A 57,671-nucleotide genomic window follows, 5' to 3' on the forward strand; every position below is an offset into this window, starting at 1 on the left:
TACCTAAAGTCGAAAAGCCAACTATCCCGAGCATTTTCGAACACCACTTCTTGGACGATCTTATCTATCATAAGATTCCGCCGACAATGTTACAAAGCCGCATCGAAAATATGGTAAAAGACTGGGATAACGAGACCATATCCCAGTGTCTCTGCTATTTCCATACTCGGTATGATCGACTCATCCCCATCGATCTCTTCCCCCCAGCAACAATTTTCAATTTCAAAAAGAAAATTATTTCTTTACTCAAAGATAAAAAGGCTGCCTTAGAGGGGGAAGCTATCGAGGGAGGCCTTCCTTTTTTCTGTTCAGAAGAAAATTATCGCCGTCACTTAAAAAATGCGACAGTATTCCCTATATTTATATGGTACCATCCTGTTCCTAAAACACATCAGCAAACGATGTCAATGATGCAAGAACTCGGCATTCAGGGAGTCATAGGATCTAGCCACTGGGTGATAGTCATTGTAGATACAGCGACACGTTTTATTACTTACTTTGACAGCTTGTACAGCTACATAGCTTCTCCAGATGAGATGCTAGAGATACTCACACCTTTGGCTAAAGAATTGGATATTATCTACCCTGCCTCAGACGGTGCCGAGTTCTTTGCACGCATAGCTGCTAATGAAGTTATCCAAAGACATTCAGGGTCGAGTTGCGGCCCTTGGTGTTGTCAGTTCTTGCAATGGTACTTGGAAGATCCTTTTGTCAATCCTTCGGATCTTATTTCTAAAAACGTCGAAGAAAGTTACGAAAACTTAGCTTCTTTTGTGCAGTTTTGTAAGAAGGCTATGAGCCCGTTCTCAGATCTTTCCTGGCCTTCTATCGACGAATAGTTCTAGCCATAGTCCTTTCTTATTATAGATAAGTTTTAACGGGAGAAGCTGCTTCTCCTGTTAATATTTAAAAAATTAATTAAATCAACTATCGCAATAGTTTTTAATTATAGAAACCAACCTTTAATATATAATAGCAGATGATTTTTAATAAAAAGTTGTTTTTATGAAAATAAGCTATACTGCACCCCAACAAATTTCTGTTCCTTCCACCACATCTTCACAAACTACATATCCAAAAATTACCGCTGATACATCCTTTAAAAACGCTTCTTTATGCAGTAAAATTACTAAACTCATCTTAGCCATCCTCCTCGTTATCTTCACATGCGGATTCATCCTTTGTTCCTACCGATTCCGTGATCTCTTAGATATAAATCTCAAAACACCAGGGCATATAATCCTACAGTTAGAAAATCTCACAACAGATTCGCTTTCTACTTGGGACAATGAGCATCTATTCCAATTCTCGTGTTATATCCACACAACAAATAGAAACATCCTGCCTCTGGATATTTGTACTCCTATTACCAAATTCAATTTCCAAGAAGTTATCACTAACTTCTTGATTAACAGACAAATGATCGTACTCGGAGTTACTGATTTTACCTGTCCTCCTACCTGTACGCCAGAAAACTACCAACGTCTCTTAACAGACACCTCCGTCTTCCCTTTCATCTTATGGCATGATCCTTCTGCAAACACGCAAGAAGAGATGCTGCAGAAAATGGATAAAGTAATCCAGTCCGGACAAGTTGGAAATAGTCACTGGGTATTGATTATTGTAGACTTGCGCTATCGAAAACTTACATTCTTCGATAGCTTGTATAAATATGTAGCTGGTCCTGAGCAAATCCAACAACAATTACAGGAACTTGCAGGAACTCTTGGGTCTATTTACCCAGAAGGAGGGAATACCAACGCAGAAAACTCTCCTTTCGAAGTCTGTATCGGATCCACAATGAAAGTCCAAAACCTTGGAGAATTCAGTTGTGGAGCCTGGTGCTGTCAGTTCTTACAATGGTATATGGAGAACCCTGAATTCTCTCTAGAGGATAAGGTTTCTCAAAACCTGCTCCAAAGAAGGGCAGACCTCGCTGACTTCATTCAACAATCACAGCATCACATGGCTCAGTTCTCGTCTTTAAGCTGGCCATCCTAATCCATTACTGCAGCATCACAGAAAAAATCAGCGTTGCTGACGGAGGCATCTCAATATCTAAGCCCCAAGCAGCGCTGCTTTCATGATTACAAGAATCGACTTGTCCCGCAGAAGCTTTCTTTTCTTTTAGCTCGTCCGGAGTGAGAATCTTGGGTTCCCGAAATCCTTTTCCAGATCCTTCAAATCTTAGATCATCTGTATTCATAAGCAGATCGCACGATTCTAAAGCAGGTACTGGTAACAGATAATGTGGGAAATAGCCTACCCCGAAATGATGCACACAAAGGAGTGCATTCTTCGTATCGTCACTGGCAAAACGTAAATAGGCAACCACGCCGTTACGTACATCGCTGAAATCTACCCAACGAAAAGTCTGTGGTAAATGGTCTCCTTTCCACAATTGTGGAGTATTTACATATAGAGCATTAAGCTCTTGAGAGCATGTCTGCACTCCTTGGTGATAAGGGATATCCAATAACTCCCAATCCAATTCACGATTCATGGCCCACTCCCGTCCTTGACCGAACTCTCCCCCCATGAAGAGTAGCTTCTTCCCTGGTTGACAGATCTGATAGCCTAACAGTGCACGCAACTGAGCAAACTGCCTCCAAGCATCCCCCGGCATTTTTCCAATCAAACTCCGTTTCCCATGAACTACCTCGTCATGTGAAAACGATAGTAAAAATCTTTCACTAAAAGCGTACCATTGAGGGAAAACTAAATCGTTTTGATGATATGGGCGGTATGGAAAATCTTTTTCAAAATAATGCAAAGTATCATGCATCCACCCCATATTCCATTTGTAATCAAATCCTAATCCCCCGTCTTCCACGGATCCTGTAACCTTAGGGAAAGTTGTAGACTCTTCAGCAAAAGTCAACACGCCTGGGTACCTTTCATGAATTACTGTATTCAACTGTTGAAGAAACCGAATAGCATCTAGGTTTTCTCTACCACCATAGCGATTGGGAACCCACTCTCCAATAGACCTTCCATAATCCAAGTACAACATAGATGAAACAGCATCAACACGAATTCCATCTATATGCATTTTCTCTATCCAGAAAAGAGCACTCCCCAATAAAAAATTACAAACCTCCGGTTTAGCATAATCAAAGGTATATGTGTGCCAGTGAGGATGCAATGGACTAGGATTTCTAGTATACTCATATAGCGGAGTACCATCAAAATCACTCATAGCAAAAGAATCGATAGGAAAATGCCCAGGTACCCAATCTAAAATTACCCCAATACCATTCTGATGCAGAGTATCTATAAAATATTGTAAATCTTCAAAAGAGCCGTAACGGTTTGTGGGAGCATAATACCCTGTTGTTTGATAGCCCCAAGACTCATTTAAAGGGTGTTCTGTTACAGGCAGTAACTCTATATGCGTATAATGCATCTGCTTACAATAAAGAACTAACTGGTCCGCAAGCTCTCTATAATTCAAAAGCTTGCCTTCTTGCCATTTCCAGGACCCCGCATGTACCTCATAAATATTCATGGGTCCTTCGTTCCTTTCAACACGCCCTTCTAACCATTCTTGATCACGCCATTCATAAAGATCATCTATAACAACAGAAACGCTTTTTGGAGGAGGACCGAAAAAATTACCATAAGGATCTGATTTAATAAGAACCTGCCCAGATTCTGTAACCATTTCCCATTTGTAACAAGCACCAGCTGTCAGACCAGGGACAAATAATTCCCAAACTCCTTGATCTGAAACTTTATGAAGAGGGTTAACAAGCCCATGCCAACCATTAAAATCCCCAATAACAGAAACTCGCTGAGCATGAGGAGCCCAAACTACAAACCTCACTCCAGGAACCCCGCCAATTTCACAAGGAATAGCTCCCATACGCTCGTAGATATTCTGATGAACCCCTTCATGAAAAAGAAAAGAATCCATTTCTCCCCAAAGCAGAGGGAAAGCATAAGGATCATGCGCTAACAGACCATTTTGACGATAAACGCGATAATCTTGAGGAGAAATCCCTTTCATTACAGGAAGAGAAAAAATCCCCGAATGGTGAGGCTCTGCCTGATGGATCTTCCCTTGTATTTCAACAAAAACAGTCTTTGCTCCAGGACGAAAAAGAACAATCCGATCCTGATTCACACTCTCTGAAACAATTCCTAAAAGATCTTGTGGGCAACTCTGCTTCCCTGAAACGAGGAGCTCCACGTGCTGGGTATTTAAGAAAAAAGGATCCACAACATTTTCTGTGTTTATTTACAAAAACGGTCCCATAAATACGTATTTCCCGCTTTTATCTCTACTTTTTCTAAAAATTTTTTTATTTTACAAGAGAGAATCTTGCCTTCTTCTTCCATTCGGGAACGATATGAACGAACTCCTGGACTGGTTAATGCAATTTCTCCAGAAGAATGAGCTTGTAAAATTACCCTTCGAATGGTTTTTTTGGTCCATTCGAAAGAAATTTTCCCAATGTCAAGAGAGAAATTTACCCACCGACCACAGGGGAATTCAGGAGGAAGCACAGGTAATAGGGTAATGACCCCACTCCGCTCTTGAATGAACATCTTTTGCATACTCAGAGCGGCAGCTCTCAATAACGCAAAAGGAACTTCTCTCATCTCTTTTCTAGGACCTTCTGATATTATTCCCTGATATTCCTCATCATACAAACGAGGAAGTAATGTTTTCGATAACCCTGCGTAGACAAATTTTTCCAATAAGGAAGTCATGCTTTCTTTCTTGGATTTTGCTATCCATTCATCTAATGTTTCTAAAAGTGAAACAACCTCTGTCTTTTCTAAAGTTTGTAAAGACTGATTTTGCAGTAATACCCCATGACGAAATAGGAAGGGAAGAATCTCTTTGAGATTCTTCCGTCTCCGAATTTTTTCCAAATCTGCATGTTTATGTACGCCGAACGAAACATACTCTGTAGGATAAAAGGAAGCGGGAGGAAGATACGCCATAGAATGCGTACAAAATCCTTTTGGAGACAGGTAATACTTATATTGCTCTGTCATTACAGCAACCCCTCCCCGATTTAAATTTTGGAATACGACAAAACGTTTTAAGGGACCGTTAACAGAAACTCGCCCTTCATCCATCAGTTCGTGTGAAGAAGAGAATATTCGCCAGAGAGAGGGGAACACCTGAGCATACAAAGTTGAACCAGGAATAGGGATCTTAGCTCCAGGCTCCGTTATATAGGGTTTAAAACTTTGTGCTATCTTAATCATAAAACTCCCAGCGTCGTCGTATAACTTCCCCAACACCTTGTATGTAGTTATCTTCTTTTCAATAGGATGGAGAGCTCTTCCATGGTACCTTTTGGAAACGTTATTATCAATACAGCGCCCCTCTAAGCTCAGAATTAAAAGAAATCTTATCTAAACAGCACAAAAACGATTTCTTCTATTCTAAAAATGTTTATCTTTATAAAAAGGACACAACTATTTTCCCTTTAATCAAAAATATGTCCGCACTTTCTTCTTTTCATAAACAGCTATTAGAGCAGTTCACGATTTTTCTTTCTGTCGATAGAGGACTTTCCTCTTTATCCGTTCAAGCCTATTGCCAAGATATCTCTCTTTTCTTGCAACGCGTACCTATCAAAGATATGGGGATGATCAATCAAGAAAGTGTGTTTATTTTTGTAGAAAAATGTCATGAAGCAAAAGAGTCTGAGACTACTCTAGCTCGTCGATTGATTGCCTTAAAAGTTTTCTTTCATTTCCTAAAAGATGCCAACCTGATCCATCAGCCACTCTTCATAGAGCATCCGAAAATCTGGAAACGACTTCCTTCTATCCTTTCAACAGAAGAGGTCAACTCTCTGTTAAATCAGCCTCTCAACATCCCCCATTTAAATGGCTACATAGCAAGCAGGGATGCTGCCATCCTTTACACATTCTACGCGACAGGGATTCGTGTATCAGAGCTTTGCGATCTTTGTATTGGAGATATCAGTGATGATTTTATCCGCGTGACTGGAAAGGGAAGAAAGACTCGCCTCATCCCCATCAGCGCCAAAGCTAGATATGTTATTGATATCTATCTCTCTTCATTTAGAGAGCAATTACAAAAAAAGAATCCCTCTGAAGACCACTTATTTTTATCTATCAGAGGGAAAAAATTAGAACGTTCCTGTATCTGGAAACGTGTTACCTTTTACGCAAAATTTGTTACTACAAAACACATTTCCCCACATTCTTTACGACATGCGTTCGCTACCCATCTACTCAACAACCAAGCAGATCTTCGCATTATCCAAGAAATGCTTGGCCATTCTCGCATTTCTTCTACAGAAATTTACACACATGTGGCATCGGAGAGCGTCATTGAGAAATTTCACGCCTATCACCCTAGGGATCTCTAGGTTCTTCGACGAGATCTTCTTTTCTTTTTCTCAGGAACTTTTTTCTTACAAGAACATTCCGCGTTTTCTTCAACAGAATTTTCTACTGTTTCCTCATCAACGCCAGTTTCTGGATAGTAATATTCGTACTGATAAGGATAGTAGAAACTATAAGGAACTCTCTCCCCTTCTTGTTCTTCGAACTCCACTCCTGCAGTCAAAGTATTCTCAGAATACACTGCATCAGCCCCAAAAAGAGTAGAACTAAACAAAAGCATTCCCGACAGGATCGACAATCGTTTCATCAACTCTCCCCCACTTTTCTCTGATGTCGCAAAAGACTCCAAACACAGTTTCTAACCAACTATTATCTGAACATAAGAAGATTGCAGAGAGAAATGCCCAGGATAGGACTTGAACCTACATGCCGCGAAGCACTGGATCCTAAATCCAGCGTGTCTACCAATTTCACCACCTGGGCACAGACGACCGATAGAGGGTGCTATGGTATCGCCAATGGCTTATTTTATCAATAGGTTAATTCCCCCCTTCGAGGGCTTTCTTCTATATATGCAAAAAATATCTCTTTGCATGCTCCTATTTTTGATCAGATAAAAAAAAATACAATTCTATCTCTCCATTGTATCAACAACCCAACTTTTTCTTCCTAACATTCTTCTTCTCTCCACGATCAACTATTTAAAATACTAATTAATACATTAAATCTAAGACAGTAACAATTCCAAAAAATCTCTATAATCAAACTTGCATGAAAAATACTTTTTAGTTAAGGTCCCTCCTTTCCTAAAAGGCTTGTAATACATTTACTTCTGTAACTATGGATACCCCCACCCCCCTTTCCACTGTATCAACAAATGTTTCTCTTAAGGGCGATTTAGGGAACTTGTCCCAATCTTCTACTCAAGAGAAGGGGGTAATGAAAACTAGCACAGGAGAGGTTACTCTATCTCAGTCTATTGAAGAAGGGAATAACGAGGCCCTGATCTCTGCGTTAGGAATTGCTAATATTTGTACAGCTCAGGAAGAGCTTCCGGCTCCAATTTTCCAACATAACCTGGTTTTCCTTACTCCTGAGACGGTTGAACTAGAAATTCAAATTTCGGATCTGCTGCAAGCTTTGGAAGAAGCTCCTTCTTCCACTACCTCTTCACAAAAAGGAAGCGACTCCCTAGCCCGTGCCAAACCAGCAGCTAAAGTTTCTATATTTTCACTGCAAGCGAAAGAATCGTCACAATCGGATTCTTCTCAGGCTTCTCAACAGCCTGCTGCTTCTCAACAGCTAGCTCGACCATTCACTTTGCAGGATCAGCCTACTCGGTTTCCAACTCCGGAACGCAACGTTAGCAGAATTCCCTCGTCTGTTGTGCCTCACCGCCGAGCTAACCCAGCTTCTTCTGAGCATTCCTTTACTGGGACTTCCCGCTCTCATCAGACGAACCTTTCAACAGGAACGCTACTCTCCCCTTCTCAGAAAGAATGGGAACTCCCTTTGCAAATGGCCAGATCTTGTTCAACACAAAAAGAAAAACAAGAGGGACAACAGGAGAAAAACTCTCATCAAGAGCACAGCAATGAAGACTCTCATCAGGAAAAGAAGGAACATGAAGCTGATGCAAAGGTATTACCTAAGAAAAAACAGATAAAAGAAGGATCCTTGGGGCATGAGAATGACGAAATCTTTTCTGTGTCTCACCTTGCCTACAATTTGGGTTCTCATCCTTCCTTGGCCTTCGACCAAGAACCTTGCCAAAGTACCTTTCAAAAAAGGCCTCCTTCTCCTATGTCATTATTTTCTTCCCAAAATTCTGTGGAAGAAACTTCAAAGAAACCTGAAGTTGAGAACGTGTTTTTACGCTTCATGCGCCTAATGGCTAGAATTTTGGGCCAAGCAGAAGCGGAAGCACATGAGCTATATCTGCGTGTCAAAGAACGCACAGATAATGTTGACGCACTTACACTGCTATTATCAAACATCAACAATGAGAAAGGAGCTATTAACTGGAGTCAGAATGCAGAAATGCAGGCTCTCGTTGATCAAGCAAAAAAATTAGGCGTTGCGATTGGAGACTCTTATACCTGGTCTGAAGATGAAAAAAAACTTCTGAAAGAAAATATTCAAATGCGCAAGGAAAATATGGAAAAAATCACCCAGTTAGAGCGCACAGATATGCAACGTCATCTCCAAGAAGTTTCCCAATGCCACCAAGCACGATCTAACGTTTTGAAACTTCTCAAAGAACTCATGGATACCTTTATCTACAACATGCGTCCCTAATGCGTTATTTAGCCTATCTACTTGATAAAATTTCTCACTCTTATCCTGATATGTATCCCCTTCCAGAGGATATGGAGGCGTACTTTGCAAACTATATACCTAATAAAGATATTCCTCTGGATACCTACCAAAAAATCTTTAAGTTGTCTGCGGAAGATCTTGAACAAGTTTATAAGGAGGGATATAGCGCATATCTAAAAGGAGACTATGAAGAAAGCTCTACAGCATTCTATTGGCTAATTTTCTTTAATCCTTTTGTTTCTAAATTTTGGTTCTCGTTAGGAGCCTCCTTACATATGCGCCAAAAGTATCAAGAAGCACTGCATGCTTATGGCGTAGCAGCTTTACTGAGAGAGAAAGACCCCTATCCTCACTACTATGCCTATATCTGCTATACAATTCTTAATCGTCCTGAAGAGGCTGAAAAAGCTTTGGATCTTGCCTGGCAAAAAGCAAAAATCAGCCCTGCCTACAGGGCTTTAAAAGAAGAAATTTTAGCGATCAAATCCTCTGCTTAAAATCCAGCTCTTAAAGGTTCTACATTACTATGTCATCCTGGTTTGCCCAAGTAATAGATGTTTCTCTCTCTCAAACATCAGATCTGCTAGATGCTCCTCTAGTTTCCGAAGCAGAAAAGTTTCCCTATTCCTGTTCCTTATCCAAGGAAACTATCCCTTCTTATGCACAAAAAATCTTCGCTAATTTCTCCTTTAAAGCTAAAAACCCTTCTCCTTTTTCGTCTAAATTACAATCCACTAAACCTGAAGATCGCGTATTCCTGTTTGGAAGCTCACCTTCTTCTCAACTTTCCTCAACTATACGCACAACGACGTCCTCTCCTTGGAATCTTTTTTCTCAAGGGCATACCCCAGCATCTCTTCACCACTTTGCAACACACTCATTCTCGTCACAAAAATCTCAAGCTCAAAAGAATCCCTCTCCTTCTCCTACAAGCTTTCCTTCTTCAGAAGCTTCACAGCAAGAACCCCTATTTAATGAACCCCTTCCACAATTTCTTTCTTCTGATGAAAACCCTTCATCTATCATAGAAAAAATACCGTTCCAGGCAGGAACACACTCCTTAGAAGAAACTATTCCTTCACAACAATCAAGAAAAGAGGGGGAGGTATATCAAGAACAAAAACCTGTCCCACCGCGTACGATTTTCTCTTCTTCTGAATCTTCCTCTACTGAATACCAGGATTCTTCTGAGCACTCTTCACGAGAAGACCAAGATCCTCAGAAAATATTACATAAAATAGAAAAAAGAAAACGTCGAGCCACAGCTGTAGTCCCAGTCATATCTCCGCCTACTTTAGGAATCTTTTCTTTAAGCTATCTCCTTACTAAACAAGGGATTCTTGCCGATTTTTCTGCTTATTCTGCTTATAAAGAAAATCTAGAAACGACTCAAAAAGAACTCACCATGCTACACCAGCAGCGGATTGAACAAGTAGAAAAAATGATTGCTAAATCCAAGACCACACGATTTTGGGACTCTCTAGCAAGCATCATTGCAACTATCGCTCCTTGGCTAGAAACAGGAGTGGCTGTAACCATCATTGCTATGGGAGGAGGACTTCTCTCCTGGTGTGCCCTATTTGCTGCCTTAATTATGATCGTAATATCCCTCATTGAAGCTTTCGATGGCTGGAGAGCTATTGTCAAGCACCTCCCAGGAAACGATCTAGATAAAAAAATGCGTTATCTAGGGTATATTAAACTCGCCTTAACTTTCTTCAGCTGTATTCTCTCCCTCTCCTCACTCTATGTTGCTAAATTAGGAATAAGCCCATTGCTAGAAGGTGTTGTAAAATCTATCTCTCCAGCATTAACAGGGATGCTTGGATTAACACAAGGTATTGCTTTATCTCTACAAGCTAGCAGTCAAAAAATTCGCGCTCATTGTACCAAAATTGATTCCCGTATCGAATGCATAAATTGGGAACGCGATGAATATTTTTTACGGGCAGAACAGCTGCTAGATTCGATGCAAACCTCTTTTGAACAACTCTCAGAAACTTTACAATTACAAAGAGAAATCGACCAAACATTTATAGATTCTTTACGATAGTTATTCCACCTATGACTATAACAATAACTCAAGAAACATCTCTGATAGCAACAATAGAAACATCGCAGGAGAACATCAGCGAAGAGAGCTCCTCTTTGTCAGAAATGAGTGTCGAGCTGGTTAAACCTCAACAAGAGGCTCTATTACAAGAGCTATCTGGCCTCTGCCTATCTGTAATTGCAAAAACAGAAACCAGTCTTCCAGAATCTCCATCTCCTTCCCTCCCTTTTTTACAGAATGGTAATCAATTAGCCAAACAGGAGATAAAAAAATTCGCCTCATCTCAAGCACCAGAAACACAAACATCTTGTGAAGGCAAGGAGATGTCCTCTCTTCCGAACGTGAAATCATTGTCACAAACGACCTTCTCTCATGAAACCATCCCAGATTCTCCTATACAAGGACGTGTGCATATAGCTTCTCAACAAACGACTTCCCTACAAAGTACATTGCTTAACATTACGTTACCTAATCTTCGCCATATACAAACGTATCCAACAACTTCACAGAAAGAAGATTCTGCTTCTACTCTTTCTATTACTGTCTTCAATAAGGGAAACCATACTACTTCCTCTAAGAAAGCAAGTGCTTCACCATTGACTAGCTCTTCTGAGCTTTCTCCTTTACCACGAAAAGAATCTTCTTCTTCACGAACCCTTCTTAGCCCTATGGCCTTATTCGAAACCGCAACTCATCAAGGGATTTTCATTAGAGAAGGACACACTCAAGATGGAGAAGATCCGCTTCAAGAAGGCGACCATGATCACAATCATGACCAGGACCATTCGGACCAAGAACAAGAAAACGAAGAGCTCTCTATTGTAATAAAATCCCTTTCTAAGGCTAAAAAACATCAAGACCTCCCCTTTTGTCCCGAATTTTTACCCAAAGAAATTCAAAAATTTGCGCTTTCTGAGGCACAACTCAGTCAATTACTTCACATACGCCTCAATTACTTGGATATCTTACGTATCTGCGCAGAAATTATGAAGCTTATGCTTAACAGTCGAGAACAAGATCTTCTCGAAAGACGTTCGACTCGAGAGCATTTTATGCGAGAGGCCAAAAATATTGCAGATTCTTTTGCAAAACAATCTCAAATCACAAAGTGGCTAGGCATCACTACAGCAACTTTAGGTATTTTTGGAGCCATTTCTCCTATTATGGGAGAGGTCGGAGGAGAAGGTCTTCTCAATATAATTCGTAAAGCAACGGGAAGCTGGCAACAAGCTTCATCAAAAACTTTTTTTGAAGGCATGGGAAAAGTGTGCTCTTCTCTGTCAGAATTAGCGAAAGTCTCTTCGACTGTTTATGATCTTCGTTCGAATGCAGTTAGAACTATAGCAGAGAGCTACAAAGAAATATTCCGTTTAGAGCACGACGAAATGCTTCGCTCCATAGAAGAACTCAAAGATCACTGGAGAAACATGGACAGCTTCCTGTTACAAATCTTACAAACACAGCACGACGCTGTTCGTAGTCTCTACCAATAAACAAAAGATAAAAAAGGTGCCTGTCAGATGAGTCCATCGACCTCATCTGACTTTTCTTATAATAATTCTTTCGGTAGCTGGAATACCATATCCTCTTCAACAAAAAGATCTGTCTCAACGACTAAATTCGGAATAAATTCCCGTAGTTTCATTAGACAGGATTGCACAACACTTTCAGGAGTTGAAGCTCCTGCTGTCATTCCAATATTCCCTGAATATTGTAAAATCTCTTCTGTAATTTCCTCAGGATCATTCACTAATCTGGCAAAGACCCCTCGTCTCATAGCAACTTCTCTTAAACGATTCGAGTTCGAGCTTCTAGTATCCCCTATGACATAAACAAAATTCACCTTTGGGAGAATATTCCGTAACGCTCTCTGCCGGTTCTGAGTAGCATAACAAATAGAAGAAGTTGGCAATGTAATGATTTGTGGATAACGAGATTTTAAAGCTGCGACGATGTCTGCAGAATCATCCATACTCAAAGTCGTTTGCATTACATAAAATAAAGGGTCCTGCGCACTGAAAGGCAAAGATTCTACTTCTGAGACATTTTCTACGACCGTTACTTGATCAGGAGCTTCCCCGCGTATTCCAATCACCTCAACATGTTTTCTCTTACCGATTAAAATGGTATGATATCCCTTCCCTGCATACAACTTAACAGCAGAATGAACTCTTGTAACAAGACCGCATGTCGCGTCAATATCAATCAACCCCCTTTCTTTTGCTTCTTCTCTTATGGAAGGAGGAATACCATGAGCAGAATAAATAACTCGACTGTTATGAGGAACATCTTGTAAATCTTCAATAAAAATCGCCCCCTTGGCTCGTAACTCGTCAATCACATGACGATTATGCACAATCTCATGCTTAACATAAATCGGAGCTCCCCATCTCTCTAAAGCTTTTTCTACTATTTGTATTGCACGGATCACTCCCGCACAAAACCCCCTGGGTGAACACATAATAACTTTACGCACAAATCACCTTTTTAATTCTACTTTATGAGAACGAGGGCTTTTCGTTACTCGAAAAGCCCTCAGTCATTATGAATAAAACAAATAGCTAACTATCATCCTCAGAGATCATAATCACGCTATCGTTATTAATCAACTGACAGACTAATTTTTTTATTTTATCGAAATACTCCGAATAGCTTCGATGACGAATATCATTAGCCGTGAAAGGAATCTCGATATGAGGCTCAACCCCAATATTTTCAATTAAATCACCGTGCATTCTAACAGCTAAAGATCCCGTTAAGGAACAACTTTTAATTCCTGTTCTATTGGGGAACTCCACATTAAACACAAACCCCCCAGCCCCAGCCGTACGAGATCCAACAACAAGAGCTCTGTCATTATCCTTCAGAACAGCTGGAAAGAAGTCTGCACAAGAAAAATCTTGTTCATTAATCAGAACACAAATTGGCTTATTATACTGAACTCGTGGATGAGGATGTATTTGCTCAAAACCAAAAAGAGGAATCGGATTTGATAGTTCGATATCCCCATTCTGCCAGCAAGCCAACACTTGATCTGAAAAGCTTTTCAAGTATTCAGCAACTTGCAAATTGACCGTATACCCCTCCATGTTCTCACCTAAAACGAGACGAGCCTCTGCATCCGTATCAACAGATTCCAATAATTTTTTCCAATCCAGAGCATCAACAACTTCATCTTGTGTCAGAATCATGCGATGCTTAGGAAGATTTAAAGGCCTATCTGTCAGCATAGAAAGCAGACCATATAGATAAAGGACACTACCTCCTGGATTATTTGTTTGATCAATAATCAAAGCATCTGTCTTTAAAGAAAATAGGTCTATGATCTTTGCAAACTCTTCCCAAGGAGGAGGACCCATAGGATCTACGTCTTCCATTTCTTGCCAACCATATGTAGCGATTCTTAGAAATCCTATATTGTGGCGGATCCCGCGTTCATCAACTATAGGGAAAATATAGGCATGAAAAGGCCCTTCCGATTCCCAAAGGACAGGGCCCATCACAGGGAAAAAGCCATCCGCATTTCCAATATTATACCCACTTTTCAAACCACTAGTCGCATAATGATTACGCAACTCTGCCCAAAAATGAGGAACCATTGGAGAATGGAACAAAGAACTAGCGTGATGATTGTCTCTCTTAGGGAACAGTCCTCTCATAGATTTTTGTAACTGAGGAGCCTTGATAGAAGGAGCTATCGCAGATAAATCTCCTACACCTTCTGGAGTGTAACGCCACTGTACACGTACCTCTTTGATAGAGCCAGAGGACGGACGTCGAACCTTTAAAGAAACTCGTCCAGAAGGAACTTCATGACCCAAAGAAGCCATTCGGGAGAATAAGGTGCGTAAAGCAGCCGATTCTTCAGCAAGAGTCCCCTTATGATTGCCTCCATATAAAGTAGCAAGCACTTCTTCCACGGGACATCCATCTACTTCTAACAACTCATCTCCGATACGGATATCAGAGGAAAAAGTCATCACATCTACAAAATAGAAATGTCCATCGCTACTCTTCTGTAATGAATAAGGAAGATAAGCATTTTCTACAGCATAGAAAGTTACCCCTGCATGAAAATCATTCAACTCTTGAATAAAATCAGCGATTACCTGCTGACAAAAGCTTGTCGAAGGATTCTCGACTGAACACAGCTTCTGCTGCGCATAAACGACGCTTTCAGAAAGATTCCAACCTAGATACTCCTCCTTCCAAACCTTAGGAGCATACTTGACCTGTAACAAATTCTCTAAAAAATGTAAGTCTTTTAAAGCATTTTTGCAGACCAAGCTCTCTCCTCGCAAAGGAGAGTGTACAGCGGAAGAAAAAGTGAGCAACAATAGCAAAAACCTATTCATTTTCATAATTGATATTCTCCAAAACCCATTTTTCCATTTAAAAGGGGCTCATAATAGGATAAGAGCCCCTTTATTTAAAGGCGTTTTAAAGAAAACAGCCCCAGAAATTGTTCTGAGAGGCCTACATGAAAAAATACATCAAATTTTCCATCAAAAAATATACAACCAATCCTCCGAAATAACTAGCTAAAGCAATCCAAGAAATATGTTTCACATACCAGCCGAAACTAACTTTTTCCATACCCATGAAAGCTACGCCCGCAGCCGATCCAATGATGAGAATACTTCCTCCAGTTCCCGCAGCATACGCAATCAGTTTCCAGAGAGGATCATTCAAAGGAAGATCATACATACCTATGGTGGCAGCAACTAACGGAACATTATCTAAAACACTCGAAACCAAGCCGAGTAAAACAGCAAGAGTGTTACGGGAAAACAATGTATCCATACCTACAGACAAATCTTGTAACACATGTGAATAAGCCAATGCATTAACAGCTAACAAAATCCCAATAAAGAATGTAACAGAGGAAATGTCGATTCGCGTCAAAATATGCGGCATACGTAAATGACTACGTCCTTCACCATGAGGAGAATGAATCCAGTCACTCACAAGCCAAACTAAGCCAAGCCCTAGTAACGCTCCCATAAAAGGAGGAACTCCCAGTACAGCTTTCCACATAGGAATCATGAGCAAAGATCCAAAGCCAACACAAGCAATCAAATTACTTTTAGGAAGAGCTGGTTCTCTGTCAAAATCCTCTACTAATCCGGAACAATGTCGCTTCTTTAAAAGTAACTGACCGCAGCACCCTGCAACCAGCACACAGACAACACTAGGAAGAAACAGCGAAGTAATGATCCCAGCCGTAGAGATCTTATTGTTGATCCAAAGCATTGTCGTAGTAACATCTCCTAAAGGCGTCCAAGCTCCTCCAGCATTAACCCCGATTACACAGAGAGCTCCTAGTAATAATCGATCTTCTCGAACTTTAACAAGACGCTTCAGAAGCGAAATAATAATAATAATAGAGGTAAGATTATCTAAGGCCGCTGACAAGAAAAAGGAAAGAGTAAGCAAAACCCAAAGAAGAACATTTCTCGACTCAACTTTACAGCACCGAACAACAACAGAAAATCCTTTATGTGCATCTATGAGCTCGACAATTGCCATCGCAGCAAATAAAAAGAAAATCACTTGTGCCATATCCGCAATCTCTTCAACCATCATTGCATGGTCGATATGAGGCATATGGGAGAAACAAACCAACCACATTAAACCTCCCATAGCCAGAGACACAGCAGACTTATTCACTCGAACAATGTGTTCAAAAATTATCGCAAGATACCCGAACAGGAACAGCGCGCATAACTGAAATTTTAACATAAAGACCTCGACAAGCGCCTTACTCCGAGGACTTCATTCCAAAAACTAAGAGCCCACAGAAACTTAGGCAAAAACAATCACGAGAAACCACAAGACTTTGCGTACATACGCTGATGTACGTGATGGTCAGAACGCTCACCTCGTACACAGATCTAGATCTTGAACTCGTCTCCAAGCTCTTAACACCATGACAACCTTTAGAAAAGATCTCATTCGAAAGACGAGCTTACAAAGACCTAGGCTATGTTACACAAAAATAGTTTTCAGCACTACAGCGAAAACCTTAGCTTTTAATAAAGAAGAAATCACTCCAAGATTTTTGGCGAAAAAAAATTAAAATTATAAAGTATCAACACTTGCGTTTCTCAAAAAAATTCTTTATTTTAACTAACAAAGTAGATTTCCTAGTCTTTTCTATCTGCAAAACTGTTGCATAGAAAACCTTTTTCATCAAAAGTGTTCCCGCTTTTGTTTTCACTACGCCATATTTGCGTCGGAGGTCCCTAATAAACATACAAGCTCCCCCTTGCAGATGAAAACGACTAATTGTCTAGACATCTTATTAAATGCAAAACTGATACATCACGAATTCATTGCCAAAGCCTTTGGAAATAGATCTGTAAAGAAACTACGCTTTAGTCTCTATTCGTGATAAAAAGATAGAAAGGCAATCCTAGACTAGAAGAGAGTCCTTAGACTAAAATTCCTCTCCTCTAGTTAGATAAATTCCTTTCTACTATAAGAAAAAGAACGTCTTTTTTTTGAATACGGAAGAGGCCTTTTGGTGAAAGTTTCCCTATCCTTCAAACATCTTGTCCCTAAATTAGTTACCTGCTTAAAAGAAGGGTATTCTTTTAATACATTGAAAAAAGACTTTATCGCAGGGCTTACTGCAGGAATTCTAGCCTTCCCTTTAGCTATTGCCATTGCGATAGGGATAGGAGTTTCTCCATTGCAAGGGTTATTAGCCTCCATCATTGGAGGCTTTCTTGCCTCTGCTTTGGGGGGCAGTCGTGTGCTGATATCGGGACCTACAAGTTCCTTTATCTCCATCCTCTACTGCATTGGCGTCAAATATGGAGAAGATGGACTATTTACCATCACGTTGATGGCTGGAATATTCTTAATTATTTTTGGCCTCGCAGGATTGGGCACCTTCATTAAATATATGCCTTATCCAGTGGTTACAGGACTCACAACAGGCATTGCAGTCATCATTTTTTCTTCCCAAATCCGAGATTTCCTTGGGCTTCAAATGGGAGATGGTGTTCCTCTAGATTTTATTGGGAAATGGGTAGCGTATTGGGACTACCTATGGACCTGGGATAGCAAGACTTTTGCAGTTGGATTATTTACTCTGCTTCTTATGATCTATTTTCGGAACTTCAAGCCACGCTATCCTGGAGTGATGATTTCAATCATCATTGCCTCAACCTTGGTATGGATTCTTAAAATAGACATTCCCACGATCGGTAGTCGTTACGGAACTCTTCCTAGTGCTTTACCCAGTCCGATTTTCCCTCATATTAGCATTACAAAAATGCTACAGCTCATGCCAGATGCTTTGACGATTGCGGTCTTATCCGGAATAGAAACTCTATTGGCCGCCGTAGTTGCTGATGGAATGACTGGATGGAGACATCAATCTAACTGCCAGCTAATTGGCCAAGGGATTGCTAACATTGGGACTTCCTTATTCGCAGGCATGCCCGTTACAGGCTCTCTTTCAAGGACAACGGCAAGTATTAAATGCGGAGCTAGCACTCCTATGGCAGGGATCATCCATGCGATCTGCCTCTCCTTCATCTTACTGCTTTTAGCCCCTTTAACGATCAAAATACCTCTAACGTGCCTAGCCGCAGTCTTAATTTTAATTGCCTGGAATATGAGTGAAATCCACCATTTCATTCATTTATTCACAGCTCCTAAGAAAGATATTCTTGTTTTGTTGACAGTGTTTATTCTTACAGTCATGACTACAATCACTTCTGCAGTACAAGTGGGTATGATGCTCGCAGCCTTCCTATTTATGAAGCAAATGAGTGATCTTTCTGATGTGATTTCTACCGCAAAATATTTTGATGAATCCGAGCAACCTCAAAATGATTTGCTGTTCAGCAAAAATGAGGTTCCTCCTTCTACAGAAATTTATGAAATCAATGGCCCTTTTTTCTTTGGAATCGCAGATAGACTAAAAAATTTATTAAACGAAATAGAAACTCCTCCAAAAATCTTCATTCTATGTATGAGCAGGGTTCCTACAATAGATGCATCAGCTATGCATGCTTTAGAAGAATTCTTCTTAGAATGTGACCGACAAGGTACTTTACTGCTTTTAGCCGGAGTGAAGAAAACCCCTCTTAATGATTTGAGAAGATATCACGTCGATGAGCTAATCGGGGTAGATCACATATTCTCAAACATAAAAGGAGCATTATTATTTGCAAAAGCATTGATCAAATTAGAAAGTAAATCTTCTCAATGACCTGCTATCTGTGACTGTACGGACAATATGTGTCCGTACAGCCTTATTTTCTGAGATCTATCCTCCTTCTTTTTTCCCAAGCATCAATCCTGGGATAACATGCGTATCAAACTCATGTTCAGACAAAAATCCTAATGATACGCAGGCTTCTTTAAGGCTGAGATTCTCATGAAAAGCTTTCAATGCGATCTTCGAACATTTATCATATCCCAAGATGGGCGTTAGAGCTGTGACTAACATCAAAGATCTTTCGACATTTTTCTGTAATTGGGTTTTATTCACCCTTAACCCACAAACAAAATAATCTGCAAAAGAGCGCATAGCCCCTGAAAGCAAATCTACTGACTGCAAAAAATCATAAATAATCACAGGCTTCATGACATTTAGTTCAAAATTTCCTTTAGTCCCTGCAAAAATGATGGACTGATTATTCCCAATAACCTGAGAACAAGCCATTTGCAAAGCTTCACTTTGAGTAGGATTGATTTTCCCTGGCATAATTGATGATCCCGGCTCATTTTCCGGGAAAAAAATCTCTCCTAATCCGCAACGAGGTCCTGATCCTAAAAAACTTAAATCTGTAGCAATTTTAATTAGAGAACAAGCCAAAACAGTAAGGGACCCATGAGCCTGCACTAAAGCATCATGATTCGATAATGCAGCAAAATAGTTAGACGCAGGAATAAAAGGCTCCCCGGTCTCTTGTCTTAAATAATGAATTACCCTATCTACAAACCCTTCAGGAACATTCAACCCCGTTCCGATAGCAGTTCCTCCAATAGCTAACTCATAAAGATGAGTTAAAGAAAACCCTATTCTCTCTAAGCAATTACGCAATTGGCAGCTGTATCCTGAAAACTCCTGCCCAAGGGTCATGGGTACAGCGTCCATTAAATGCGTTCTTCCAATCTTAATATCTCGAGCAAACTCCAGAACTTTTGCATCAATCACTCTTTGTAAATGTTCCAAAGCCGGAATTAAAGAATGTTTTATGCTTTTCACTGCAGCTATATGCATAGCGGTAGGAAAAACATCATTCGAAGATTGGGATTTATTTACATGATCATTGGGATGAACAGGATGTTTACTTCCAATCTCTCCTCCATGACGCTTAATAGCTAAATTGGCGATAACCTCATTCACATTCATATTGCTTTGGGTTCCGCTTCCTGTTTGCCAGACTTTTAAAGGGAAGTGCTCATTCAATTCTCCAGATAAAATTTCATCTGCTGCAGCAACAATCATGTCCCTTCTTTTTGCATCCAAACACTGCAAATCTCCATTCGCCTTGGCAGCACATTTCTTAATGGTTACTAATGCATGAATTACCTCTATAGGCATCAACTCTTTACCATAAGCAAAAAACTCTTGTGAACGTCCAGTTTGAGCTCCAAATAATTTATCTTCAGGAACCAATACAATTCCTAAGCTATCATTCTCTTGCCGCATATGCCCTCTTTCCTTATGATTCCCCCACCGATAGATTCCCTTTTCCTTTTATGAAAACCATTACTAGCTACGCACTCATCATCATTTTTTTGATCGGGATTTGGGAATTCTTCGCACAAAACCATCCCAACTTCGGCTTTATATGCCCCCCACCATCCAAGATACTTGTGACGGGGATACACTCCTATTCGCTATTACTTCAGCATGCTTCGTATACTGCCCAAGGTATTTTAGGAGGATTCTTTTTAGCATTACTATTAGCCATTCTATTTTCCTCCACAATGTTTCTCTTCCCTTCTACTTGTGGCCTGTTACACCCCTTATGTGTTTTAGTACAATGTCTTCCTATGTTCACTTTAGCTCCTTTAGTTGTTCTTTGGTTTGGATGGGGAACAAGAGCAGTGATCATTCCCACAGCCTTAAGTATTTTTTTCCCATTGGCTCTAACCATCTATCAAGGAATTAAAAATCCTCCGGAAGAACTCCTGGAACAATTTATTCTTTGTCGAGCAACAAGCTGGCAAACCCTTTTCAAGTTAAGAATTCCTTATGGTTTGCCTCACATTTTTTCCGGGCTTAAAATTGCTATGAGTTCTGCAGGATTTGCAACTCTTGCTGGAGAATGGGTGGCTTCCCAATCAGGGTTAGGAATCCTCATCTTAGAAAGTCGTCGAAACTATGATATGACAATGGCTTTAGCAGGATTATCCTTGCTCACATTGCTTACCCTAAGTTTATTTCACGGCGTCCTTCTTCTTGAACGCAGCATCTTTTCTTTCTTTAGAATAGAAAAAAGTAAAACCAAAACTCGAAAAAAGAAGTGGGTCTTTGCTCTAATCCCTCTTGCTACACTCCTCGGATTATTTCTCCTAGAAAAGAAGCCCATAACAATTCCCCCACTCTCTACGCAATCTTTTGTTTTGTTGTTAGACTGGACGCCTAATCCCAATCATATCCCTCTTTATGTTGGGATAGAGAAAGGATTTTTTTTAGATGAAGGAATCTCCCTAACCTTACAGAAAAATACAGACACATGCTCTTCCGTTCCCCATCTTTTGCTTGAAAAAGTTGACTATACGCTTTACCACAGCCTAGGAATATTAAAAGCCGCAATCAAAGGGGCTCCTATTCAGATTGTAGGAAGACTTATTGACAGCTCTTTACAAGGCCTTATCTACCGGACCAATGAGGGTATAGAAAAACTAGAAGATCTTAACAACCGCGTACTCGGTTTCTGTCTCAATGACTCACAAAAACTACCTCATTTACTGGAATTTTTACGTAAACATCATGTCGTACCTTCTGATATTAAAAACGTCAGCGCAGATATGATTTCTCCTATGCTTACCCGTCAAATAGATTTTTTATACGGAGCTTTCTATAACATTGAAGGGGTAACTATTTCTTTGAAAGGAATGCCTACCAGTTGTTTCCTATCCGATACCTACGGCCTCCCCACTGGTCCACAGCTCCTCATTTGCGGGAAAAAGGGATCTCTTGCTACAACTCCTCAATCTCTTTATAGTATGCAAAAGGCTTTATCACGAAGTTTAGAGTTTTGTCGCGAGCATCCTCAAGAGGCTTTCGCAGTTTACGTAAAAGTAACCAAAAACTCACCTAAAGTATTGTCTGATGAACAAGCACAATGGGAAGCTACTATTCCTCTATTAGCTAGAACCCAATCTCCTTTATCACAAGAACTACTACAAACACTCCTCTTTACCCTATCTTCCACTTACCCAGATCTGCAAGCATCCATCAACGCCTTTGATATTGAGTCTTTTCAGTAAAAGAAAATACTTTTTTAGAATAAAAAATTTATTTGGTTTCTTTTTTAATTATTAGGTTTCGTTAAATCTCATCTTAAACTACACTCTTGCATGCGATTTAGAGAATCTTGATTGCTGAAAATGGAGCACGCTCTTCTTTCAGAATAAAATACAAACCTTTTTATAAATGTCTTATGGATTGGCCATTTTTTTTGCTGTCTCAAAGTTGCATCTTGTTTTTAGCAGCAGATTCTACAACGAATATTGAAGTCCTTAATAGAGTCTTGGACAATTTATCTAAAAGAAACAAAGCTTTGCTATTGATCCGAGAAAGTTTTTTTGCTCTTATCGGCTCATTGATTCTGTATCCTGCCCTATCGAAACTTCTCTACTCCCTACAAACTCCAGCTTGTGCAACTACTGTTGTTGGAGGATGTGGAGTTATGCTAGTGGGAATGCGAGCCATTCTTCGAAATACTCAAGTAGCTTCCTGGACTAAGCTCCCTTCCTTTTCCCGCTCTCCTAAAATATTCCCTATTGCTCTTCCTTTAATGATCGGGCCTTCTTGGCTATGTGCTTGTGCCCCCCTAACTACACAGAATCTCCCATTTTCTATTGTTGGTGCTCTTCTATTTTTCTCTTGGCTAATGATGGCAACCACCACTCTTGTTCTCCAAGTAACTAACAAAGAAGGCTCCCAAGCAATAATCGCGATACAGACAATTTTAGGACTTGCAGTCGTGATCGTAGGCGCACAACTCCTGGTATCAGGCTTACAGCAAACTTTCCTATAAGAAGGCAAGTGTATTATGCTACATTCCTTATTTCGCCTTACTCTACTTTTTTATGCCCTTTTCAATTCTTTAGGTTCTTTGCCTGTTTTTGTTGCCTTATTGAAAAAATTTTCTTTCCGAAAACAACAACGTATCATCTTAAGGGAGTCCATCTACGCTTTGCTCCTGCTGTTTTTATTCATAACTTTTGGACGAAGTTTCTTCCGTTTACTAGGTATCACTCTACCAGCGTTCCAATTGACAGGAGGGCTGCTTCTCGGAGCTATTGCTATTGACATGATGAAAGCTCTCCCTCCTCATACGGAGGCCTTAAAACAAAACAAAGAAGAACCTGTTTTCTTTCCTTTGGCCTTTCCTATTATTACAGGGCCCGCAATGATCACCTCCACTCTAGGGCATATGGAAGAGGGTATTTTCTCTAAAGAGGTTGTTTTGGGAGCTATTCTGCTCGCTTGGCTTTTTTCTCTAATTACGCTACTCCTCTCTAGCCCCATTAATCGCCTATTTGGCCAAATGGGATTGTTAGCATTAGAGCGTTTATTTAGTATTAGTTTAGCTTTGATGTCTGTCAACCTTATACTGAAAGCTTTCTCCACAGCTTTTAATATAGGGTATTATGTGATGCCATAAAGCATCCCTTACACAAAAAAGAAACAAATGAATCAGAAATCTTTTTTTTGGTTTTCCTTTTATGAAAAGAAATGATCCTTGTTGGTGTGGTAGCCAGAAAAAATGGAAACATTGCCACTCCCCGGCTAAACCAGAACGTCCTGACGATAATTTAAGACAATTTTATGCTTCTCGCTATGGTATTATCATCAAAACACCCGAGCAAATAAAGAAAATTCGTCATGCCTGTCAAGTAACTGCTCAAATTCTTAACGCTTTATGCGAAGCTGCAAAAGAAGGCGTAACTACAAACGAGCTCGATCGTTTATCCCAAGAACTCCACAAAGACTACAAGGCCATTCCAGCTCCGCTTAATTATGGACAACCGCCTTTCCCAAAAACTATCTGCACTTCACTCAATGAAGTCATTTGCCACGGCATCCCCAATGACATTCCTTTACAAAATGGGGATATTATGAATATTGACGTCTCTTGCATTGTAGATGGATTCTATGGAGACTGTAGCAGAATGGTGATGATAGGGGAAGTTTCTGAGATAAAAAGAAGAGTCTGTGAAGCCTCTCTGAAAGCTCTTAACGAAGCAATAGCGATTTTAGAGCCTAATCTTCCTCTGTACGAAATTGGAGAAGTAATTGAAAATTGCGCAGCACGGTATGGATTCTCTGTTGTTGATCAATTTGTAGGCCACGGAGTAGGAGTAAAATTCCACGAAAATCCCTACGTAGCGCATCACAGAAACTCTTGTAAGATCCCCCTAGCCCCAGGTATGATTTTCACCATCGAACCTATGATCAATGTAGGGAAAAAAGAAGGATGCATCGATCCAATAAATCACTGGGAAGCACGAACCTGCGATCATCAGCCTAGTGCACAGTGGGAGCACACCGTACTTATTACGGATTCTGGTTATGAAGTACTAACCCTTCTAAACAAATAATCTCTTCTTCCAAAGCCTCAATCTGAGACAAAAGATCCTGAATAATAAAAAGATTATCAATCGCAGATGGATTCGAGGCTTCTTCTTCTCTTTTTAGCGTTAATAGTTGTTCCTGAGCTAAAAACCGCTCTTGTCTAGCCTTTCTAAGACAAGCATCTTTAGCCTTAAACTGCTCTCTCAGTTGTAAATACTTGCCTTTATAAACAGCCCTCTCGTGATTAGCAGAATGGCTAAGCAGTTTTTCTGTAACTATCTCTTGTTTTAAAGACTCTATCTCACTATCCTTCCTGATATTTTCCCTTTCCAGAACTTCTCGATGACGAATAGCCTCTAACAAATCTGCTAAAGCTTTTTCCAAACACTCCTCAGCATATCGCTTTCCACAGGTTTCCTCTTCGCAGGTCTTCTCTAGATGAGCAATTTTATTCTCTACCTCAAGAAGAAACTGTGGGTCGCAAGCTTCTTTTTCTAGGTTCCCTTCAAAAACAGTCCAAGGGAAAAAAGCTCCTTCTTCTCCTCCTGTAGCAACACGAACATACTCTTGATGAAGAATCGAATAATCTTTCAACCAATCATCTCTTTGGCTAATAAGAATTTGCAAATCTCTATCTGTATGCTCGTATTTCCTTGAGATTTCTTCAAGATGCTTGCGACAAACAGAAAGCTCCTCTTCCAAAGCCAATATCCTCCCCTCAAAAAAACGCTCTCCCTCTTTTCGTTCTTGCACTTGGCGATTATACGATTCCTGAAGTTCATCACGTAAAGTCGCTAACTTTGTTAAAGACGCTGTCTTTTCTTCTATAAGCCCCTCAACTAAAGATATACCGAGAAGTAGGATTCCATAGGAAACAATGAATGTAAGAGTCAGTAGCCCACCCCAGAAAGTAGGCACAGAAAAATTACTACAAAGCACTAACCCTAAAGAAATCGCCCCTATTACAGATATTCCATATCCCCAACCGTGAAGAAAGGAAACTAGAGCAACGAAGATACTCATAATACCCAAAACAACCAGCAAGGGAAGCGAGGGAACCAAGGATAAACAACCGATCCCCCCTAAGAATAGCACTATAGGTATAAAGAAAAGCCTCACTTCAAGATTCTGTAGAGGCTTTAGGAAGAAGGATTTTAAAGCTTTTCCTTTTCCTCTTACAGTTCCGAATCCCATCAGACCCCTCTTTTCTGTTTAGGGCTGCTCCAAAGAAGCTAACGCTTTGGTCAACAAAAAGCTAACCAATTCTCGATCCCCTTCATAGATCATCTCGACGTTCATTTTCCCATCTGCCGAGAGTCGCCCACAAGTTAGTACTATATAAGCACTAATATCATTATCTCCTAAAAAATCCAATTGCTCGCAGTCTTTAACCTCTGACACACAGCCCCCCACGTAGGAAAACATTTTTTGCCTAAAACACTCTCTGCAGCATTTCGCAAAAAGCTTTAATACAATTACTTACACTATTCTGAAAATTTCTGCTTAAAAACACCCTTCAAACAGGAATTCTCATTACCAATAACTGTCCGAATTTCCATCCAAACACAAAATAGGCCTCTAGATCCCCTCTCCAAGGCTGTTAGAGCTTAAAAGAAAAGGGGTTAAATAAGAGGCTTATTTTTAGAACAAATTATTATTTTTATTAAAGTGAGAAATTGCTGGTAAAATAAAAAATAAAAACAAAAAAATTTTTAGAATATGTCAGTACCTATCCAGCAAACAGGAGACACTAAATATGTCTCTTCACTACCTCCTTTAGAACCTCTAAGAACGCCTCCAATGGCAGAACTTTTGTTCAGTATTTACTCACTTCTTTTGGGAGCTGTAGAAATACGCCAACAAACGATTCTCACACAATCTCAACAACTCAACGACAATACTAATATCCAGCAACAATTAAACCAAGAAACTAATCGCATTAAATACGCTGTCGTTAATGCCGGAGCGAAAGAGGATGAGATTACACGAGTACAGAACCAGAACCAAAACTACTCCGCGCAACGTTCTAACATTCAAGATCAATTAGTAACTGCTCGACAAAACGGACAAATTATCCTTTCCCATGCATCCACAAACATCAACATCATGCAGCAGATCGCCCAGCAAAACTCCTCCTTCATTAAGACACTGAACTCTGTGGGAAGTACTGTTAATCAATTGAATAAACCCCTGTCTTAACCCTATCAACTAATTTTTGAGGCAGATATGTGGCATCTTCCTTTAGAACCAGTGAAAGCCGCTGTAGAGCTACCTGAAACACCCCCAGTTACAGGCACAGCGAACTCTGCAACAGCGGATGAGATCATAGCTCGTTTTGCTAAAGACTCAAATCCACTTATTGTTACAGTTTACTACATTTATCAATCTGTTCTTGTAGCCCAAAACAATCTCTCTTTAGTTGCAGAACAGTTACAAGCTAATGCTGCAGCACAAACATTCTTAAATAACCAAGAAGCTTTGTACCAATACACAACAATTCCAAAAAACCAGGTCAATTCGCAAAACTCCTCCTATTTACAAAACGTACAATCCGTTAACCAGGCAGTGGGAGCATCCAGACAGGCTATCCAAAACCAAATATCCGGACTAGGAAATGCTTCTCAAGTTATTTCTAGTAACCTGAACACAAATAACAACATTATCCAACAATCCTTGCAAGTTGGTCAGGCGCTCATCCAAACGTTCTCACAAATCGTTAGCTTGATCGCAAACATATAAAAAAAGGACATCTAATGAGTAGTGCAGTCATCCCTATTCTTCCTGAAAAAACTGTGGTCATACCAGACTCTACACTGATGAATCCAATATCCATCGAGATCAATAAGCAGTCTGCTATGTACTTTTGTATCGCAGTCATGTTGCAACTTTCCGTATCAACTACAGAATACAGCCACGCTATCATGTCTGTTCTGCAAGAAAATACTCTTGAGCAGCAACGTAAAACAAAAGAATTAATTAACATTCCTTTGCTATACGTCCCATCATTGACACCAAAACCAAATTCTACAGACGAATATACCAATAACACCACAATTCAAGCTTTCCAAACGTCCAACCAACAAATCTCAGCAAACAGAGAGCTTATCCAGCAAGAGTTGTCCGCCGCTCAACAACGAGCTCAAGCAAACCAAAAAACAGTTAATGCTACATCCTCCGAATCGATGCAAATCCTTCAAGCTGTCTCCGCTCTACTCTCTTCTCTTGTAGATCTAACTATTAAAGCAAATCTCACAACTTCCCCTTCAGACTAACAATTGGGTGCGTTTTCCTCCGCGCACCCCTAAAAAACAAACTTACCGAGATAAAAGGAAGGTTGACAGCCAAAAACACAGCCTAGATAATAGGAGCTATTATAAATACTTTTGTAAAAAGGCCTCTCCTTTATGAGAGTTATCTTCCCAGACAAATATAAGCACACTCCCTTTTTAGGTAGGGCTCTTCAACAACTTCCTCTTTTGGTACTCGCTACTTCTTGCTCAGCTCCTTTTATTTCATTTTTTTTACAAAAATTTTTTCAAATGCGCGGTCCTGTAGAATGGCTGGCTTTATCTGTAGAAGGAATTAATCAACATTATTTTTGGCAATGGCTCACCTATCCTCTTGTCACAGCAGATACTCTTAAGCTTGGAGACGTCGGAAGTTTGGAAATTACGCAACGCTTGCTTATGCGTAATACTTTAGATTTCATCCTTTTTTATAAGGCAACAGATACGATTATTCGGAAACTGGGAGCAGGTCGCTTCGTATTCCTGCTCACAGCAGAGGTAGGCGTTATTGGGCTCACTGTTTGGGCTTTTTTGTGGTTGATTGATAGCCCTCAAGCCTTCTTTGGACCAGAAAGTCTTATCTGTGCTCTTCTGGTTGTTCGTGTCTTCCTAGATCCAGAAAAAAGATTAACCCTTCCCCTTTTTCCCATTTCCTTATCAAGAAAGTGGAGTTTCGTCCTTCTTTTAAATTTCTACTTTCTTATTTTAATTATTGTCGGGGCCTACGCTGCCTTGATCGGTTCAGTCCTGTCTATGGCTTTATCTATCTTATTTTGCCATAAAGAGAACATCCCTAATCCGTACAGGGGGCTATATCGCTAGCAGTCTTCTCGAAGACGCAATCTTCTTGGTCAGAAAAAAAAGAATACAAAGCAGCTCGAACCTCTCCGATCCCATTTAAAACCCCCTCTTCAAACCTAAAACAGGGGCTCTCTTCTAATTCACTATAGTCCATGGGCTGTAAGAGATCATCTTTAGTCAGACCAGTAACCATCGTAGCTCCCAAAGACATCAATCGCTTTTCTTGTTCAGCATACAGATGATTAAGTAGTGCGAAAATTTCGTTTTTCATCCTTTGTCTTTCTTTTTTCTAAAAAAAATTTTTTCATTAACAATTCGGATTCTTCATGACAAATCCCTGCACAACATTCTACTTGATGAAAGGGATGTTTTTCTAAAAAAACATTTAACCAACTTCCACCAGCACCTAAACGCAAGTCCGGAGCCCCCCAAACAATTCTAGGAATACGCGCTAGTTGAATTGCCCCCGCGCACATCAAGCATGGTTCTAAAGTGCAATAAAGAACTGTGTCTATCAATCTCCAGTTCTCCAAATGCTCTGCCGCAGCACCAATACAAATCATTTCAGCATGTGCCGTTGGATCTTTCAACTGCTCCACACTATTGTGTCCTCTGGCAATAATTCTATCTTTATGAACAATGATGCAACCAACAGGAACCTCATCTCGTTCATATGCCTTCCTGGCCTCATCTAAAGCCTTCTTCATGAAAAATAAATCTTTTTTTATGCACATAAAACAAGCTATAACTTAATAAAAAAGCTTTTCCTTTAATTAATTAATTTTTCACAAATCAAAAAGCCCTCATACCATATCACAGAACTCCTACACAAAGAAAAAAAACTTCTTACTCTAGCAAAAGATGTACATTAACAAACCTCTTAGGTATAATCGGTCATTACGGCATTTTTTGTATTTAAGGAGACATCGAATGTCTTTGGACAAGGGCACTAAAGAAGAGATTACTAAAAAATTTCAACTTCATGAAAAAGACACTGGTTCAGCAGATGTGCAAATCGCCATTTTGACTGAACACATCACAGAACTCAAGGAGCATCTTAAACGATCTCCTAAAGATCAGAATTCTCGTTTGGCTTTGCTAAAGCTAGTTGGTCAAAGAAGAAAACTTTTAGAGTACTTAAATTCTACTGACACTGAAAGATACAAGAATTTAATTGCTCGCCTTAATTTGAGAAAATAATATCCAATTTCATTTCTAGGACAGCTCCATGGCTTTTGAGACTTTTTCTGTTGAGTTAGACAAGGATAAAATATTAATTTTCGAAACAGGGAAAATAGCTCGCCAGGCCGATGGAGCAGTTCTTGTTAAAATGAATGAAACTTGGGTTTTCTCATCAGCATGCGCAGCCTCGTTGTTAGAGGCTGTGGATTTTCTACCCTTCAGGGTGGATTACCAAGAAAAATTTTCTTCCGCAGGAAAAACTTCCGGAGGATTCCTCAAGCGCGAAGGACGACCTTCTGAGAAAGAGATTCTCATATCTCGGTTAATAGATCGTTCTTTGCGGCCGTCGTTTCCTAATAGACTTATGCAAGACGTTCAAGTTTTGTCCTATGTTTGGTCTTATGATGGGAAAACATTACCAGATCCTTTAGCTATCTGTGGAGCTTCTGCCGCTTTGGCCATTTCAGAGGTCCCTCAGAACTGCATTGTTGCAGGTGTGCGCGTTGGTCTCATTGAAGGAAAATGGGTAATTAACCCAACAAAGGATGAGTTGGATTCCTCAAAACTCGATTTAGTTATGGCAGGTACAGCTTCTGCTGTGTTAATGATTGAGGGGCATTGCGACTTTTTAACAGAGGACCAAGTACTGGAAGCGATTGCTTTTGGTCAAACACATATAGCCAAGATATGTGACGCTATTGAGGAATGGCAAAAAGCTATTGGTAAGGAGAAACGACTCTCTTCTGTTCTTGATATACCAGAAAACGTGCAAAATGTTGTTTCGAATTTCATTCGAGAAAAATTTGAAAAGGCGCTATCTTTTCGAGATAGAGAAGCTTTGGCAAAAGCAACGCAAGAGTTAGAAGAATCTGTCATTACAAATCTCGTTCAGGAAGAAAGTGATTTCTCTTTATTGAATGTAAAAGCAGCTTTCAAGACTGCAAAATCTAATCAAATGCGGGCTTTAATTAAGAAGCTTGGTATTCGTGTAGATGGACGATCCACCACAGAGATTCGTCCTATTTTTATAGAAACTTCCTTCCTTCCAAGAACACACGGAAGCTGCTTGTTTACTCGAGGAGAGACACAAAGCTTGGCTGTGTGTACTTTAGGAGGAGAGAATATGGCGCAGCGATTCGAAGATCTAAATGGAGATGGTGCTGCTCGTTTCTATTTGCAGTATTTCTTCCCTCCTTTCTCCGTAGGAGAAGTTGGCAGAATAGGATCTCCTGGTAGACGGGAAATAGGACATGGGAAACTCGCAGAAAAGGCTCTCAGCCATGTTCTTCCTGAAGCATCGCATTTCCCTTACACAGTTCGAGTAGAGTCTAACATTACAGAATCTAATGGATCTTCATCCATGGCTTCTGTATGCGGAGGTTGTTTAGCATTAATGGATGCAGGAGTACCAATCAAAGCTCCTGTAGCAGGTATTGCTATGGGCTTGATTTTGGACCAAGATCGCGCCATCGTGTTATCCGATATTTCAGGGATAGAAGATCATCTCGGAGATATGGATTTTAAAGTTGCTGGGACTTTTGAGGGTATCACAGCTTTCCAGATGGATATCAAAGTAGAGGGCATTACGCATAAGATCATGGCACAAGCATTGGCGCAAGCTAAACAAGGACGTGGCCATATCCTTAACCTTATGACAGAAGTTATGTCCTCTCCTAAGGGAACGATTTCTAAATATGCTCCTCGCATTGAGACTATGCAGATTAATACTTCGAAGATTGCGACGGTAATTGGTCCCGGAGGGAAGCAAATCCGTCAGATTATCGAACGATCTGGAGCTCAGGTTGATATTAATGATAACGGGGTTATTAACATCGCTGCAAGTACTCAGGAGTCTATCGATAAAGCTAAAGAGCTTATTGAAGGATTAACAGGAGAAGTCGCAGTTGGAAAGATTTATAATGGTCGTGTTACATCCATTACAAACTTTGGAGCATTTGTAGAAATTCTCCCAGGGAAAGAAGGTCTCTGCCATATTTCTGAATTGTCTAAACAAAAAGTTAGCAATACGGCCGATTTCGTAAAAGAAGGTGACACACTTTCCGTTAAGCTGCTCAGCATCAATGAAAAAGGACAGCTTAAACTTAGTCATAAAGCAACGTTAGAAGGATAATCCTATTATTTAGTGTCTTTTCAAAAAGAATATAAAGCTAAGAAAATTACTTTTTCTTAGCTTTATTTTTTGTTTTCATTCTTTTTCTACATCTAAAAAAAAAGAGCCCTTTTTTAGGACTCTTTTTTTAATCCGAAACTTTTCAATACACTACGTACTTGTATTAAACTTCAGACTCGTTCCATCTTGCACATTTTCCTGAGGAGGAGGAGGAGGAAGATCTTCGGAGACTTTTTTGTACAACATCCCCTCTTCTTTCATACGGGCACGTTTCTTCTCTGCATCCCAAGAATGATCCATAATTTCTTTAACATCTTTAGAATCTAGAGTTTCGAATTCTATTAACATTTGAGTCATAAGCTCCAACTCTTCCTTATGACTATTAATAATATCCAAAGCTCTTTGATATGCAGAATCTAAAAGAGTTTTAAGCTCACTATCAATAGCCTTAGCTGTTTCCTCTGAGTAACTCTTTTCATAATACGACCCATAACCTGTGGGAGCTGCATCAGAGCGTTCATCATACGCTACAGTTCCCAAATGATCACTCATCCCCCATTCACAAATCATACTTCGTACAATCTTAGTTGCCTGAGCAATATCTTGCTGTGCTCCACTGGAAACATCCCCAAGAAAGACCTGCTCAGCAGCTCGACCTCCCATAAGAACAGCTAACTGATCGTAAAGCTCTTTCTTCCAATAACTTAATTTATTCTTCTCTGGAAGAAAATGAGTAGCCCCTAAAGATAACCCTCTTGGAATAATTGTTACCTTATCTACAGGGTCTGAATGTTCAACACAAAGTCCTACAATAGCATGTCCCGACTCGTGATACGCTGTTGTTTTTTTCTCTTGAGCGTCCATCTCTAAACTACGCCGTTCTTTACCATAAAGAACTTTATCTCTAGCTTCTGCGACTTCGACTGCAGTAACTGCTGTACGATCTTTTCTAGCAGCAAGCAATGCAGCTTCATTTAAAAGATTCTCCAAATCAGCACCTGAAGCTCCAGGAGTACTACGAGCAACGGCCATGAGATCTACGGTAGGATCTAGTTTAATACGTTTCGCATGAACTGAAAGAATCTCGAAACGCCCTTTTATATCTGGAAGATTCACCACAACACGACGATCAAAACGTCCCGGACGTAACAAAGCTTTATCCAAAACATCAGGACGGTTGGTTGCAGCCATGAGGATGACACCTTCATTTGTGCCAAATCCATCCATTTCTACCAATAATTGGTTTAAAGTCTGCTCCCTCTCGTCATGCCCTCCTCCAATACCAGCACCACGATGTCTTCCAACAGCATCGATTTCATCGATAAAAATGATGCAAGGAGCATTACGCTTCGCTTGCTCAAACATATCTCGAATTCTACTTGCTCCAACTCCCACAAACATCTCAACAAAATCAGAGCCTGCTATAGAAAAGAAGGGACGATCAGCCTCACCAGCAACAGCTTTAGCAATCAAGGTTTTCCCAGTTCCCGGAGCTCCTATAAGGAGAATTCCTTTAGGAATACGCCCTCCTAAACTCGTAAATTTAGTAGGATTCTTCAAAAAATCCACAATTTCAACGAGCTCTTCTTTAGCTTCCTCTATCCCTGCTACATCAGCAAATGTTACTTTATTTTGCCCTTTTGTTAGTAAACGTGCAGGAGATTTCCCGAAGGACATAGCTGAACCATTCATCCCCTTCACCTGCCGAGAAAAAATAAAGTAGATAAACAGCAAAACTAGAATAATCGGCATAAAGGTAAAAAGATATCCAGAGTAGTGAGGTGTTGGCTCTTCACTTCTAAATGTCTTTTCTAAAACTAGATTTCGAGGTTGATCAGGAGCTCTAAAAGATAAAGATTTATTGGAAGAAAACGCAGCCCACTCTTGTTTAGCACCTTCAAACCATCGACTAAACACCTCAGGGTCTTGTTTCTCTAAAGCTCGAGAAGACAGCTCTTGGTTATTGAAGTACCAAACAGCTTGAACTAGCTCACCTCGCAATTTATCAAGTTGAACTTGGATTTCATCGCTCTGTGCCAATAATTTGATACATCTGTTGAAATCTTCACGATATAGACGAACAGAACGCAACTGATTGAAACGCGCTCCCTCCTCAGGAGAAACCAGTGCTAAAGAAATTCTACGTAGAGTCTGAAGCACAGTCTTATATAAGGTAATCGCTTGCTCTCCTTCTATAACCTGCGTCAAAGAGTTTTCAACTTGTTGGTGCAAATCTTTAATTTCTTTTTTTAATGCCTCAGAACCAATTCCTAATGCTGGAGAAAGATACTTTCCAATCAATGCATATAAATCAGAACCGAAAACTTTAAGACTTTCTGCAGATCTAGGCAAAGAGCGTACCCGATCTTCCATCGACAACAAATTTACAATTTGAGCATCTACAGGGCCATGAATAACTAAAGGCTCCAAAGGAAGTCCGGTATCTATTCGAGGAGAAATCGTGTAACCTGCCTCAGGAATTGGCATTCCCGAAATCGCAGAAAACCAAGTAATCGCATTACGCACTTCCTTAGACAAAACAGCCAAAGACTTACTTGCTTCTTCCAACTCGAAATCTGTTTGATGCTTACGATCAATAAGATCGAGATATTGATACCGAATCTGGCCTTCAGCTGGTACAGCTTCTCGGAAACGCCCACTAAATGATACCAAATTATCATTCAGGGCCGTCTTTCGACTCTCCTCCGGAATTAGTAGCTTAAGATTAACAAGATGTTCGAGCTGATGGCTGAAGCTCACTGAAGTCTTTTTAGCAGAAAAAAAGTTTTGCACAGTGACTACGCCAAAAATCACTCCGAATAAGAGAAAGAAAAAAGCAGTAGGGAAACTTTTTTTGGATTCTGGATTTGTTTTTTTATCTTTAGCCATAAAACTCACTACAATGCTAATCAAACAGGCTGATAACTATTCAATATATCAAAATATTTTATTATTTTGTTTATAAACCTCTATTTGTAGAGATAAATAACAAGAAGTGTTTTTCTTTCAGCGATCTGCCGAACAATGCTGGGAAGCTTAAAATCACTATCAATATATACTTTCTATGATTACTCCCCTAGCTTTTACCCAAACAGTTTGATCACGAAGCCGCAATCTCACTTCTGAGCCTTGCAAAAGATGATCGTAAACTGTTTGTAAGAAACTTTTTGAAGCAACAAGACCTTGATTTAAGAAAAATTGCTTACACACCCATTTGGCTAAAAAAGCCACTTGCAATAACTCCTTCTCTACAGGTAAAAATTTTCCAAACTCATTATCAATGACTCGCGACAAAAAAGGCGCGGCCTGAAAATCCAAATACTCTTTCAGCTCAGCAGAATCCTTTGCAAGAGAAAGTAGTGGTTGTCTTACATTTTTCCCAAAAATATCTTGTAAATAAGGAAGTAATCGCTCTCTCATTCTTGCTCGTAAAAACCGTTCATCGAAATTTGTGATATCCTGAACATACTGAATTTTGTAACCATCAAGAGCCTCGATAATTTGTTTTTTTAAGAGATGTAAAAGCGGGCGAAATAACGGAACATCTTTATACTTCCCTTGTTGGGACATGCCTCTAAGATTACCAAGATGCGCTCCTTCAAAGACTCGCTTTAAAATCGTTTCCGCTTGATCATCAGCATGGTGGCCAAGAAAAACCCCTGCAAAATTTTTTTCTTTACACAATTGGTAAAATAACTCGTAACGATACCGACGAGCGACATTCTCTATGTCGCTTGTATTCATATACTCAGAGTTTTCTTGGCGATCCAAAATAAACGGAATATTTTCCTGCTCGCACAAAACAGCCAAATCACAAGCTTCCTGATAAGAAGTCTCTCGCCACCCATAATCAATATGTACAGCAGTGAAAGAAATAGCTCGCGACTTCAGTATATACATCAGCAATAACGAATCACTTCCTCCAGAAAGGGCTAGCAAGTATTTTTTTTTCATATCTAAAGAAGAAAAAAAAACTTCTAATTGCTTATCATTCTCGAATAAACGGATTGTCATGGCGTTGTTCTAACTATCCACAGATTTACAAGTTTTTGCTATGCACAAAATTTTGCTAGCTAAAAGATTCAATTGATTTTCTATTGCGGATTACCATGCCTATTCTATGGAAAGTTCTTATTTTCCGTTATTTAAAAACAACAGCTTTCTGTACGCTTAGCTTAATCTGTATTTCTATCATCAGTTCTTTGCAAGAAATTGTAAGTTACATTGCTAAGGACGTCCCTTATATGACTGTCTTTAAAGTCACGGCTTACCAAATTCCTTATCTTCTCCCTTTCATGCTTCCTGCTTCTTGCTTTATCTCAGCTTTTACCTTATTCCGAAAACTTTCTGATAATAACCAAATCATTTTTTTAAAAGCTTCTGGAGCCTCTCAAAGCATGATTGTCTTTCCTGTTTTGGTTGCTTCTGGAATCTTGTGCTGTTTTAACTTTTACACGTGCTCTGAATTGGCTTCTATTTGCCGCTTTCAAACCGGAAAAGAAATCGCCAATATCGCTATGACATCCCCAGCACTTTTACTACAAACTCTGCAGAAAAAAGAGAACGACCGTATATTTATCGCAATCGATCATTGTGGGAAAAGTAATTTTGATAATGTAATCATCGCTTTAAAACATAACCAAGAAATATCTAACATAGGTTTTGTTGAAACCATCATTCCTGATGTCAACAAAGACTCTGTTCAGGCGAAGAACGTCTTAGTGATCTCTAAAATTCCCCTTTTTTCAGAAGCTCGTACATCTAATCCCAATGAATTCTATCTAGAAACTTTGGATGAGCTTCTTATTCCTAAAATCACTACGACATTATTTGCTGGAAAATCGTACATGAAAGCACGCACAGATTATTTGCCATGGAAGCAATTAATCCGAGATACTCATGTGCACTTAGCAGAAATCATTCGCCGTATTTCTATAGGGCTATTGTGTAGTACCATGACTTTTTCAGGATTAGCACTAGGAACTTATAAGCCAAGATTTCGTAAACCCGTTCTTATCTATGCGCTCTTTCCAATACTGAATCTTATCTTCCTTATCGTTGGGAAAAATACAATTCATTTAGTCTCTGCTTTAATGCTTTTCCTCTTCCCTCAACTACTCTCTTGGGGTATTTTCTCTTGGCGAATATATAAAGAAAATCAAGGACATGCATAGAAATGGTTATCTGGAAACGCTATCTACTTTCTCGCTTCTGGCTTTCTCTGTCCTCTTTATTTTTCCTGTCCATCGTATTTTATGCTTCCATCCACCACTCACTGCATGCTTTCCGAGAAAGCAAAACAGCTATTGCTGGAGCTCCGCTACAACTTTCTCTACTTTACTACCTTTCTCAAATTTCTTTAAAAGCAGAGTTTGTTCTCCCTCAGCTTGTAGCGATTGCTTCGACTATCACGCTATTTTCTATGCAAAGCAAGAGAGAAATTCTTCTGTTGCAAGCTTCTGGACTTTCTCTTAAAACTTTGATTCGGCCATTAATTTTATCTGGCAGCTTAATTACCCTTCTTCTCTATGCAAATTTCCAATGGCTCCATCCTATTTGTGAAAAAATTTCTGTTACCAAAGAGCATATGGATAAAGGAACTTTGGAAAAAGCGCAGGAAAAAATTCCTGCTCTCTATCTAAAAGACCAAACCGTTCTTATTTTTTCTTCCATTAACCATAGAGCCGCAACACTGAACAATGTTTTCTGGATTAAAGGACCCAAAACGATCTATGCAATAAAAAAGCTCGCGTTCACCACCCCGTCTCTTCCTATCGGACTTGAAGTTTCATACTTCTCTGAAGATGAAAATCATGAAATGTCTCTAACTCAATTTTTTGATATGAAAGAATTCCCTGAGCTAGAGTTCAGCTATTATGATAATCCATTTTCCAAAATCTTTATCACAGGAAAAGACTGTGGTTTTTCCGCCTTTTTGCAAGCAATCCCTTGGCATGCAACCAAGTTTGGACTCTCGACAAGTGTCCCCCAAAGAATCCTATCATTACTCACCTTGTTTTATTACATGCTTATCTCTCCACTGCTTTGTATTGCAGCCGCAATTTTATCCGCATATCTTTGCCTGCGTTTCCATCGACTCCCTAAAATCACTTGGGCATATTTGGTCCCTTTGGGAGTGATCAATATTTTCTTTGTTTTTTTGAAAGCGGGTATGGTTCTTGCCAATAATAATGTATTACCTGCTCTTCAAGTGATGTGTGTCCCAGCAGGCTTTATACTTCTAATTACCCTCTATGCTTACCGCAAACTTGCTTAGGTACCAGAAAAATTCCAACGCTCTAAATCATAAGAAAAGAAATTTCGAAGAGCTTTTAAGTTTTGACGATTTTTTCTTAAACAATTTAAGAACTTACTGAATAACTCCACATGTTGAGCAAATACTAGCCTGTCTCTGGCAACTAGCGTTGGCGCCAACATTTTTGCTACTATCCATTTCAAACTATCCTCATCCCAACTTCCCCTATCTTCGAAAAAGGCAAATCCTGTAACGAAAACAGAAGCATAATCTAATCCGTCTTTCGACATGATCAGCATAATATTAGGGTCTAGCTGCTCTACCAGATTAAAGACGATAAAGTAATAAATTAGGTGTAAGAGCAAGATTTTGTCATTTTTGAACAAAATTTTCTTCTTAGAAAAGAAAACATCTTTAAGAGCAGGAACTATATGTTCTAAAAAGATTCCCACATCTTCTTTTACTTCCTCTGGAAGAACACAGAACCCCTGAGCTTTAAATTTAAAAAACTCTTGTTGTACGGAAGAGAAAAAATCTACAAAGGTTTCTAATTCTCCATGAACCTTTTCTAACCCATCCAATAAATCTTCTGGTTCTGGGAATGCACATATGTGTACAGAAGCATAATTTTGCAAAGATTCTTCAATCACACGGCTTCTTGCACGATCTTTACGCGATAATCGATTTTGAATATTTATAACTAAAATTTTGTCTCCCTGGCATGTTTTAGCATCAAGAAAATGTAAGAATTCCCCGTTACAATTAGCGTATAGAATAGAGCTTTGTGAAACGGGACTGGGTGCACGAATAATACGGATTGCTTTATCTCCCTGCGTCAATTTTCCTTCAAGGCAAGGGAGAATTCCTAAAAGAATCGGATCAAATTCTTTCAGGTAAGGATCGAGCATTCTATCTATAGCTTTGAACAATGGGCCGCTAGGGTATCTGGAAAATAGTCTATGCAACTCATCATAAATTTCTGCAACATATTGTCCTGCAGACAAAGGTTTTTTTCCTTCTTCTTGCTGAAGCTTCGAAGAGATATTCAGAACGATATAATTAGAAGCTTCTTCAAAATTGATAGTGTGATCATATAGTTTAGCGCTTAGTAAAGAAACCAGTGATTGGGAGTGCTTTTCTTGTAAGTCCAGAAGATCTTTTTCATTCAGAAGGGTCGAAGCCTTTCTCAGAAAATACAGAAAATCATTAAAATAGCTGATATTTTCTTTTTTTGGCTGACAGCTTACACCCGTAGCTTCATAACGAGCTAAGAATAACGCCATCAAGGCATTATGCACATTAACAGTAAGTTCCGCACTCATGTCAGTGAGTGCTTTCTTATAAAACAAACGAATTGGCATATCATTCGTGTAGACTAGGGAAGAAGCTAATTTCGTGATCTCATCACTATTCCATACAATTGTTTTCGTTAAGGGATCATTTTCATGCATAGACTCATGAATTTTCCCTTGTTTGTAGATAATTTGCGCTAAAGTATCAGTATAAAACCGTTTATTATTTTCATTCGCCATGTAGAAAAGCTCGTAGGAACGATCTTTCTTAACTTCGACTAGATTATTGAGAAACTCTTCCTGGTCTTGGCAAATCTCTAAGGAAGGGGATGGGGCTTCTTGTTCTACTACTTTATTTAGGTGTTCACGAGCTACATCATAAGTGTGATTAAGATGAAAATAGTCTTCAGATAGTGAGCGGTAGATATCTTCTTGCCGATCCTCTAGAAAAGAAAAAACGTCTTGTACCCCTGCAATAAGGAAATCCGTTTCTTTAATTGCTTTATCTATGTCTTTTTGAGGGATAGCTCCTGTTTGTTTGAAATAGTGGTCTATGTAATGTAAAGCCTGTTTCATTTCTGAAAGAGCTTTATGATGAGAAGAAGTTTCTGCATTTTTGTTGGAATAATCGTAAGAAATTTTTTTTAATTGCTCTAAATTTTCTAAGGCTGTTTCAAACTTACGAGTCTTTTCCATGCCTCCCCCGAGAGCTATTGAAAAATAGGCTTTTTATTATTATTAAGATTGCCCTCTAGTTTATTTTAAAAATAAATATGCTTTCAAATATTTTATTTATAAATAAATCAAATTAAAAACTTATTTTATTGCAAACAAAACAAATAGAACAAAAAAAACCTTTTTAGAATAAGGAACCCCCACTCCAAAAAGGTTTTTCAAAGAAATAATTACGGAAGAAGAGGGATTCGAACCCCCGGACCCTTTCAGGTCTCCTGTTTTCAAGACAGGTGCATTAAACCGCTCTGCCATTCTTCCTTAAGAAAACTGTCGCAAAAACCGCAAATCGTTCTCGCTGAACAAACGAATATCAGAAATGCCATACTTGAGCATTGCAAGACGCTCTATACCCATTCCTAAAGCATACCCCGAATACTCTTCTGGATCAATACCTGCTTTACGCAAAACATTTGGATGGATCATTCCCGCCCCTGCTACCTCTAGCCAACCAGAGTGCTTACACAAAGAACAACCTTTTCCCTGACACTCACAAGAAATATCCACTTCAATCCCAGGCTCTACAAAAGGGAAATAGCTATGTCTAAACCGTAGCTCTACCTTGCGCCCGAAGAAAACATGGTAAAAGCTCGACAACATCACTGTCAAGTCCGAAAAAGAAATATCTTCATCTACGCAGAAAGCTTCCACCTGATGAAAAATCACGTGAGAACGTGCAGAAACATCTTCGTTACGGAAACATTCTCCTGGAGCTACGATTTTAATTGGCGGCTTATTTCTAGCTAATTCTCGCGATTGCACATTCGAAGTATGTGTACGCAAAACGGTAGTCGGATCTAGGTAGAAAGTATCTTGCATTTGTCGAGCAGGATGATCCTCCTCAAAATTCAAAAGCGAAAAGTTATTCTTTTCGCTTTCAATATTAGGAGCTTCTCGAACACAAAACCCAAAATGAACAAAGATATCTACAATATCATCAAGAACCCTCTTGATAACATGCCTACCCCCCGAGGCAACTCCCCCGCTTGGCAAGCTTACATCAACCTTTTCTTTAAGGAACTCTTCAGCTTCTTCCTTTGCTGCAATAGCCTCGCCTCTTTCTAGTAAGACTTTCTCGATATACTGCTTACATGTATTAACGGAAGCACCAACAGCCGCTTTTTGCGATGCAGGACACTCTCTTAACTGATCAGCAAAACTGCGAAAGACTCCCTTCTTCCCCAGATATTTTACTTTCAAATCGAAAAGGTCTTTAGAAGAATGCGCAAGGCTCAAATCACAACTAAACTGCTGCTTAACAGCCTCAAGTTCCTCTTGAATAGTCATAAAATCCTATCCCTGAACAGAGGCTTCTAAAGCACACTTAGCCTGAGTAGCTACCAAAGCAAACCCCTCGGGATCATGAATAGCCATCTCGGACAACATTTTTCTGTTTAGATTGATACCTGCATGCTTAAGCCCATTAATCAAACGACTATAGGACAAACCATGAATCCTGGAAGCTACGTTCAAACGAGAAATCCACAGACTTCGGAAATCTCCTTTACGATCTTTTCGGTGCATGTAGTTAAAAGCCATAGCCCGCATAACAGAAGACCGGCTCTGACGAAAGTGCCCCTTTCTGTCTCCCCAGAACCCTTTTGCCTGTTTCAAAACGCGCTTACGACGCGCTCTAGAAGCTACTGAACCAGTTGCTCTTACCATATCTAAAAACCTCTACCTTTAAACAAGCATCATTCGCTTATACATACTCACCTGTCCTTGATCCACTAAAGGCTGCTTAGACAGATTACGTTTCTGTTGCGAAGATCTTTTTGATAATTTGTGTCTTTTCCCTGGACGAGTTCTCTTTAACTGACCAGAACCAGTCAATTTGAAACGCGCCGCAACGGACTTATTGCTTTTCATCTTGGGCATGGACTTTTTCCTGTTTTTTCTTAATTTTTAGTGTTCCGGGAGCAATAACACAAATCAACGAACGGCCATTCAACTTGGGCTCAGATTCGACAAAGCCAATATCTTCTAACCCCTGACACATTCTTTGCACAACTTTATGCCCATGCTCAGGATAGGCCAGCTCTCTCCCCCGAAACATACAAGAAACCTTTACTTTATTTCCCTTTTCAATAAAGGCCCTGGCTTGTTTTACTTTCGTAAGAAAGTCATTATCATCAATATTCGGCTTCAGTTTGACCTCTTTGACTCGCACCTGGTGCTGAGCTTTCTTACTGTCTTTTTCCTTCTTAGTCACGTCATAACGATACTTCCCGTAGTCCATGATTTTGCACACGGGAGGCTCTGAGCTCGAAGCAACCTCAACAAGGTCTAAATCAGCTTCCCTGGCTAAATCTAGGGCCTCTTTTATACTCAATATGCCTAGCTGCTCACCAGAGGAACCTATCACACGCACCTTGGGAGCTCGTATCTGCCTATTTATCTTTAGGTTTAAAGCCACATCTACCCTGCTAAAATTAGTAATCGTTGACGGAGAATTCTCTAGGAAACATGAGCCCTCCTCCTTCCCAGAAGAAAGAGTTCTCCCTTTGATCCAAAATATTTTTTCGCATTCGCGACGTAACCTAGACGCCTCCGCTCCAGACTGCTACATGGTACCTATAGACGAGGATTATTATCAAGTATTGCGCCTAAAACTTCGATCTCTATCCGATAAAATAAAGTTTTAACGCCAGAGATACGCAAATAAAAAACTTTTTTTGAAAACAAGCGAAACTCCTCTGTGAACAGGTATGCTCTTTCATAAAAATAATAGCTTGTAATATACTTTGGGGCTTCCTTCCATTTATAGCACCTTAAGAGAGAAGGAAAGGCTGAGCCTTCGTGTTATAAGGTGCGTAGCGTTATATTCTTTTTAGGTGAGATAATGTCAGTGATAGCTTCTGACGAAGTTCGTGCTTTTGCTCGCGCAAGCCGGTCTTTTCCAAAGCAAAAATTACGAGAACTCATTTTACAAGCACTGTATGCTTTGGAATTAGCTCCTGAAGGAGAGGACTCTCTAGTTCGTCTATTGATGGCAGAATCCTTAGTTTCTAAAAAAAACGCGCTCTATGCTCTGGTGTTTTGCAAAGCAATTCGAGCGCGCTTAGCAGATCTAGATGCTCAGCTTAATGCGACCATCCGCACGACATCTCTTGCTCGTTTAACCATTATCGAACGTAATATTCTCCGTATGATGCTCTTCGAGTATCAGCAAAGCCAAAATTGTTCTCCTGTCCCCGTCGCAGTTCTTATAGCAGAAACAGCTCGCTTGATTAAAAAATTTAGTTATGTAGAAGGAAGTTCTCTTATTCTTGCTGTTTTAGGTTCTATTTTTGATCATCCAGTCTCAACCCTAGATTCTCCTCTTGAACCTACCTCTATGTGTGGTTAGATATCTCATTTTTTATCTTTAGCATTACAACCTACCGAATTAAAATACCGGATCAAGAAGAATTAGTCCCTTCCTTGCCTCTCCGGGGGAGTGGAGGTGTTTCTTCAAACTATTTGGATATGAGATGATACGCCTTATGACTACAGCTTTTCCCTTCTTGGTTCAAGAATCTATCCCATTGAGTCGCTTCTCCACCTTTCGTATTGGTGGTCCCGCTCGCTACTTTAAAGAACTAACCTCTGTGGATGAAGCTTTGACTGTCTTTGCATTCTTAAAAACTGCATCTTTACCCTATATTGTCATTGGCAAAGGCTCTAACTGCCTTTTTGATGACCAAGGCTTCGATGGTCTTGTTTTGTATAACAACATTCAAGGGAAGCAATTTCTTTCTGACACACAAATTAAAGTGTACTCTGGCGTTTCTTTTTCTCTTTTAGGGAAACGCCTTTCTTCCCAAGGTTTTTCAGGTCTAGAGTTTGCTGTAGGTATCCCAGGTACCGTTGGCGGAGCCGTGTTCATGAACGCAGGCACCACTTCAGCTAATACAGCATCCCTACTCGTTAATGTAGAAGTTATTAATCATTCAGGAGAGCTACTTTCAATCCCTAGAGAAAAACTTCTTTTCTCTTATCGAACATCTCCTTTTCAAAAAGAACAGGTATTCATTGTCTCTGCGACATTCCAACTAACAAAAGATCCCACGGCGGCGAAACGAGCAAAAAGTTTGATGGAAGAAAGAGTCTCAAAGCAACCTTATGAAAGCCCTTCTGCAGGCTGCATTTTTCGCAATCCCGAAGGTATCTCTGCCGGAGCGCTAATAGATCAGGCAGGATTAAAAGGGCTGACTGTAGGTGGCGCACAAATATCTGAGAAACACGGTAATTTCATGATTAATACAGGGAATGCTCGTGCCGCAGATATCTTAAAACTTATTGAGATCGTTCAGGAAACTCTTACAAAAAAGGGTGTTGTTTTACAAAAAGAAGTACGAATCATTCCCTTCCGTCCCTAACCCTGACGTCTTCTAAAAAGCAAAATTTGAGGAGCATTCTTCCTATTTACCGAGTAGTGGATACACACTTCCCAGTCCTTTACATCCAAATTAGTGGCTAGTTGCTTTATGCAAACTAATTCTTCAGCACCTTCTTCATGCCCTGGATAACAAACGACACTAACAACTCCTAAGGGAGAGACTAACTCTAAAGCTTTTTGAATGCTCGTCATTGTTGATGTTTTGCAAGTAGTAATTCTTTTATCTCCACTCGGCAAGTAACCCAGATTATAATGGAAAATCTTTGCTCCCTGCTCTTGAATATGTTCATGTGAACATAGCTTCATTTCAATTACAGATCTTTCTTTAGGCGACAATCCTTGTTCAAAGTTATTCTTTGCGCGATCCAAAGCTTCTTGCTGAATATCGTAAACAACTAAACGACCTTCACCTTTAAGTAACTGAGCAAGAAACAAAGCATCTTTCCCATTCCCGCAAGTAGCATCTACAACCACATCTCCAGGTTCTACTACTTGTTGAAAAAGTGCATGAGAAAGCTTTATGACATTACTAAAAAATACATCTATTTTTTTTAGCATATAAGCCTCTTGAAAAAAGATCTCTTTTCCTTTATAAAAGATCCGTTCTGAATGGGGTATTAGCTCAGTTGGTTAGAGCGTCACGTTGACATCGTGAAGGTCAGCTGTTCAAGTCAGCTATATCCCAACTTCCTTTGTAAATTCCGTGTAGAAAATCTCTTGTCCTTTAGATCTCCATAAGTTCTCAAACCATGATCCGCCGTAATTATCTTTTACACTAATGTAGAAAGGCTCTTTTAGCCTTGGAGAAAGATAATCAAGCATAATTTTCACAGCATTCACTAGATAAACATGATCGTCTGTAGCTAAGGTCAACTGTCCCCCTTTTACTAAAGTCCTTACCATATCTTGAACAAAAGGGTCTTGGAATAGCCGGTGCTTACGATGTCGAAACTTCGGCCAAGGATCTGGGAAATTTACTACAATTTTTCGAAACAAAGCATCTTCTACATACTGCGAAAAAAAAGTTTGTGCTTCACCACAAACAATGAACAGATTATTCACCTTATGATTATTCATTTTCGACCAAATCTTACGAACTCGATCAAAACGTTTTTCAACAGCAACCCAGTTAACAGAAGAATCCTTCAATGCTTGCTCTACAATCCAATCCCCATTTCCAGAGCAAAGCTCACAACAAATAGGATTATTATTAGCAAACAGAGCTTGCCATGTAGGCATTACGAACTCTCCGTATCGAGAATAATAGCCCGGAACATAGAACACATTATCTTCTATCTTTGGGCAACGTGCATCCCAGAAATACGGAAGTTTTAAATCTTGTGGTTTCACAGAATAATACTTTGCATGCGAAAGATCTCACCAGATCTCCTTCACCCCTATCTTGATTTGTCGTTAGGAGAGGTGACCAATCTTCTCAATTTTAATAAAAGGGCAGCAAAATATTATGGAAAAATTAAAAAAAACTCACGAGCAAACAAGCCCGCTTCTAATCAAAAAAAAAGAATTATATTACTAACCTATCTTAGAAAAGCCTCGGCTGTTGTTCCTAGCCGAGGCTTTCTTCTATCAATTACCAAGTTAAACTTGCCGCATGCTGATATTCAGTAACTCTTGTCTCAAAGAAATTCTTCTCCTTATTAAGGTCGATAGTTTCACTCATCCAAGGGAACGGGTTTTTTGTATGGTAAATAGGTTTCAGCCCTATTCTTTCCAAACGACGATCCGCAATATGTTGTACGTAGTCGATAAACATAGAGGCTCTCAAGCCTAAAATACCTCGAGGAAGACAATCTTTTGCATAATCGATTTCCAAATCTACAGCTCTTTGAATCAATTCAATAATTTCCTGTTGCAATTCTGGAGTCCAAACCTCTGGATTCTCTTCTTTAATCCCATTAATTAAATCGAGACCGAAATTCAAATGAATCGTTTCATCTCTCAAGATATACTGATACTGCTCTCCAATACCAATCATTTTATTTTGTCGATGGAAAGAAAGGATCATAACAAATCCACTATAGAAGAAAATCCCTTCCATAATGATGTAATAGCCCACTAAGTTCTTGATAAACTCTCGTAACCCTTCGACAGAATCTGTACAAAAGTTAGGATCTAGAACTTTCCCTGTAATCTCCATCTGGAAATCATCTTTGGCCTTGATCGTAGCGCGCTCATTGTACGCATTAAAAATTTCTTTTTCATCTAATCCACGAGATTCACAAATATATAAAAAGGTATGAGTATGAACAGCCTCCTCAAAAGCTTGTCTCAAAAGGTATTGTCTTGCCTCTGGATTAGTAACATGCTTAAAAATTGCCAGAACAATATTGTTTCCAACTAAACTCTCTGCAGTACTAAAAAAGCCTAAATTTAAAAGAATGACTCGTCGCTCATCTTCGGAAAGAAGATCTGATTTCCATAACTCTATATCTTTCCCCATAGGAATCTCTGTGGGGAGCCAGTTATTCGCACAGCCATTCAAATAATGTTCCCAAGCCCACTTGTACTTAATCGGAACAAGTTGGTTCACATCGACTTGGTTACAGTTCACTAGACGCTTACTATTTAGATTAACTCGTTTCTGTTTTCCATCTAAAATATCTGCTTGCATAAGAACCGTTAAATAATTGTTCATTTACATAATATAATTATTACTGACATGCCTCACACCCCTCTTCCAATGAGCAGATAGGGGCCTTCGTTGCTCTTTCAACAACAATTCCAGCTGAGGCAGATTTATTCTTCATCCAACGAGGCTGAATACCTCTTTTATTAATATCTACAAAAGATTTCTCAACAGTTGTTGCAGATGAAGATCTAAGGTAATAAGTAGTTTTCAACCCTTTTTTCCATGCCGTTAGGTACATATTAGATAGTTTTTTCCCATCTGGCTGAGCAAGATAAAGGTTAAGGGATTGTCCCATATCAATCCATTTTTGTCTTCGAGACGCACATTCGATAATCCACTCTGGCTCTATCTCAAAAGCTGTTGGAAAAATATGTTTCAAATGATCCGGTATCCGCTCTATTTCTAATAATGACCCGTCAAAATACTTAAGATCATCTAACATATCAGCGTCCCAAAGACCTAACTTTTTCAATCTCTCTATCAAATAAGTATTTGGAATAGTGAACTCTCCAGATAAATTAGACTTCACAAACAAATGCTTATACGTCGGCTCGATTGACTGGGTAACTCCTATAATGTTGGAGATCGTTGCTGTTGGCGCTATCGCCATCAGCTGACAATGCCTCATACCATGCTCTCGAATCAAACTACGGATGGGCTCCCAATCTTTTCTTGAAGAAGTATCCATCTGTAAATTTTCTTCTCCACGATAATCTGCTAGCAATTGAATGGTATCGATAGGAAGTAATCCTCTGTCCCATTTAGACCCTTTATAAGAACTGTAAGTTCCTCTCTCTTTAGCGAGTAAACAAGACGCTTGAATAGCGTAATAAGAGACTAATTCCGAACTATAATCAGCGAACTCAACAGCCTCTTGAGAAGCATAACTAATATCGAGCTTGTACAAAGCATCCTGGAATCCCATAATACCTAATCCAATCGCCCGATGAGAAAAGTTGGCTTCTTTCGCCTCTTCAATAGGGTAAAAGTTAATATCAATCACGTTATCCAACATACGAACTGCTACAGAAATAGTCTCTGAGAGTTTCTCCTCGTCTAAACCATCACCAGCTATATGCTGAACTAAATTGACTGATCCTAGGTTACATACCGCAGTTTCTGTCTCCGAACAATTTAACAAAATCTCTGTACATAGATTCGAGCAACGCACGACGCCTTTATGATCCTGTGCTGAACGAATATTGGAGGGATCTTTGAAGGTCATCCACGGATGTCCTGTTTCAAAAAGCATACTCAGCATTTTACGCCACAGGTCTTCGGCTTCTATTTTCTTAAATAGCCGAATCTCTCCGGAATCAATCTTTCTTTCATATTCTTCATAAAGACGTTCAAATTCTTCTCCGTAAGCATCATGCAATCCAGGAACATCATCTGGGCTGAACAAAGTCCATGTTCCCTTTTGTTGCAAACGCTTAAAGAAAAGATCAGGAATCCAGCTGGCGGTGTTCACATCGTGAGCACGTCGACGTTCATCTCCAGTATTTTTTCTCAATTCAAGAAAATCTTCATAATCAAGGTGCCAAACTTCTAGATATACACACACAGCGCCTTTACGCTTACCGCCCTGATTAACAGCAACAGCTGTATCATTGGTCACCTTAATGAAAGGAATTACCCCCTGGCTTTTTCCATTTGTTCCCTTGATTAAAGCCCCCGTCGCACGAATGGCCGTCCAGTCATTACCTATACCTCCTGCCCATTTAGAAAGCATAGCGTTATCAGAAATCACCTTATAGATATTGACCAAATTATCCTGTACTGTTGATAGATAGCAGGAACTTAATTGGGAATGCCGCATACCTGAATTAAAGAGAGTCGGCGTTGCCGGTGTATATCGAAACGTAGAAAGCAAATTGTAAAACGTAATTGCCCAAGTAGTCTTGTCTTGCTCATTCAATGCCAATCCCATGGCAACACGCATCCAAAAAATCTGAGGAGTCTCTAAACGTCGACCTTCATGATGATTGAAATAACGATCATACAAATTCTGGATTCCCATGTATGAAAATTGTAAATCGCGGGATAAATCTAAAGCTTCAGCTAAAGCATCTAGATTAAAACTGGTTTTCAATTCAGAGTTGAGCCGATACGCTTCCCCTTCCAGAATATAACGTTTAAAATGATCTCGATGTGCCTCTTCTAAGTCCTTAGCATTTCTTGATTTCCCTAAAGCTTCTTTGTATACAACATCGAGCAAAAGCTCGGCGGCAACAAAAGCATAATCAGGCTCTTTTTCAATATTTGCACGAGCCGCCATGATGCAAGCCAGAACAACCTCAGATTCTTTAATGCCAGAGTAAAAATTCGCAAAAGCCATATCAGTCAGAAGAGCTGCATCCGTCGTCTCTGGGAAGCGAGCACAAGCAAGAGATAAACGAGACAGCAACTGTGACTGCGTGATCGTATATGTTGATCCGTCCTTGCTGATAACTTCAAAAGCTTCCTCTGTAGGAACGCTTTCTGAAGTCTTCCCCTCTACTCTATTATCACGAACTCGAGCACGAGCCTCTCGATAAAGAATATAGTTTTTGGCAATGGCATAATGACCAACAACCATCAATTGTTGTTCTACAATATCTTGAATTTTCTCAATATCTATGCGCCGGTCCTGTTGAGAGCAGTGCTCTTCAATCTCTACAACAATTTTCTGTGTTAAAGCATTAATTTCTTCGCGCACGAAATCCGGGGTCATCCCCTCAATCTTATTTGTGGCTCGAAAAGCTTTTTCCAAAGCAGCAGAAATTTTCATAGGGTTGAAATGCACAGCAGTGCCACAACGACGAAGAACAGAAAGGCTTTGCCAAGATTTTTGCCGATGGGCCTTACGATCGTCCCGGTAAATGATGTAATCACGAGCGATATCCTGCAATCCATTCACATATAGCTGATTCTCAACCATATCTTGAATACGTTCTACTGTGACTACTTGTCCATCTGTAATCTTCTGAACAACTTCCCTAACGACTTGCTGTGTGATAGAGCGTATCGAATTCTCCAAATCTTCTGGGAGAGGCATGTGATCATCAATCCTGCGAGTATCTCGGAAAGCTGCTTCTAAAGCTTGAAAAATACGATGCCGATCGAAAGGAACAAACATTCCATTGCGCTTAACAATCGTGCATTGCTTTTCTTGTAGATCGACCATAACCATCCTTGTAAACGTTGAATACGCGTTATCTATCCTATTTTGAAGCAAAGAAGCCCACAACCTCTATCCGCTTAAAGAAAAACGGCGATAGAGAACCTCAATCTTACACTTAAAACCAGAGTATTATCCTTTGAGTATTGCGAGCTCTAAAAACCCAAGATATTGTGAATGTCTCAGCTCTTGTATACCATATATAGAAGCTAGCAATGTTTCCTGCAATTGAAAAATAGCATAATTCGCGATGAAAAAACTCTTTCCGAGAGCAACCTTCTGAGCTCAATGCTTTACATAAAAAATCATGCACTTTCTTGCAAAAAGAAGCTGCCTTGCTACTTTCCACTTGCCCAACAAAAAACACGCAATAAACATAACTATCTGGCGGTTTTCTGTGTAGTGCCGAAAACATCTTTTGTGTAACATGACCTTAAGCTCTACAAAGGAAAATATTAAAAGGCGTATGACGCACAAGCCTCTTCAAAATGAAGAAAGGATTCCCTGCTCAGAAAAAACAAAAAAAGCTTCGTTAGCTGTGACAAAATTCCGCTATTCCTAGGAAAAATATGAATCTAAATGAAGTAGATTTTCGTGGTAAGCGCCGAGTTGTGACCCCTAATGCTATTACAGCATTTGGTCTTTGCTGCGGACTTTTTATTATCTTTAAAAGCGTATTAAAAACCTCCTCTTCTTTGGAGCTGATGCATCGCTTGCAAGGACTTTCTCTTCTTCTAATCAGTGCTATGATAGCAGATTTTTCAGATGGTGCTGTCGCTCGGATCATGAAAGCTGAAAGTGCATTTGGCGCTCACTTTGATTCATTATCCGATGCCATTACTTTCGGGATTGCTCCTCCTTTAATTGCGATTAAAAGTTTAAATGGAGAATATGAGGGAACGTTATGTTCTTCTTTTCTTCTCGTTACTTGCATCATCTACTCCTTGTGTGGAGTCCTCCGCTTGGTACGTTATAGTCTCTTTGCTTCTACAGGGGAAAAGACGACAACCTTCACAGGCTTACCTATCCCTGCAGCTGCAGCATGCGTAGTTTCCTTAGGAGTACTGCTGGCTTCTGATACACTCAATAACCTTCCTGGAAAAGTTCGCGTTCTTCTGCTTTCTTTTGGCCTATTACTAAGTGGGTGTCTGATGATTTCCACTTGGCGCTTTCCTGGATTAAAACATTTTCATTTTCGAGTGTCTTCTTCCCTATTAGTTTTAGGAATAGGATTGGGAGCTTGTCTCTTTTTCTCTGGATTAGTTGATCATTTCACACAGTTTTTCTTCTTGGTCTCTTGGTTATATGTGTTAGTTGTTACCCCCATCTTTTCTTTTATTAACAAGAGATCTTCCTAATACATGGACATTGTGACTATTCCCTCTCTCTCTCCCTGGATATGTTTCCTCCTCGTTTTGTTAGGAGCAGTGTTAGGAGTAGGGGGAGCCTTTATTTTTTTTACAAAAAAGCTTTCTTATAAAAATGAGCTCATTCGTGACCTTGAACATAATAATGCCATTTTACAAACATCTCTAGATACCCGTCGTAGTCAAGAACAGCTTATCGAAGAATTCTCACATAAACTGACTTCGGCATCTTTAGCTTTTGCTAAAGAAATTAAAACGGAATCTCACGAATTTTTCTCAGAAAAGACAGAGGCAATTACCTCTATTCTCACTCCTGTACATAACACTCTGTCCGCATTCAAGCAAAACTTAGAAATTTTTGAAACAAAACAAGCTGAAGATCGAGGAGCTCTTAAAGAGCAGCTTTCTCAGCTGCTCACTGCAGAGAAAAAATTAGAACAAGAAACACAAGCTCTCACGAATATTTTAAAACACCCAGGATCTCGTGGGAGATGGGGAGAGATTCAGCTAGAAAGAATTCTCGAAATTTCCGGTATGCTTAAATATTGTGATTATAGCATGCAAACCGTAGATGCTCACGACTCTTCTTCCCGCGCAGATATCGTTATTCGTTTGCCACAAAACCGAAGTCTTGTCATCGATGCTAAAACGCCATTTTCTGAAGAATATCTCACAGATAGTAATGCCAATCCTACGGATTTAGTTAGAAAAATTAAAGATCATATTAAAATTCTTAAGACGAAAAGTTATTGGGATAAGTTCGATCAATCCCCAGAATTCGTCATTCTATTTCTTCCAGGAGAAAGCCTGTTTAACGATGCTATCCGCTGTGCTCCCGAACTGATGGATTATGCTGGCCAAGCCAATGTCATTCTCTCTAGCCCAGTTACTTTGATGGCTTTACTCAAAACAGTCACTCATATTTGGAAACAAGAAAATTTACAAAACCAAATCAAAGAAATCGGACAATTAGGAAAAGATCTTTATCAGAGAATGCACAAATTGTTTGATCATTTCCACAAGGTCGGCAAGCATTTGGGACAAGCTGTTCACAGTTACAACGACATGTCTGCTAGTCTTTCTGCTAGAGTTCTTCCTACTCTAAGAACTTTTGATAAACTCGAAATCTCGTCTTCTCATAACAAGATCGAAGCCCCCTCCCAGATCAGCGCTCTACCTCGATCCCCTAGGGTTTATGATCAAAAACCTGATCTGACAGAACACTTGTCTTTCGAAGACCCTTCTTTTCTGTAATACAGCGAATAGCCAGAAGCTTAGAAAGCAGTTTCTATACGGAAAGTCTCATTGAGGTCTTTTACGCTTTTCTGCAACATTTCCTCTCCAGCAAAAGAGACAAATGTAGCTTCAGCAAGGCTATTCTCAAGACGGCTACGCACAACCTTACAAATTTGCTCTTTAGTTGTTGCTAAAACAGCTTGACGAAAGGATTGACGAACAAAGGGAACTTTACCACTTCGTGATCGATAATACGATGTCGCACCACGGCTCCCTGGAGAAATCGGATCATCTAGATTTTGAATGACTCCAAGAATACCCTCATGAACGTCGTCATCTGAGAATTCTCCAGCAGCCATATCTCGAATTCCTTGTAAGAACACTTGATAAGTAGTAGAGACCTCGGGATCTCGATAACTATAACAATAAAAAGTTCCTTGCCCAAAGTTCGCACTGGCTCCAGCCCCATAGGCTCCGCCCTGCTCTCGAATCTTAGTGTGTAAAATGACATTTCCTAAAACTTCTGCAGCAACAGAAAGAACTGCGGCATCCTGATGGTCATAGGCAAGAGAGCCTAATGGAAAGGCAAGTACATTGTAAGCCCCTCGAGCAGGAATTACAATGCCTCGAGAATCTTCAACTTTCTCAAGAACAGGATTCCGCCATAAATCCACAGATCCAAGCTTCTCATCCAGCAGACCAAAAAAACGTTGGTCATGCAAAGTCTGGTAGTTCATTTTACTACTACTAACTACAAGTTGTCGCCGACCCACAAAACACTTTTTATAAAGATCTTGTAATCGATTCGCAATCTCTTGTGCTTCTTGATCAAAATTCTTGAGAAGTTCTCTAACAAACCTGACATAAGGAAGCCCCGTCATGAGATAAGAGAGTCCACCAGCGACAGACTTATTACAACAAGCCAAATTAATGGCATACCCCATCGGACTATTTCGTACGCTATTAGTTAAAGACTCTGCGTGCTGCATCAAAAGTTCCTTAAACCGCCCTATATCAGAGAAATCTACGGTCGTCAGCGTCTCTTTAATTATCCGGAACAAATATTCTGCTTTAGAGACTAAAGCTTTACCTCGAATACTTATCGAAGGAGAGAGGGAGTTAGAATCAGTAGCCTGCGAAGAAAATTCATAGAGAACATCTACACCGCCCGTATGTTCTAAAAGAAATTCTAACTGTTCTTTATAAGAACGTCCTCCACTACCTAGCTGAAGCAGAACAAAAACAAGAAGCCGCAACCAAGGGAGTTCTTCTACTGTAAGAGGAGGAAGATCAAAGACTAATTCAACAAAAAGGATATCATTAGTAAAGCAATTATGATGCAGAACCTCCCCTTCAGGGAATACCTCTTTTTCTAAAACAAATTCTTTCCCTAAAGAAGGAACTTTATCTAAAGCAAAGAGAGGTAGCACTTTATCTATATCTTCTTCTTGAGCTTGATACTCCTCTAAACGCCTAGAAATGGTCTCAACTCTACTTAAATCTTCCTCGCTCATTTTCATTTGAATGGCGTGCAAGGCATTGCGTTCTTCTTTATTCTCTTGAGCAACTAACTGTGAATCTGGAAGAAATATAACGCGAGTATAGTGAGGATTATCTAAGAAATATTTCCGAACCAATTTAGGTAAATAATCGGGCTTTTGGATATTTTCCCGTAAATTAGCGAACAAGGTATGAATCCGCAAACCATCCTCAGCCTTACCTCCATGCTGTCGTAACAAACCTGCACGGAAGAACAAAGACAACCCATAAGGAATAGCATACCCAGAGATTTCTTTTCTTGATAACTCCAGCTGATGAACAGCCCCTTCAACTAAATTTATAGGAATGCCTTCTTGAAGAATCTCTTCCAAACTGGCTAAAATCAAACTTTCTAACTTCTGACTTCCTGCATGTGAACATCCCTTACAAACAATATATACGGGAATTTCGTGCAATTCACTGTCTATACTCATATCGACTTGTTTGCATAGCCCCGATTTTAATAATCGAGATTTGAGAGGAGCTGCATCTGTCCCCATCAACACAAGATCCAACACATGTAAAGCAAGAAGATCTTGCTGATCAAAAATGGAACAAGTCAACCAGGCGAGTCCAAAAAGTACTTTATCCTCATCTGCTTCGTCAGACGGATATTTCTCAATAACACGTACGGGCTCTTTGAAACGCTTCTGTAAAGGAAGGGTAACACTTTGTCTTTCTACTTTCCCGACTCGTCTTAGCAATTTTTCTTCCAAGAAGTCTAAATGACGACAAGGTCTGATATTTCCATAAAAATAAAACAAGCAACGACTTAGCGTATACTGATTTGCATGAAAAGCTCGCACTGTCTCCAGGTTCAAAGAAACAATCTCTTTAGGATCTCCTCCAGAATTCACCCCATAGGTCACTGACGGAAACAGAGCTGCATTCATAGCCTCATTCAGACGAGACTCCCCCGACATCAAGGCTCCTTTCATCTCATTGAAAACAATTCCTGTATAAGATAGCCCTTCTTCCGTCCGCTCGTACCGCCAAGCTTCCTGTAAAAAACTATTCTCTGTTAACAATGGGTAGAATACAGCATCAATATACACACTCAGCAAATTATAAAAATCTTCTGGTATTTGAGAGGCAGCGGGATAACAAGTAAAATCAGCTCCAGTAAACGCGTTCATAAAAGTATTTAAACTACGTCTTGTCATGGAGAAAAACGGGTCTCGAACGGGATAGTTTTCAGACCCACACAAGGCCATATGCTCAAGTACGTGAGCAACACCACTAGAATCTTGAGGACAAGTCCGAAAAGAAATATTGAAGACATTTTCGTCATCATTATTCACGATCATCATGATCGTTGCTCCCGTTGGAGTATGCTCAACTTCAATAAGTTTACTCTCGATCTCGGGAAGATCCTGACTCAACTTGACTACGAAATTTCTATAGGTATCCCCAGCTTTCATATCTTACTCAATCTTCTACAACAGAGGAGCAAATTAACTCTCTCCCTTCTCTTTTTTGTTACCACCTAACAGTAGGAAAGACAGCGTACATGGTTAGATCTCTTATATCCACACAAATATTTCTTCCTACTCAAAGAAAAGGGGCTCTAGAAAGCCCCACCAATTTTGAAAGACAACATCGATAACTACTCATCCGATTTCAAGACAATAAACCGGACAACTTCTCCTTGAGAAACCATAAGGAGAATACTTTCTCCTTTAGCATTTTTTAAAACCTGGTTTAACTCTTCAACTGAAGCTACCCGCTGTCTATTCACAGCAAGAATCAATTGGCCTGGAGCAACCCCTGCAGAAGCAGCAGGTGAGCCAGCCTCTACAGATACGACAAGTATACCTCGAGTATCCAAAGCCAACCCTAGCTTCTTGCACATTTCTGGAGTAATATTCTGAACCCGAACTCCCATCTTTTGAAGTGCAGACATACCATCTTCTGCAGGAATTTGCGAGACGGTCACAGGTATTTCGATTGTTTTCCCTTCACGAACAACTTTTAAAACAACACGAGTCCCAGGCATCATCAAGGAAATTGCATTACGTAAAGCACTCAAAGACTCTACTTCTTTCCCATTATACGCAACGATCACATCCTCTTGACGTAACCCTGCTTTTTCAGCTGGAGAGCCTTTAACAACATCCGTAACTAGAGCTCCATATACTTTTTCCAATTTGTAACAAGCTGCTAACTCAGAATCGATGGGCTGTAAGGTAACTCCCAAAAATCCTCTTGTTACTTGTCCGTCGCTAATCAACTGATCAATGACTCGTTTAGCCATCAAACTAGGGATAGCAAATCCTATACCAATATATCCTCCACTACCACTAACAATAGCCGTATTAACTCCAATGACCTGGCCGTTGATATTCAAGAGCGGCCCTCCTGAGTTTCCAGGATTAATTGCTGCATCTGTCTGAATGAAATCCTCAAAATCTACGATATGTAGCTGATTTCTTCCTTTGGCACTAATGACTCCAACTGTTACCGTCGCTTGTAATCCAAAAGGATTTCCAATCGCTATGGCCCAGTCACCTATCTGTAATTGATCAGAATTTCCAAAAGTCAAAAAAGGCAGCTTTTCTGCTTGGATTTTGATAACAGCAAGATCTGTTTTGGGATCGAGTCCTACTATTTTTGCTGTATATTTTTGTCCATCGTGTAAAGTAACGTGAATCTTCCCTGCATCCTCTACTACATGGTGGTTAGTCACGACATAGCCATCTGAAGACACAATGAAACCGGTCCCTCTCACCGCATCACGCTGTTGAGGACGGGGTTGCTCTCTATGCGAAGGCAATCCAAAGAACCGATTAAAAAACTCATCATTGAAATAATCGAAAGGGTTTTCTTGAAACCCCCGTTTATTCCCTGTTGGGGTAAGAGCTTGCCCTCCCGTTTTAGGGAAATTCTCTATATAAACGACTCCTGGAGTTGCTTGAGCAGCGACTCTAGAAAATCCTCGAGAAACTTCTTTTAATAAATCCTCCTGAGAGATCGCCTGATCACTCTGGGATGCTATAAGACAAACATCTTTTGGAGAATCTTTCTTTGACGCACTATAGCCCAGCATTGGCGAAGAGAAAACTGATGTCGACAGTAATACACACAATAATCTTTTCATCATCTTTTCCTTGATAAGCGATCCGGGCGTATAGGCCCCTTTTCCTATTTTTATGCATCATGAAGAGCA

At 39.8% G+C, this 57,671-nt stretch carries 47 protein-coding genes, 3 tRNA genes and 1 pseudogene (1 of these 51 only partly in view); 25 read left to right on the forward strand and 26 right to left on the reverse strand.

The window, feature by feature from the left end:
* Together IJ490_RS01555 and IJ490_RS01560 are read left to right on the forward strand one after the other, a co-directional pair.
* On the forward strand, window positions 1-839 hold the 3' portion of the coding sequence (locus IJ490_RS01555; RefSeq protein WP_291892264.1) for a Ulp1 family isopeptidase. It extends 406 nt beyond the left edge of the window; only the last 839 of its 1,245 coding nucleotides appear in the window; its start codon lies beyond the left edge, outside the window; the stop codon is at window positions 837-839.
* Window positions 840-1,005: 166 nt separating this feature from the next.
* Complete coding sequence (locus IJ490_RS01560; protein ID WP_291892267.1) at window positions 1,006-2,001, forward strand: Ulp1 family isopeptidase; 996 nt, start codon at window positions 1,006-1,008, stop codon at window positions 1,999-2,001.
* A 4-nt stretch (window positions 2,002-2,005) separates the two neighbouring features.
* On the opposite strand, the gene glgB is transcribed toward IJ490_RS01560, so the two are convergent.
* Together glgB and IJ490_RS01570 are read right to left on the reverse strand one after the other, a co-directional pair.
* Window positions 2,006-4,222 carry a 1,4-alpha-glucan branching protein GlgB gene (gene glgB, locus IJ490_RS01565; protein ID WP_291892272.1) on the reverse strand — a complete coding sequence of 739 codons (2,217 nt, stop codon included), beginning with the start codon at window positions 4,220-4,222 and terminating at the stop codon, window positions 2,006-2,008.
* Between the two features lie 14 nt (window positions 4,223-4,236).
* Entirely contained in the window at window positions 4,237-5,223 is a 987-nt protein-coding gene (locus IJ490_RS01570) for a hypothetical protein (protein WP_291892275.1), read from the reverse strand.
* A 236-nt stretch (window positions 5,224-5,459) separates the two neighbouring features.
* Here IJ490_RS01570 and IJ490_RS01575 point away from each other — a divergent pair, with 236 nt between their 5' ends.
* Window positions 5,460-6,362: a site-specific tyrosine recombinase XerD gene (locus IJ490_RS01575; protein ID WP_291892278.1), complete on the forward strand. Its 903-nt coding sequence runs from the start codon at window positions 5,460-5,462 to the stop codon at window positions 6,360-6,362.
* Here IJ490_RS01575 and IJ490_RS01580 read toward each other — a convergent pair.
* Both IJ490_RS01580 and IJ490_RS01585 read right to left on the reverse strand, forming a co-directional pair.
* Window positions 6,359-6,646 carry a hypothetical protein gene (locus IJ490_RS01580; RefSeq protein ID WP_291892281.1) on the reverse strand — a complete coding sequence of 96 codons (288 nt, stop codon included), beginning with the start codon at window positions 6,644-6,646 and terminating at the stop codon, window positions 6,359-6,361. The genes IJ490_RS01575 and IJ490_RS01580 overlap by 4 nt on opposite strands.
* A 94-nt stretch (window positions 6,647-6,740) precedes the next feature.
* Window positions 6,741-6,822: transfer RNA gene (locus tag IJ490_RS01585), tRNA-Leu, on the reverse strand.
* Between the two features lie 456 nt (window positions 6,823-7,278).
* Here IJ490_RS01585 and IJ490_RS01590 point away from each other — a divergent pair.
* The 4 genes and pseudogenes from IJ490_RS01590 to IJ490_RS01605 all read left to right on the forward strand — a co-directional run bounded on the left by IJ490_RS01590 (window position 7,279) and on the right by IJ490_RS01605 (window position 12,204).
* A complete protein-coding gene (locus IJ490_RS01590; RefSeq protein ID WP_291893110.1) occupies window positions 7,279-8,637 on the forward strand; it encodes a hypothetical protein in 1,359 nt (452 codons plus the stop codon).
* A pseudogene (locus IJ490_RS01595) lies at window positions 8,559-9,155 on the forward strand (SycD/LcrH family type III secretion system chaperone). Before IJ490_RS01590 ends, IJ490_RS01595 begins: the two are co-directional and overlap by 79 nt.
* 29 nt (window positions 9,156-9,184) lie before the next feature.
* Window positions 9,185-10,711: an ATP synthase subunit I gene (locus tag IJ490_RS01600; RefSeq protein WP_291892284.1), complete on the forward strand. Its 1,527-nt coding sequence runs from the start codon at window positions 9,185-9,187 to the stop codon at window positions 10,709-10,711.
* An 11-nt stretch (window positions 10,712-10,722) separates the two neighbouring features.
* Window positions 10,723-12,204, forward strand: a complete 1,482-nt coding sequence (locus IJ490_RS01605) for a hypothetical protein (RefSeq protein ID WP_291892287.1) — start codon at window positions 10,723-10,725, stop codon at window positions 12,202-12,204.
* 56 nt (window positions 12,205-12,260) lie between these two features.
* Here the strand turns inward: IJ490_RS01605 and ispH are convergent, their stop codons facing one another.
* The 3 genes from ispH to IJ490_RS01620 all read right to left on the reverse strand — a co-directional run bounded on the left by ispH (window position 12,261) and on the right by IJ490_RS01620 (window position 16,453).
* Complete coding sequence (ispH, locus tag IJ490_RS01610) at window positions 12,261-13,187, reverse strand: 4-hydroxy-3-methylbut-2-enyl diphosphate reductase (protein WP_291892290.1); 927 nt, start codon at window positions 13,185-13,187, stop codon at window positions 12,261-12,263.
* A gap of 85 nt (window positions 13,188-13,272) precedes the next feature.
* Entirely contained in the window at window positions 13,273-15,072 is a 1,800-nt protein-coding gene (locus tag IJ490_RS01615; protein WP_291892293.1) for a protease-like activity factor CPAF, read from the reverse strand.
* Between the two features lie 115 nt (window positions 15,073-15,187).
* A complete protein-coding gene (locus IJ490_RS01620) occupies window positions 15,188-16,453 on the reverse strand; it encodes an NhaD family Na+:H+ antiporter (protein WP_291892297.1) in 1,266 nt (421 codons plus the stop codon).
* Between the two features lie 781 nt (window positions 16,454-17,234).
* On the opposite strand from IJ490_RS01620, the gene IJ490_RS01625 reads away from it, so the two are divergent.
* Window positions 17,235-18,938: a solute carrier family 26 protein gene (locus IJ490_RS01625; RefSeq protein ID WP_291892300.1), complete on the forward strand. Its 1,704-nt coding sequence runs from the start codon at window positions 17,235-17,237 to the stop codon at window positions 18,936-18,938.
* A 57-nt stretch (window positions 18,939-18,995) separates the two neighbouring features.
* On the opposite strand, the gene fumC is transcribed toward IJ490_RS01625, so the two are convergent.
* Complete coding sequence (gene fumC, locus IJ490_RS01630) at window positions 18,996-20,387, reverse strand: class II fumarate hydratase (RefSeq protein ID WP_291892303.1); 1,392 nt, start codon at window positions 20,385-20,387, stop codon at window positions 18,996-18,998.
* A gap of 50 nt (window positions 20,388-20,437) precedes the next feature.
* On the opposite strand from fumC, the gene IJ490_RS01635 reads away from it, so the two are divergent.
* From IJ490_RS01635 to IJ490_RS01650, 4 genes are all read left to right on the forward strand, one after another.
* Window positions 20,438-22,177 (forward strand): ABC transporter permease/substrate-binding protein, encoded by a 1,740-nt coding sequence (locus IJ490_RS01635; protein WP_291892306.1) that lies wholly within the window; start codon window positions 20,438-20,440, stop codon window positions 22,175-22,177.
* A gap of 173 nt (window positions 22,178-22,350) precedes the next feature.
* A complete protein-coding gene (locus IJ490_RS01640; RefSeq protein WP_291892309.1) occupies window positions 22,351-22,950 on the forward strand; it encodes a MarC family protein in 600 nt (199 codons plus the stop codon).
* Window positions 22,951-22,965: 15 nt separating this feature from the next.
* A complete protein-coding gene (locus IJ490_RS01645) occupies window positions 22,966-23,580 on the forward strand; it encodes a MarC family protein (protein WP_291892312.1) in 615 nt (204 codons plus the stop codon).
* Between the two features lie 61 nt (window positions 23,581-23,641).
* A complete protein-coding gene (locus IJ490_RS01650; RefSeq protein WP_291892315.1) occupies window positions 23,642-24,517 on the forward strand; it encodes a methionyl aminopeptidase in 876 nt (291 codons plus the stop codon).
* On the opposite strand, the gene IJ490_RS01655 is transcribed toward IJ490_RS01650, so the two are convergent.
* Window positions 24,474-25,685, reverse strand: a complete 1,212-nt coding sequence (locus IJ490_RS01655; RefSeq protein ID WP_291892318.1) for a hypothetical protein — start codon at window positions 25,683-25,685, stop codon at window positions 24,474-24,476. The two genes, IJ490_RS01650 and IJ490_RS01655, sit on opposite strands and share 44 nt — an antisense overlap.
* Window positions 25,686-25,703: 18 nt before the next feature.
* A complete protein-coding gene (locus IJ490_RS01660) occupies window positions 25,704-25,892 on the reverse strand; it encodes a hypothetical protein (RefSeq protein WP_291893090.1) in 189 nt (62 codons plus the stop codon).
* Window positions 25,893-26,210: 318 nt separating this feature from the next.
* Between IJ490_RS01660 and IJ490_RS01665 the strand changes: the two genes are divergently transcribed.
* From IJ490_RS01665 to IJ490_RS01680, 4 genes are all read left to right on the forward strand, one after another.
* The gene (locus IJ490_RS01665; RefSeq protein WP_291892322.1) at window positions 26,211-26,690 is read left to right on the forward strand and encodes a DUF720 domain-containing protein; all 480 of its coding nucleotides are present in this window, start codon (window positions 26,211-26,213) and stop codon (window positions 26,688-26,690) included.
* Window positions 26,691-26,717: 27 nt separating this feature from the next.
* Window positions 26,718-27,230: a DUF720 domain-containing protein gene (locus tag IJ490_RS01670; protein ID WP_291892325.1), complete on the forward strand. Its 513-nt coding sequence runs from the start codon at window positions 26,718-26,720 to the stop codon at window positions 27,228-27,230.
* 14 nt (window positions 27,231-27,244) lie between these two features.
* Window positions 27,245-27,763, forward strand: a complete 519-nt coding sequence (locus tag IJ490_RS01675) for a CT847 family type III secretion system effector (RefSeq protein ID WP_291892328.1) — start codon at window positions 27,245-27,247, stop codon at window positions 27,761-27,763.
* A gap of 132 nt (window positions 27,764-27,895) precedes the next feature.
* The gene (locus IJ490_RS01680; RefSeq protein WP_291892331.1) at window positions 27,896-28,600 is read left to right on the forward strand and encodes a hypothetical protein; all 705 of its coding nucleotides are present in this window, start codon (window positions 27,896-27,898) and stop codon (window positions 28,598-28,600) included.
* Here IJ490_RS01680 and IJ490_RS01685 read toward each other — a convergent pair.
* Window positions 28,572-28,850 (reverse strand): hypothetical protein, encoded by a 279-nt coding sequence (locus IJ490_RS01685; RefSeq protein ID WP_291892334.1) that lies wholly within the window; start codon window positions 28,848-28,850, stop codon window positions 28,572-28,574. The two genes, IJ490_RS01680 and IJ490_RS01685, sit on opposite strands and share 29 nt — an antisense overlap.
* On the reverse strand, window positions 28,822-29,313 hold the full coding sequence (gene tadA, locus IJ490_RS01690) for a tRNA adenosine(34) deaminase TadA (RefSeq protein ID WP_291892338.1): 492 nt from the start codon (window positions 29,311-29,313) through the stop codon (window positions 28,822-28,824). The genes IJ490_RS01685 and tadA overlap by 29 nt, the downstream gene beginning before the upstream one ends.
* Window positions 29,314-29,509: 196 nt before the next feature.
* On the opposite strand from tadA, the gene rpsO reads away from it, so the two are divergent.
* Together rpsO and pnp are read left to right on the forward strand one after the other, a co-directional pair.
* Window positions 29,510-29,779 carry a 30S ribosomal protein S15 gene (gene rpsO / locus IJ490_RS01695; protein ID WP_009872230.1) on the forward strand — a complete coding sequence of 90 codons (270 nt, stop codon included), beginning with the start codon at window positions 29,510-29,512 and terminating at the stop codon, window positions 29,777-29,779.
* A gap of 28 nt (window positions 29,780-29,807) precedes the next feature.
* Window positions 29,808-31,892 (forward strand): polyribonucleotide nucleotidyltransferase, encoded by a 2,085-nt coding sequence (pnp, locus tag IJ490_RS01700; protein ID WP_291892731.1) that lies wholly within the window; start codon window positions 29,808-29,810, stop codon window positions 31,890-31,892.
* A 150-nt stretch (window positions 31,893-32,042) separates the two neighbouring features.
* Here pnp and ftsH read toward each other — a convergent pair whose 3' ends face one another.
* Both ftsH and tilS read right to left on the reverse strand, forming a co-directional pair.
* Window positions 32,043-34,781 carry an ATP-dependent zinc metalloprotease FtsH gene (gene ftsH, locus IJ490_RS01705; RefSeq protein WP_291892734.1) on the reverse strand — a complete coding sequence of 913 codons (2,739 nt, stop codon included), beginning with the start codon at window positions 34,779-34,781 and terminating at the stop codon, window positions 32,043-32,045.
* A gap of 159 nt (window positions 34,782-34,940) precedes the next feature.
* Window positions 34,941-35,906: a tRNA lysidine(34) synthetase TilS gene (gene tilS, locus IJ490_RS01710; protein WP_291892737.1), complete on the reverse strand. Its 966-nt coding sequence runs from the start codon at window positions 35,904-35,906 to the stop codon at window positions 34,941-34,943.
* Window positions 35,907-36,001: 95 nt separating this feature from the next.
* Here tilS and IJ490_RS01715 point away from each other — a divergent pair, with 95 nt between their 5' ends.
* Together IJ490_RS01715 and IJ490_RS01720 are read left to right on the forward strand one after the other, a co-directional pair.
* On the forward strand, window positions 36,002-37,066 hold the full coding sequence (locus IJ490_RS01715; protein WP_291892740.1) for an LptF/LptG family permease: 1,065 nt from the start codon (window positions 36,002-36,004) through the stop codon (window positions 37,064-37,066).
* Window positions 37,067-37,068: 2 nt separating this feature from the next.
* Complete coding sequence (locus tag IJ490_RS01720; protein WP_291892743.1) at window positions 37,069-38,169, forward strand: LptF/LptG family permease; 1,101 nt, start codon at window positions 37,069-37,071, stop codon at window positions 38,167-38,169.
* Here the strand turns inward: IJ490_RS01720 and IJ490_RS01725 are convergent.
* The 6 genes from IJ490_RS01725 to infC all read right to left on the reverse strand — a co-directional run bounded on the left by IJ490_RS01725 (window position 38,166) and on the right by infC (window position 42,588).
* Entirely contained in the window at window positions 38,166-40,136 is a 1,971-nt protein-coding gene (locus IJ490_RS01725) for a calcium-binding protein (protein ID WP_291892746.1), read from the reverse strand. The two genes, IJ490_RS01720 and IJ490_RS01725, sit on opposite strands and share 4 nt — an antisense overlap.
* A 212-nt stretch (window positions 40,137-40,348) precedes the next feature.
* Window positions 40,349-40,433, reverse strand: a tRNA-Ser gene (locus tag IJ490_RS01730).
* Window positions 40,434-41,459, reverse strand: coding sequence for a phenylalanine--tRNA ligase subunit alpha (gene pheS, locus IJ490_RS01735; RefSeq protein ID WP_291892749.1), 1,026 nt, complete (start codon window positions 41,457-41,459; stop codon window positions 40,434-40,436).
* A 6-nt stretch (window positions 41,460-41,465) separates the two neighbouring features.
* Entirely contained in the window at window positions 41,466-41,837 is a 372-nt protein-coding gene (gene rplT / locus IJ490_RS01740) for a 50S ribosomal protein L20 (protein WP_291892752.1), read from the reverse strand.
* An 18-nt stretch (window positions 41,838-41,855) separates the two neighbouring features.
* Window positions 41,856-42,050, reverse strand: coding sequence for a 50S ribosomal protein L35 (gene rpmI / locus IJ490_RS01745; protein ID WP_291892755.1), 195 nt, complete (start codon window positions 42,048-42,050; stop codon window positions 41,856-41,858).
* A complete protein-coding gene (gene infC, locus IJ490_RS01750; protein ID WP_291892760.1) occupies window positions 42,028-42,588 on the reverse strand; it encodes a translation initiation factor IF-3 in 561 nt (186 codons plus the stop codon). Before infC ends, rpmI begins: the two co-directional genes overlap by 23 nt.
* A gap of 426 nt (window positions 42,589-43,014) precedes the next feature.
* On the opposite strand from infC, the gene nusB reads away from it, so the two are divergent.
* Together nusB and murB are read left to right on the forward strand one after the other, a co-directional pair.
* The gene (nusB, locus tag IJ490_RS01755) at window positions 43,015-43,521 is read left to right on the forward strand and encodes a transcription antitermination factor NusB (protein ID WP_291892765.1); all 507 of its coding nucleotides are present in this window, start codon (window positions 43,015-43,017) and stop codon (window positions 43,519-43,521) included.
* Window positions 43,522-43,657: 136 nt separating this feature from the next.
* On the forward strand, window positions 43,658-44,533 hold the full coding sequence (murB, locus tag IJ490_RS01760; RefSeq protein WP_291892767.1) for a UDP-N-acetylmuramate dehydrogenase: 876 nt from the start codon (window positions 43,658-43,660) through the stop codon (window positions 44,531-44,533).
* On the opposite strand, the gene IJ490_RS01765 is transcribed toward murB, so the two are convergent.
* Window positions 44,530-45,111: a class I SAM-dependent methyltransferase gene (locus tag IJ490_RS01765; protein WP_291892769.1), complete on the reverse strand. Its 582-nt coding sequence runs from the start codon at window positions 45,109-45,111 to the stop codon at window positions 44,530-44,532. The two genes, murB and IJ490_RS01765, sit on opposite strands and share 4 nt — an antisense overlap.
* Window positions 45,112-45,164: 53 nt before the next feature.
* Here IJ490_RS01765 and IJ490_RS01770 point away from each other — a divergent pair.
* Window positions 45,165-45,238 (forward strand) — tRNA-Val (locus IJ490_RS01770).
* Here IJ490_RS01770 and IJ490_RS01775 read toward each other — a convergent pair.
* The 3 genes from IJ490_RS01775 to IJ490_RS01785 all read right to left on the reverse strand — a co-directional run bounded on the left by IJ490_RS01775 (window position 45,229) and on the right by IJ490_RS01785 (window position 50,369).
* Window positions 45,229-45,903, reverse strand: coding sequence for a tRNA (guanosine(46)-N7)-methyltransferase TrmB (locus tag IJ490_RS01775; RefSeq protein WP_291892772.1), 675 nt, complete (start codon window positions 45,901-45,903; stop codon window positions 45,229-45,231). The genes IJ490_RS01770 and IJ490_RS01775 overlap by 10 nt on opposite strands.
* Window positions 45,904-46,144: 241 nt before the next feature.
* Entirely contained in the window at window positions 46,145-47,185 is a 1,041-nt protein-coding gene (locus IJ490_RS01780; protein WP_291893093.1) for a ribonucleotide-diphosphate reductase subunit beta, read from the reverse strand.
* A 40-nt stretch (window positions 47,186-47,225) separates the two neighbouring features.
* Complete coding sequence (locus tag IJ490_RS01785) at window positions 47,226-50,369, reverse strand: ribonucleoside-diphosphate reductase subunit alpha (protein WP_291892775.1); 3,144 nt, start codon at window positions 50,367-50,369, stop codon at window positions 47,226-47,228.
* Between the two features lie 563 nt (window positions 50,370-50,932).
* Between IJ490_RS01785 and IJ490_RS01790 the strand changes: the two genes are divergently transcribed.
* The gene (locus IJ490_RS01790) at window positions 50,933-51,721 is read left to right on the forward strand and encodes a phosphatidylcholine/phosphatidylserine synthase (RefSeq protein WP_291892778.1); all 789 of its coding nucleotides are present in this window, start codon (window positions 50,933-50,935) and stop codon (window positions 51,719-51,721) included.
* A gap of 3 nt (window positions 51,722-51,724) precedes the next feature.
* Window positions 51,725-52,984, forward strand: coding sequence for a DNA recombination protein RmuC (locus IJ490_RS01795; RefSeq protein ID WP_291892781.1), 1,260 nt, complete (start codon window positions 51,725-51,727; stop codon window positions 52,982-52,984).
* A gap of 20 nt (window positions 52,985-53,004) precedes the next feature.
* On the opposite strand, the gene IJ490_RS01800 is transcribed toward IJ490_RS01795, so the two are convergent.
* Together IJ490_RS01800 and htrA are read right to left on the reverse strand one after the other, a co-directional pair.
* Window positions 53,005-55,926 carry an insulinase family protein gene (locus IJ490_RS01800; protein ID WP_291892784.1) on the reverse strand — a complete coding sequence of 974 codons (2,922 nt, stop codon included), beginning with the start codon at window positions 55,924-55,926 and terminating at the stop codon, window positions 53,005-53,007.
* A gap of 185 nt (window positions 55,927-56,111) precedes the next feature.
* Window positions 56,112-57,605, reverse strand: coding sequence for a serine protease HtrA (gene htrA / locus IJ490_RS01805; RefSeq protein ID WP_291892787.1), 1,494 nt, complete (start codon window positions 57,603-57,605; stop codon window positions 56,112-56,114).
* Window positions 57,606-57,671: the final 66 nt, after the last annotated feature.

Origin of the sequence: Chlamydia sp. (assembly GCF_017472245.1) — a bacterium.
GTDB lineage: Bacteria > Chlamydiota > Chlamydiia > Chlamydiales > Chlamydiaceae > Chlamydia.

What these genes read in the sequence shown, in the direction of transcription:
- IJ490_RS01650 (WP_291892315.1), top strand. Translation starts at nt 23,642, where the DNA reads ATGAAAAGAAATGATCCTTGTTGGTGTGGTAGCCAGAAAAAATGGAAA.
- IJ490_RS01590 (WP_291893110.1), top strand. Translation starts at nt 7,279, where the DNA reads ATGAAAACTAGCACAGGAGAGGTTACTCTATCTCAGTCTATTGAAGAA.
- IJ490_RS01635 (WP_291892306.1), top strand. Translation starts at nt 20,438, where the DNA reads ATGAAAACCATTACTAGCTACGCACTCATCATCATTTTTTTGATCGGG.
- IJ490_RS01580 (WP_291892281.1), bottom strand. Translation starts at nt 6,646, where the DNA reads ATGAAACGATTGTCGATCCTGTCGGGAATGCTTTTGTTTAGTTCTACT.
- IJ490_RS01780 (WP_291893093.1), bottom strand. Translation starts at nt 47,185, where the DNA reads ATGCAAGCAGATATTTTAGATGGAAAACAGAAACGAGTTAATCTAAAT.
- IJ490_RS01575 (WP_291892278.1), top strand. Translation starts at nt 5,460, where the DNA reads ATGTCCGCACTTTCTTCTTTTCATAAACAGCTATTAGAGCAGTTCACG.
- IJ490_RS01795 (WP_291892781.1), top strand. Translation starts at nt 51,725, where the DNA reads ATGGACATTGTGACTATTCCCTCTCTCTCTCCCTGGATATGTTTCCTC.
- IJ490_RS01800 (WP_291892784.1), bottom strand. Translation starts at nt 55,926, where the DNA reads ATGAAAGCTGGGGATACCTATAGAAATTTCGTAGTCAAGTTGAGTCAG.
- IJ490_RS01675 (WP_291892328.1), top strand. Translation starts at nt 27,245, where the DNA reads ATGAGTAGTGCAGTCATCCCTATTCTTCCTGAAAAAACTGTGGTCATA.
- IJ490_RS01560 (WP_291892267.1), top strand. Translation starts at nt 1,006, where the DNA reads ATGAAAATAAGCTATACTGCACCCCAACAAATTTCTGTTCCTTCCACC.
- ftsH (WP_291892734.1), bottom strand. Translation starts at nt 34,781, where the DNA reads ATGGCTAAAGATAAAAAAACAAATCCAGAATCCAAAAAAAGTTTCCCT.
- IJ490_RS01765 (WP_291892769.1), bottom strand. Translation starts at nt 45,111, where the DNA reads ATGCTAAAAAAAATAGATGTATTTTTTAGTAATGTCATAAAGCTTTCT.
- htrA (WP_291892787.1), bottom strand. Translation starts at nt 57,605, where the DNA reads ATGATGAAAAGATTATTGTGTGTATTACTGTCGACATCAGTTTTCTCT.
- nusB (WP_291892765.1), top strand. Translation starts at nt 43,015, where the DNA reads ATGTCAGTGATAGCTTCTGACGAAGTTCGTGCTTTTGCTCGCGCAAGC.
- IJ490_RS01685 (WP_291892334.1), bottom strand. Translation starts at nt 28,850, where the DNA reads ATGAAAAACGAAATTTTCGCACTACTTAATCATCTGTATGCTGAACAA.
- IJ490_RS01615 (WP_291892293.1), bottom strand. Translation starts at nt 15,072, where the DNA reads ATGAAAATGAATAGGTTTTTGCTATTGTTGCTCACTTTTTCTTCCGCT.
- IJ490_RS01645 (WP_291892312.1), top strand. Translation starts at nt 22,966, where the DNA reads ATGCTACATTCCTTATTTCGCCTTACTCTACTTTTTTATGCCCTTTTC.
- pheS (WP_291892749.1), bottom strand. Translation starts at nt 41,459, where the DNA reads ATGACTATTCAAGAGGAACTTGAGGCTGTTAAGCAGCAGTTTAGTTGT.
- IJ490_RS01605 (WP_291892287.1), top strand. Translation starts at nt 10,723, where the DNA reads ATGACTATAACAATAACTCAAGAAACATCTCTGATAGCAACAATAGAA.
- tilS (WP_291892737.1), bottom strand. Translation starts at nt 35,906, where the DNA reads ATGACAATCCGTTTATTCGAGAATGATAAGCAATTAGAAGTTTTTTTT.
- IJ490_RS01620 (WP_291892297.1), bottom strand. Translation starts at nt 16,453, where the DNA reads ATGTTAAAATTTCAGTTATGCGCGCTGTTCCTGTTCGGGTATCTTGCG.
- IJ490_RS01785 (WP_291892775.1), bottom strand. Translation starts at nt 50,369, where the DNA reads ATGGTCGATCTACAAGAAAAGCAATGCACGATTGTTAAGCGCAATGGA.
- IJ490_RS01715 (WP_291892740.1), top strand. Translation starts at nt 36,002, where the DNA reads ATGCCTATTCTATGGAAAGTTCTTATTTTCCGTTATTTAAAAACAACA.
- IJ490_RS01720 (WP_291892743.1), top strand. Translation starts at nt 37,069, where the DNA reads ATGGTTATCTGGAAACGCTATCTACTTTCTCGCTTCTGGCTTTCTCTG.
- IJ490_RS01680 (WP_291892331.1), top strand. Translation starts at nt 27,896, where the DNA reads ATGAGAGTTATCTTCCCAGACAAATATAAGCACACTCCCTTTTTAGGT.
- rpmI (WP_291892755.1), bottom strand. Translation starts at nt 42,050, where the DNA reads ATGCCCAAGATGAAAAGCAATAAGTCCGTTGCGGCGCGTTTCAAATTG.
- IJ490_RS01570 (WP_291892275.1), bottom strand. Translation starts at nt 5,223, where the DNA reads ATGATTAAGATAGCACAAAGTTTTAAACCCTATATAACGGAGCCTGGA.
- pnp (WP_291892731.1), top strand. Translation starts at nt 29,808, where the DNA reads ATGGCTTTTGAGACTTTTTCTGTTGAGTTAGACAAGGATAAAATATTA.
- IJ490_RS01670 (WP_291892325.1), top strand. Translation starts at nt 26,718, where the DNA reads ATGTGGCATCTTCCTTTAGAACCAGTGAAAGCCGCTGTAGAGCTACCT.
- rplT (WP_291892752.1), bottom strand. Translation starts at nt 41,837, where the DNA reads ATGGTAAGAGCAACTGGTTCAGTAGCTTCTAGAGCGCGTCGTAAGCGC.
- tadA (WP_291892338.1), bottom strand. Translation starts at nt 29,313, where the DNA reads ATGTGCATAAAAAAAGATTTATTTTTCATGAAGAAGGCTTTAGATGAG.
- IJ490_RS01640 (WP_291892309.1), top strand. Translation starts at nt 22,351, where the DNA reads ATGGATTGGCCATTTTTTTTGCTGTCTCAAAGTTGCATCTTGTTTTTA.
- IJ490_RS01790 (WP_291892778.1), top strand. Translation starts at nt 50,933, where the DNA reads ATGAATCTAAATGAAGTAGATTTTCGTGGTAAGCGCCGAGTTGTGACC.
- IJ490_RS01665 (WP_291892322.1), top strand. Translation starts at nt 26,211, where the DNA reads ATGTCAGTACCTATCCAGCAAACAGGAGACACTAAATATGTCTCTTCA.
- rpsO (WP_009872230.1), top strand. Translation starts at nt 29,510, where the DNA reads ATGTCTTTGGACAAGGGCACTAAAGAAGAGATTACTAAAAAATTTCAA.
- murB (WP_291892767.1), top strand. Translation starts at nt 43,658, where the DNA reads ATGACTACAGCTTTTCCCTTCTTGGTTCAAGAATCTATCCCATTGAGT.
- IJ490_RS01600 (WP_291892284.1), top strand. Translation starts at nt 9,185, where the DNA reads ATGTCATCCTGGTTTGCCCAAGTAATAGATGTTTCTCTCTCTCAAACA.
- IJ490_RS01655 (WP_291892318.1), bottom strand. Translation starts at nt 25,685, where the DNA reads ATGGGATTCGGAACTGTAAGAGGAAAAGGAAAAGCTTTAAAATCCTTC.
- IJ490_RS01725 (WP_291892746.1), bottom strand. Translation starts at nt 40,136, where the DNA reads ATGGAAAAGACTCGTAAGTTTGAAACAGCCTTAGAAAATTTAGAGCAA.
- fumC (WP_291892303.1), bottom strand. Translation starts at nt 20,387, where the DNA reads ATGCGGCAAGAGAATGATAGCTTAGGAATTGTATTGGTTCCTGAAGAT.